The following is a 53,674-nucleotide window of genomic DNA, read 5'->3' as shown; positions in this document are numbered from 1 at the left end:
AAACATTTCAAAATAACTACTTGGCTTAACGCAGTCATTGCACTGATTTTATACTTTCTTAACTTACAAAGAAAAATGACAGAAAGATTTCTGCCATATATTAACCATTTATTTTTCGATTTAAGAAGGCACCAGTCTGTTCATTCGCATATAAAGTGAAACAGTAGGAGGTTTGTTTTATCCCCCACGGATGGTTCGTACCACACGGCTATGACCTAAAGCTTTGAATCAATCGGACATTTACTGGCAGGCGATCCCCTACTTCCCCATAGTGGTATCTTGCGTACGGGTATTACTGCCAGTTATATGTAGGATAAAGAAAAAGGGGAGATGTTCTTCATCCCCACTAATCCTAGCTGCATCACCCACTTCAACTTCTTTTAATTCTACTTTGGTTTATAGCGAAGGTGGTAGGCTTACAGGTTGCTCACTGTGATAAACTAGGTTTCCTATTCTCTTTCAGAAAATGCTCCAGTAGAATGACTTTACCATTTTCAAGTCTAGACGCCTCAGCGGCAAAAGCAATGAGATGACTCTCCAATGATTTCGTTGCAGAGGTCTTGCTTATATTGATTTCTCCATCAAAGCTTCTTACTTCTCGAAGGAAATCACGCACGATTCCTTCATCACCACCACCGTGACCACTTACAGGCTTGCTTAAATGAATAACTGTTTCATGTTTGGACAAAAAGTCATAAATTGAAATCTTATTTTCATCCATCTTCCCTCTAATTTCACCTTTCGTTCCCATAATTTGCACAATTCTAGTTTGCTCTCTTGTAAAAGCAGACATACTAAACGTAGCTGTGGCTCCATTTACGAATTCTAAATTAACAACTTGATGATCCACCACATTATTGTCAGATTGATACACACATTTCCCATAAGGAGTTGTTTCCAATGCACGTATAATTCCTTCTCGAGTATGGTCCGTCGTAAATTTCTTCGCCCAGCCCTTTCCTTCACCTAAGTAATAATTTCCAGCATGGAAGGGACATTCATTCTCAACCGGACAACCGTCCAAGCATCTTTCTGGAGCTCCATGTGGTTTATTTCCTTCATGAAAATGCATGAGTGAACCGAAAGAGCTTATATGCTTACATGGCTGATCCATTAAGTACATTAATATATCCATATCATGACAAGACTTTTGCAAAATCATTGGGCTAGAATGGTTACTATTATTCCAATTTCCTCTAACAAAACTATGAGACATATGCATAATTTCTACATTCTCATTCAATTGAATAGAAGCAATATCTCCAATCGTTCCTTCATCAATCACTCGCTTTATCGTTGACCAAAAATTTGTGTATCTAAGTACATGGCAAATTGTCAGCAACCTATTATGCTGTCTCGCTTTTCTTTCCATTTCAATACACTCTGCAGGATCTGGAGACATCGGCTTCTCCAATAAAATATGGTATCCTTTTTCAATCGCCTTTATCGTCGGTTTAAAATGTTGTCGATCCAGTGTACATATGAAGGCAACATCTGCTTCTATATTTGCTTCAAGTAATTCTTCCCACGAAGAGAAGCACTTATCTTCCGAAATATGATGCGTATCGGCAATAGATTTTCTTTTATCTTTGTTTAACTCAGCGACTGCGACAATATCTAATTCATGCGGATAATTTATTGCATAAGGAGCATATGCTTTAGCTCCTCTATCTCCTGCCCCAATTAGAACCGCTTTTATTTTTCGCACTGTGATCGCCCCTCTCCTCCTACAAATGATTTCGATTATTTAAGATAACATTACCCTTTTCGCCCTGATAGAGCGATACCTTCAACAAATGCCTTTTGGAATAACATAAAGATGATGATTAACGGCCAAGATGCTAAAAACGTTCCAGCCATTAATACGGGATAATTCGTACTATATTGCCCTTGTAATGAAGCTAACCCTGCTGATAAAGGCATCTTATCAGGAGAGCTATTAACAATTAACGGCCATAGAAAATCATTCCATGACCAGAGTATCGTAAAGATAGCAAGAGCAATTAACCCTGGTTTAGCTAATGGTAACATAATCCTCCAATAGATTTGGAAATGATTACAGCCATCTATCTTCGCAGCCTCTTCTAATTCATCTGGCATCGTCATAAAAAATTGCCGTAATAAAAACGTTCCAAAAGCACTAAATAATCCTGGAAGAACGAGGGCTGTTAATGTGTTTAACAAATCTAGATTAGCTATAATTTGGTACTGTGGTATTAAAAAAGCCTGTGGAGGTATCATTAATACAGACAAATATAAAATAAAAAAGAAATTTCTTCCTGGGAACTTAATACGCGCAAATGCGTATGCTGCTAAAGAACATAAGAATAACTGTCCAATCGTTTTAATAATAGTTGTAATAAAAGTATTCCAATAGAATCCAGCAAAAGGAAATGAGTCAAATATCTCTTTATAATTGCTCCACTGAAAGACTTCTGGAAATATTTTTGGCGGAATTTGCGCTGCTTCCCCAACTGTTTTCAATGAGGTTAATATCATCCATAAAAACGGACCAATCATTAATATTGCACCACATAGTAATAATAAGTGGATGACTAGTTTCCGAGATTTACTGACATTTTCCATACAAACACCTTCTTTCTACTCATAATGAACCCAGCGTTTTTGTAATCTAAATTGAATGATTGTTAATACGAGAATGATAATAAACAACACAAAAGCAATTGCCGCTGCAATACCTTTCTCTCCAATAACAAATGCATAATGATAGAACAAGTAAATAACGGATTGAGCACTGTCAATTGCTGGATTGGTTGGGCTGACCATCATAAATATAAAATCGAATACTTGAAAAGCAGAAATAAATGAAATAACAGCAACAAAAAAGATCGTTGGTGAAAGTAAAGGCAACGTAATCTTAAAGAATGAGTATATAGGACTAGCCCCGTCTAAAGACGCTGCTTCATATAGAGACTTTGGTATTCCTTGTAATCCAGATAATAAGATAACCATATTTGTTCCTATCGCGCTCCAGGTTCCTACTATAATGATGGATATTAAAACCCAATTAGGATCCGTGAGCCAGCTAGGACCGTCAATAGAAAACCATTCAAGCATATGATTAATAATTCCATAGTCTGCATTATATAACCATTTCCAAATCATCCCTATTGCTGCTGGCATTGTGACAACCGGAAGAAAAAACAATGTACGATATATAGTAAGACCCTTTATCTTTTGATTTAGCAATACAGCTATTACGATCGAAATAGCAATACTAAATGGAACCATTACAAACGCATAAACAAGCGTATTTCTAAATGAATACCATATTTGCGGATCATCGAACATGTCTTTATAATTTTGTAAGCCTGACCAGCTGTAATTACCAAAATCTCCCCAATCATTGAAGCTATAATAGAATGTTTGAAAGACAGGGAAAATATAAAAGATTAGTAAGCCCAATAATGTTGGTGCAATAAATAAATAACCCCAGAAAATATCATTCTTTTTTAGTGTCGACATCTGGCGTGTCGCTACCTTAGTATCCTTCATATATAATCACCTCGATGTACTGAGCTTAATATATTACTCACTTGCTAGAACTTCTTCCATCTGTTTATCTATTTTTTCACTTGCTTCTTCTACAGTTATTTGACCAGACCAAGCCTTAGCTAGATTATCCTGTATAATTGTGGACCATTTGGAAGTATCCTTGGACACAGGGTAAGGTTCTGCGACCTCAGCCATATCTAAAAATACTTGTAAATTAAAATTAGGGGTCGATTTTGTCCAAGCATCTTGTGTGCCTTCATATGCAGGAATAATTCCTGATTCCGCTTGCATAACAGCGGCTTTCTCTGAACTTAGGAACGTTACAAACTTCCAAGCTGCATCTTTGTTTTCTGAGTTCTTAGCTATGACGTTTCCTAATCCATGGATTACATTTGAGCGCTTTTGCATTTCTGGTAAAAGGGCTACATCAGCATGCTCGTTCGTATATTCATTTGCTTTAAATTGTGGAATCATATACGAAGCTTGAAACATCATCGCAACCTTTCCTGATTCAAACATACTTGTTGCATCTGTTGTTTCCATTTGGGCATGTGTCGGTGAAACCTTATGTTTGTGAATTAAATCATAATATTTTTGAATACCATCTATCGTATTTGGATCATCGAAACCCGATTCTGTCTTATCTTCAGAAATAATATAACCACCATTTGCTAGAATAGTATTAAAATAACTAGCTTGCGCATCTTGAATAAAGGCGGCAATGCCATAGATATCTTTATCTGGGTTTGTTAGTGCTTTGGCAGCTTCCACGAGATCATCCCATTTCCATGCCTCATTCGGATAATCAATCCCTGCTTCATCAAAAAGTTTTTTATTATACCATAATCCAACAGTGTCATAGTCTTTAGGTAGCGCATAGGTCTTATCCTCATATTGATATAGACCTAGCAGTCCTTTAGGATATGGAGACAAATCTAGCTCATCATCCTTGATACGATTATTTATCGGTTCAAGCATCTCATTGGAAGCATATTTTACAAAGTTCGGCCCATTCATCCAAAAAACATCCGGTAAGCTTCCACCTGTTGCAGCAGCATCTAATTTTGTAAAATATTGATCATATGGAGTTAATTCCAATTTCACCTGAATATTCGGATAATCTTTGTTAAACGCTTTCACAATATCCTTTAACATATCCTCTTGATTCTTATCCCAGTATGCATATTTAATTGTTGCTTTCCCATCAGCGCTAGCACCCTCATCATTCGAGGAACATGCCCCTAACGTAAATACGAGAAAAATAATCAATACTACATAAAATTTTTTCATCTTGTCACCTTCCTATAGCAATTTGTAAAAGACCTAGCTTCGCTTGCTTTTCCACCTCCTACTAAATGTTAGGTCTTTAAAAAGTGAAATTTTGTTCAGGAGTTGTATTACTGCACATTACATTCTCCCAACTGCAAAGTGCAGCGCCAATCACACCTGAATCTCCCTTTAATTTGCTCCCGGTAATTCGCCCAAGCGCTTCTTTTTGCTCAGAGATTAAAAACGGACCAATATTTTGTTTAATTAAATCTAGTAGAAATGGATGATGATTTATAACTCCCCCACCAAGTACAATTTGATGTGGATCTAATAAACTAATAATCGAATAAATACCTTGAGAAATCGCAGGAATAACCTCATCCATAACATCGCTAGCTAACTTATCCCCAGCAATATACGCCTGAAAAAAGTCTTGTGTTGATGTAATGGAATTCCCCATTCTCTCTCTAGCAAGCTTATATATAGCAGGCCCAGATGCTGCATTTTCTAAAGTGGTTAGTTGTCCATCAACACCTGTAATAGGACACAAGCCAATTTCTCCAGCAAATCCTTCTCCTCTCAAAAAGGATCCATTTTGGATAATAGAGCATGAAATTCCAGTACTGATCGTTACATACACACAAGTGGAATTCGGTGCTACATTTAACTTCTTCCACTCCGCATAGGCTGCCATGTAAACATCGTTATCGATAACAATATGATGAATAGAGAATGCCTCTCTAAGTCTATTAACTAATGGAAAATCAATCCAAGGTAAATTATTTTGGTAAACAGCTATCCCGTTTAAACGATCTACCTTCCCTGGAACCCCTACTCCCATTGCTTTAATTTGTGAGATAGATAGATTTGCTTTTTTTAACACCTGATCAATACAAGTAACTACTTGTTTAAACATACTTTCCGAATTATTCGTATTACTACTCACTTTTGATCGATACAAAATAACACCCTGTTCATCCACAATCACAGCAGCAATTTTTGTACCTCCAATATCAACTCCTATTGAGAAACCCAACGTTTGTCACCTCATGTCTACATTCCTAAATTCCTAAATTTTAGTAAATTAATTATTAAATATTTACTAATTGTTTTTAATACTAGCATAGCGAATTTTGAATGTCTATAATTTTTGAAAAATTATAGACTGAATACCTTCTTCTTATTTCCGATTCTAGTAAAAGGAGGAGAAACATAAGAAAACGCTCGTCACTAGCGACTGTAGCCAGTCAACGGAGATAAAGGAGCTTTTCAGCCGATAATACTTATCGTAGGACAATTCGTGAAATCGCCTAGTTTCTGGACGCTGGAGCTGTACACGGCTCAACACGCCCATATTTATCCACATGGACGAATTTTTAATTTTCTAGACTACGAAAAGAGCAACCCTATGAGGCCGCAGCTCACAAGGTTGCCCTTTTGATTACAATCATTCAATGGTGTTGTTAAAAATGAACAGTTTGATAAAGTGAAACAGTTATATGCGGGATAAAGTGAAACTTCCATCCGTGGGGAGTGTGTTTATCCCCCACGGATGGTTAGCTGAACCAATCGGACATTTACTGGCAGTTGATACCCTTCTTATCCATATTGGCTTCTCTTTATTGCTTGAAGTGGAATCTTACTGCCAGTTATATGCGGGATAAAGTGAAACTTCCATCCAGCTTTTACTGAAACAAATACGTACAAAGGCTTAAATCGCCACGTCCTGTAGCAACGCCTTTGTGACCTACTTCCATGTAGGCCCGAACCAATCGGACATTTACTGGCAGTTGATACCACCTCTTATCCATATTGGTTTCTCTTTGGGATAAACGATCCATCATATTACTGGGTCAAATATTTCGGTGAGTAGCAATGATACAGCCCCTAAAATCGTCGCATCACTTCCTAGCTTTGTTACAGCTACCTTTGTTTCTTTAGCATCTTGGGTTAGTGCACAGCGTTTTATCCTCTCATGGATAGCAGGTAAGATAAAGGATGCACTATTCATCACCCCACCACCTAATATAATTTTCTCTGGGTTAATCATATGAATTAAATTGGTTAAACCGACACCGATGCAATCACCAGTTTCTTTTAAAACATCTATATAAATTTGATTTCCAGCCTTAGCCAGTTCAAAAACACTTTCTCCAGTCAATTTAAACGAGGCTGACTGACCATTCTGACTTAGCCTTCTATGTGCACGTTCAGCAATAGCAGGACCAGTGGCAAATGTTTGCAAGCAACCACGATTACCGCACTCGCAAATATCACCATTAATATCAATGGTCATATGACCAATTTCTCCGGCAATATCCTGTGCACCGTGGAATAACTTCCCTTCCGTTACGATGCCTGCACCTACACCTCTTCCCAAATTAACAGCAACCATACTGTCTAAATCACCGTGACCTCCAAACCATGCCTCACCTAAGGCCATTGCACGTGCGTCATTTTCCACTTTAACCATGACATGGAACTCTTGCTCAAGCATTTCCTTTATTGGTATATGTGTTAGATTAAGGTTTGGAGCGAATAACGAGGTTCCTGTTTCAACGTTTACCACCCCGTGCATCGCTACTCCAATCCCCATAATTTCCTCTATATCCTTATTCGTTTGACGAAGTACTTGATGAATGCATTCCTTTAAATAAGAGAGAAAAGCATCATTAGTTACAGGTAAATCAAGTGTATACGAATGCCTTGCTTGAATTCTACCAGCAAGGTCTGCAACAATGCATTCTATCTGTTCTGGTCCTGCATCAACACCTAAAATATAAAAAGCTGTTTTATTAATATGAAGCATCGTCGGTTTCCTGCCACCCATGGACTGACCACGATTACTTTCCAATACAATTTGCTGATCAATTAACTCCTTTACAATACTACTGACAGTTGGTGGAGTTAGTTTCGTATCCTTGGCAATCTGCGCCCTAGAGATTGGCTCAAATTTCCTTATTTTATTTAAAATGATTGACTTGTTTACTGATTTCATCAGTTTAAATGTACCTCGTTGCATAGCATCCTCCGAATAATAATAACGTTGTCTCTATTGTATCATGGAGCAACTATTGATAAAGTGAAACTTCCATCCGTGTGGGGTGTGTTTACCCCCCACGAAGTTACGGACATTTACTGGCAGTTGATCCCCCTCTTATCCATAGTGGCTTCACTTTATCCCTTGAAGCTGGGGACTTACTGCCAGCCATGAATTGCTTTTGAACAATTTTTTTATTATACCTCAAGCTGTTCCTTCGCTTTCGTTATATCACTAATTTCCTTTGTTGAATACACAGATAGTTTTAGCTCAAACGAAAAAGATTCAAATTTACAACGATATTTTTCTAACTGATTTTGCCCACAGGAATTAGAACCTAACCCATTTTGCTTATGATCTAAGTGAAGCACAATGTATGGCCTCTTCTCTAAATCAATCGTATGATTAGCATGTTCTAAATCGTTTATCTCATAATAACTCGCATTAAAATCAAAGGTCGACTGCGTACCTACTGCCATGATAGCGACACCGTCATGATCGACAAAACGCACCCATCGTGTATCTGTTCGATTTCCATTCTCCTGTGGATAAACATAATTAGTAAATAATTTACTAACCGAACGTTCGTATACTCCTATTTGATTGGCTTGTTTAGAGTCACTATATGACTCACCAGGACCTCTTCCATACCAACGAGTAGTATCACAATCTTTATTAAGCCGCATTTCTACACCAATTCTAGGTATCATTTTTGGTGCGTTTTCGATTATTCCACTAGGCGTACCTGAAACCTGATACAACATATCTCCATTAGGATAAATGTGATATTGATACATGCATTCATAATACCAAGCAGAATTCGTTGTCCCATTTACTGTTTTAACAGTAATAATTATTGTATTGTCAGTACGTTTATATTGAACTTCCTCCACTACCTCATGCCATAAATGCATAAAATATTTTTCTTTGTAGTCCTTTAATATATGCATATCATTATCGATAGGAGCCCGCCAAAACTGTAATTTAGGACCTTTTTCAACAATAGCAAGGCCATTTTTCTTCCATGAAATCATTTGACCATTCACTTTATCAAAAATGATCTCAACCTCACTATTAATAATTTCTATTGTGTGCTGCGTTTCCTTTAACGTTAAAGCACCCTTTGGCAAAATAGGCTTTGTTTTTTCTACTGTAATTGGCAGCTTAAATTGGGCAGTTGCAAGCTCATGCCCCTTTGCACTCCAAGTGAAATCTCGGTTGGTCAGATATAATAATGTTAGGTAATATTCCGTACCAGGTTCTTTATAAAAGTTAAAATCAAGATCTAGTATAATTTCCTCCGCTGTTCTTGCTGGAATAGGAGGTAATGCACAAGTCCTAGCATGCAGTGCTTCTCCATCCCGCTCAATCGCATAATGTAATGTGACATGGTTTAATGATATAAAGTCGTACCTGTTCTCTACTTTTATCCTACCTTGATTCAGTTCAACAGCAGTCGTATCTATAGGCTCAATTATTTTTTTATACTCTACTAATGCTGGAGAAGGTGTACGATCAGGCATTAATAGACCATCGATGCAAAAGTTCTCATTCGTTGGATCATCTCCAAAATCTCCACCATACCGGTAATATTTGCTACCGTTTTCATCGACCGTTTCAATCCCATGATCATACCATTCCCAAATAAACCCACCTTGTAGATGCTCATATTTATTTATAAGCTCCTGATACTCTTTCAATCCTCCAGGACCATTACCCATCGCATGACCGTATTCACAATGGATATGTGGTTTTTTAGTTGTTTCAGCAATAGCTTGCATGGTTTTTCTTCCTTCTGGTGGATTTTCAAGCCATGTATACATGGTAGAATATACATCCGTTACTTCTGCTTTGCTATCACCTTCATAATGGACTAAACGCGTTGAATCTATATCTTTACAGTGTTTGGCCATTACTTTAAAATTATGACCGAATCCTGATTCATTACCTAATGACCACATGATTATCGATGGATGGTTCTTATCTCTATGCACCATTCGTATTAATCTATCTACATACATATCTTCCCATAACGGATCATCAGAGATCCAATTAAAATTATTCGTTAATTCAAAACCATGACACTCGAGATCTGCTTCATCAACTACATAGATCCCATACGTATCACATAATGTATATAGATATGGGTGGTTTGGATAATGTGCTGTACGAATCGCATTGATATTATGTTGCTTCATTAGGCGAATATCTTGTAGCATATCCTCTTTTGAGACCACTCTACCGGTAGCTGGATGGAAATCATGACGGTTTACTCCCTTTAGCTTAATTGCTACACCATTTACCGTAAACGTTTTCCCTTTGATTTCAATGTGTCGAAATCCAATTTGCTGTGGGATTACCTCGATCACTTGATCATCCAGTAGAACCGTTAAGTGTAACGTATATAAGTAGGGAGATTCTGCACTCCACAGCTCAGGTTGAGGAATTATTTCCTTAATTATAAATCTTTCACCAATACATTGATTTCCTAAAGCAACCGTTTCCTGCTGGTCATTTACTAGTTCATATTGTATGCGAATATTTTCTTGCCAGCCACGAATACTTCCACTCACTAATAATTCTCCCTTGGAAAATTGATCTTTTACGTTAGTTTCTACTTTAAAATCCTCTATTCCTGATTTAGGTTGCGTATATAGTTCAACATCTCTAAAGATTCCACTTAACCACCACATATCCTGATCTTCTAAATACGTACCATCAGACCATTGGTATACACGGACTGTTATTTCATTTTTTCCGTCCATCACATAAGGAGTAATCGTAAACTCTGATGTCATACGAGCACCTTTACTATAGCCTACCATCTCCCCATTTATCCAAATATGAAAGGCTGAATCAACTCCATGAAAGCGCAAAATCACATCATCTTTTAACCAAGTTGTATCAATTGAAAATTTCCGATGATAAATACCAGTCGGATTATCAGATGGTACATACGGCGGGCGAATGGGAAAATGATACCACACATCAGAGTAATGCATCTTACCATAACCTTCCATTTGCCAATTGCTTGGAACCTGTATAGAATCCCAACTGCTCCGATCATGATTAATTTGCTCAAAGCCTACTGGTGAGTATTCAGGGGCAGATAGAAAAAGAAAGTCCCATAACCCATTTAAGCTTTTAAAATGATGCGTATACTCTGGGTCTCCATCTATAGCTGTCTGTTTATTTGGATAAGAATAAAAAAAAGCTCGCGGTTTCATTCTATTTTGATCAGTAATTGTAATATCTTCCCACTCTTTATACATTCTCATTATTTCCCCTCCTATATAAAGTTAGCTATCCTTAGAGACGTTTACCACTTTTCTTTTCTGTCCTTTGTAATTTACTGCAATTATTCCAGTAGCTACAAGTATCAATGCTCCCATGATAAAGATGTTTAATGACTCCCCAGGGATAAACATCGCAGACAAGATCGCTCCTGAAACGGGGGTAATAAATTTAAACATACTTATCTCGCCAGCCTTATTAAATTTCAGAATAGAGTACCAGAGGCCAAAAGCGACAGCAGAAAGCAGTGCGGAGTAAATAAAAAGCATCCACCCAAGTGGTGTAAACGTTATCGCATTTTCTTGCAACTGCGGAATACCAATCACTAGCATAAGACCTGCCCCTATCGTTAACTGCCAACCAGTTAACGCAAAAGGATGGATACCGATAGCAAGCTCCTTTGCCATAATCGTCCCTATGGCGCTTGTTAAAGCTGCCAATATCATATATCCCTCTCCCGTTACCTGAAAAGTGAGTTTAAGCTCTTCCCCCCAGTTAGCAACAATAATCCCTGCAAATCCTGCCATAAGCCCTACTGTTTTCTTCCAATTGATACGGTCATTTGTATAAAAGAAATGGGCTAAGACAACCGTAAAAAAAGTACCACTTGATAGTAAAATAGCTCCTTGCATACCAGAAACTTCTGCTAACCCATTATAAAAAAAGAAATACTGTAAACTAGTTTGAAGAATTCCGAAGATTACTAGAAAAAGAATCTGTCGCTTCGTAACGAATAATTTCTTAGGATTAGAAAAAATTAATCCCACTAAAAGAATTAGACCTGCTAATAAAAAGCGCATTCCAGCAAAAACAATCTTAGCAATTGTGTCATCTTTAGCCATTTGTAATTCTTCATAGCTTACTTTCAATACTGGAAATGCACTCCCCCATAAAATGGAACAAAAAATAGCAATACATACGACAACCCATTTTCTTTTAAGCATACTATCCATTTTATGTCATCTCCTATGTTGTTTTGTAGAATAAAGTGAAACTTCAATTAGTTGGGGGATGTTTATCACCCACTGATGGTTCGTACCACAAGGGTATGACCTAAAGACCTTTGAACAAATCGGACATTTACTGGCAGCTGATCCCGCACTTATCGATATTGGTTTCACGTTATTCCTTGAAGTGGGGTCTTACTGCCAGTTATATGCAGGGAAAAGTTACCTAGAAATCATTAAAGAGATGGCTTCTCTGTTTCTTTATTCACATATTCATGTGCCAAGATAAGAAACACACTTGACGTCCACGTAAATGCTCGATCTCGTAAGCCTTCTCCCGATACAGCATTAAAATTTTCTGCCATTCCATGTTTTAATGCCATATTACAGAATTTATGAGCTAGGTCTCTAGCAAACGCTTCTTCCCCTGATTCCATTAATCCATCAATAAGCAACATGGTGGAAGGTGCCCAAATAGGTCCACGCCAATAACCGTCCTCTAAATAATATGGGCTCTGCAAGCTTTCAGTAGCAAGGCCATGTTCCGTTAAAAACCGGTTTTCATCCTTCAACCCTTCAATTAATCTCAATCGGATTTGTTTTGGAAGTCGCTTTGCTAGAATAATTGGCATAAATAACAATAAACTATCACCAGAACGCACATTTTCACCTGCGAGCTTTGCGACAAACTGCTCACCATCCCAAAAATAGGCTAACATATCGGTTAAAAGTTGATCTGCCTGCTTCTTCCATTTTTCGTAGTCCATTTGGAAATGTAAGCGATTAGCTATTTCTGCCAATGTTTCCATTTGTAAAATTAAAAATGCACAAAGATCTGGACTTTCGATAGGTATCCCTTGATGAAACAATGTACTATTATCCCAGCCACTATCATTACCATGTTGATATTCTGGAAATCCATTGTTATCAACATCACGTTCTTTAAAGAACCAACTGGTCCACTGTTTTAATGGTTGATAAATCTCAGCTAAATTTTCTTTTGATAATTCATTTGAATGTTTTAACATCCATGCCAACGTCCACCCATGAATTGGTGGTTTACTGCAATTCCAATAAGCAAATTGATCATTCATAAAATCTGGCAAAAGGCCGTTTTTTGCTTGTACATCAAAAAATATCATGAATTGATCCCAAGCTAACTTCGGATTCTTTTTGACTAAAGCCATTGCATTAAAGCAATGATCCCAGCTCCAAATATTTGTCATCCAATTCTTTGACATATACATCGCTGACCTTGGTAAATATCCCTCTTGTTTAACAACACAGGACCATGTTATGTAAGCAGCAAGTTGTCTTCCAGCTTCATATTCCGCCGGTACCGGCAACGTGTTTTCCAACCATTTTTTGTATTCGTCATTTACGTGATCAAGGGCTGTTTCAAACGTCGGATAATCGTTTTTTTGTTCATAGATTGTAAGAAACTCTTCAATAATTCCTTCTACAGTACCATTGTCTTCTCTAGGATGAAAATCTGCAATCACATAAGAACTACCATTTATATCCCAAGGCGCACTTACATCTAACTCCCCAATAAAGGGAGTTAACATAAATCGAATGCTTTGTGAAAAAACATTCACTTGCCAGCTTCGCGCTTGATAATAAAAAGCATTATCATAAGCATTTGTAACAAGAGATAACCGTAAACCAACTTGTTCCCCATAAATACGCAGACAATGAGCTTCTGAATAAATTAATCGAACTACTCCTTCTTCCGCTTGAAGGCAGAGGCAAGTCTCCGCTGCAATTGCATTAAAAGGTATACAATGTCCATTTTTCGTCACATCTAATTTAAATAAAGCGCCGACATCGTCATCACCACCTCTGATTGTACGTAAATAAATTCCTTCCGAACGATAGTCATTTTTAGGTAAATAGGAAATACTAAGATAAGAGCCAAATCGGCTAAAGGATATATGTTTAAGATTTATATTCAACGATATCTTCTCCTCACATTTAATCTTCTATCCTATTTTACTTTACAGATCCGGATATACCTTCGATAAAATAACGTTGCATTACTATAAATATTAAAATTACAGGCAAGAGGGATATCGATGCTCCAGCTGCCATCCCTGTCCAATCCGTTTGATATTTACCAACAAATGAGAGCATACCCACTGCCAAAGTTCGTAAATCTGGATTATTTAATGTCAAAACGAGTGGAATTAAAAAAGAGCTCCAAGTCCAAATAAATTGCATAATTACAGCAGTAGCTATAACTGGCTTCGCAGAAGGAAGAATGATTTTAAAAAATGTTTTTAGAAAACCACTTCCATCTATAGCTGCAGCTTCTTCGATTTCTTTAGGCACGCGAGAAAAAAATGCTGCAAATAATAGAATAAAAAGCACGTGCGCCCCACTGGACTCTGCAAGAACTACACCGAATAACGTGTTAGATAATCCTAAAAACTTCATTAATTCATAAAGCGGAATGATTGTATACCCTGTAGGAATGAACATCAGCGCTCCGATAATAACGATCATTGTCTTTCTACCAGGAAAATCCACTCGCCCAAGCGCATATCCTGTTAAACAGCTTAATAAAACTACTATAGTTACAGTACCTAAAGTGATGACTACAGAATTTAAAAAGTACCCAGAGAAATTGGCAACATCCCATGCTCTAGTGTAGTTCTCCCAGTTCAACGTCTCTGGTATGGGATTAATTCCAGAAGTTAAAAAAGATGCATTGGTTTTTAATGAAGAAGATATCATCCAGATAAAAGGGTATATCCAGATAAAACCAAATAGGATTAAAAAGATATGGATTATTCCCCAAGTTATTTTTGAACGCATTACTTCTCCACCTCAACTTTCAATCCATTTTTATTTTTATGTCTATTGACCTTCATAACTACCCAACCAAGTAATAAACTTATTATGAATACTGTCATGCCTAATATCACACCAACTGTAGAGGCATAACCAACCTGAGATGGACCCTCTGAAGCAAACGCGAATCGATAAATATATAACTCTAAAGTTTCGGTGGAAAAGAACGGACCACCATTTGTTAATGTTTTTACTAGGTCAAATACACGCATACTGCTAACAGTTGTAAGTAATAATATCGTGGCTCCAACTGGTGCCAACATAGGTAACGTAATATAACGTAATGTTTGCCAATGTCCTGCACCATCAATTTTTGCAGCTTCATATAACTCTTTAGGAATCATCTGTAAACCTGTTAGCCAATAAATCATGATAATTCCTATTTCTTTCCAAGATCCAACAATGATAAGAACGATCATAGCTGTAAATGGATTAACTAACCAAGGTATAGCTTGGTCGATCACACCGACCATCACGAGTACTTGGTTGATTAAACCTTGATTACCAAAGATATTTTTCATAATAATCCCAACGATAGCTGTTGTTGTTACGACAGGAAGGAAATAGATGGTTCGATAAATAGTTCTTCCCTTCAGATTTGGACTATTTAATATTAAAGCAAGTATTAAAGCAACAGATACGGAAATAGTGGTAAAGCCAGATGTATAAATAAACGTATTTTTAAATGCATTCCAAAATTTTTCTTCAGTAAACACATTTTTATAATTATCGAATCCAATAAAATCAGTCAGTGGTCCTATACCAGACCAATCATAAAAGGAGTACACATAGCTCATAATAATGGGATAAAGAGATAAGCCCAAAAACACAATTACTTGTGGCAAGATAAATAAATACGCCCATATATATCGTTTCTTTGTATGCTTACTTATCGTCTGCTTTGCTATTTTGTTCATACAAATTCTCTCCTAATCAAACAAGCTCTAATGAAAAAGAAAGAGGACAAGCTACTACGTTATCTCATAGTATATTCACTTAAGTAGCTCGCCCAATTTCATCTAACCACTCTATTTCAACTCTTGATACTCTTTTTCTGTATAGGGCTCATACGGAACCCAATTTGGAAATTGAAAATCCTCTCGAGAAACATTTTCATTTTCTTGAATTGCCTTAGTGAAAGCAGCATTATAGTCATCCGTGAAATCCGTTAATGCTCCTTGTAAATCTTCCACCTGTCCCGTTAGGTAGCCCATTAAAATAGAACCTGCGTCATTATCTGGTGCGTTCTTTTGTAGCGCAAGGCGTACTTCTTGCGTTTTCGGGTTGACAACAACCGGATTAGGGACACGAACCGACATCTCAGAGAAAATCTGCGCAATGTCATTTACTTCGGAAAATGGTAGCTCGACATTAATATCAGACGCTTCCTTCGCAATCAATGGCTCACCATCCTTGAGAATTTCGCGATATATATTTTCCTGTAAAAATTCTAAAAATAGTTTTACTTCATCCCAATGCTCGGTATCTTTAGATACATAGAGACCATCGTTACTACCTAATCGAAATTCTCCATATTGCTGACCATTTGGATTCTTTGTGGGTAAGGGAACTACTCCCCAGTCATCAAATCCATTTTCATGAAGTAACTGACCCGTCCAATTCCCATCGATTAGAAAAGCTGCTTGACCAGCAGTAAAAAGTTCTCTTGCTACCGTAGAATCTGTTTCCAAGGTTGATGGTGATAAAGCATTGCTATCCAATAAATCCTTCATCCATTTTATTGTCTCTACATATCCTTCTGTGTCATATTTATAATCGCCATTTGCATAATCATAACCACTTTCTGGTGAAAGCTCTGTTGCCATTAATTGTGTTACAGCCCTTACTAACCAACCAGACTGACCACCGAATATGAGACCATAAGATGATCCATTGGATTGATCATATATTTCTATACCCACTTCCTTTAATTCCTTCCATGTTTTCGGAACTTCATCAATCCCAAGATCATTCAATACTTGTTTATTGTAGAACATATAATATGTCCCACCTTTGTATACCGGAAACAAATACACATTTCCATTTAGTGATGCATTCCCTTCATCAAAGACTCCCTCCGTGTATTGCGATTGAACGTCTTTTGGAAAAACCTCATTTAGTTCATGTACAAGATCTAAATCTACAAATTCATTTAACGTAAAGGCATCCGTACTAAATATATCAGGAAGATTACGATCAGATATTGCTGCTTGGTATTCTGCTTCACTAGATTCAACATTCAAATTATTAAGTTCAACCTTAATATCTGGATGTTCTTTTTCAAATTTTTCGATTAAGATGGGAAAATAGCTTCTCCCCGCAGCAACGTTATTCCAAAGCTTGATTGTTGTTTTATCAGCATCGTCTTTATCTGCTTTTGAACTATCACTTTGACAACCAAGTAATAGAATTCCTAAGAATAAATAACAAATCATTATAAAAAAACACTTTTTTACCATGCGCACACTCTCCTTCATTATTAATTGTAATAGCCTATTAAACTAGCATTTCAATTAGTTGGAAGCTTGTTTATCTCCCACTGATCGGTAGTACCACACAAGGGTATGACCTACAGACATTTGAACTAATCGGACATTGACTGACAGTTGACCCACCCTTACCCATATTAGTTTTATTTTATTGCTTGAAGGTGGGCTTACTTCCAGTTATATGCGGAATAAAGTGAAGCTTCCATCCGTGGGGGGTTTTTCCCCACGGATGGTTAGGGAACCAATCGGACATTTACTGGCAGTTGTTCCCTCACTTAGCCATATTGGTTTCTCTTTATTGCTTGAAGTGGAGAGACTTACTGCCAGTTATATGCGGGATAAACATTCTTACAAAAGGAATACAAAAAACCGTATTTGTAACTGCTTATTCATGAAAATAAGCCCCCGTCCCAAGAAACGAATTGCCTCTTCATAGAACTCAAGCCAATCCTCCACCATCAACGACTAAAGTGGTTCCGGACACCCATGCAGATAGATCACTAGCTAAAAATAGTACTCCTTTGGCAATATCCTCAGGTGTACCAATTCGTTGCAACGGTCGATTAACCCCAGATGACACTAAAAATTCTTGGTCATTAACATTTAATTGCTCTGCCTCCCCTCTTAATAGCGGTGTGTCTGTATCACCTGGACATATACAATTAACACGGATATTATCCTTTCCATGATCAATTGCCATTGCCTTAGTCATATTCACCACTCCTCCCTTAGCTGCACAATAAGAAGCGGCATCATCTCCTCCTTTTAATCCCCAGCCGGATCCTGTATTAATAATGCTCCCTCCACCATGATTACGCATGATTGGGATTACATACTTAGATAGTAAAAACACGCTTTTTAGCGATACGTCCATCACAAGATCCCAATCAGATTCCGTATGATCTACCGTATTTTTCCTTCGGATAACACCAGCATTATTAAATAATATATCTATATTACCGGAAACGCTTTCAATAATAGCAACCACAGCTTGGCAATCTTCATTAGAGGTTACATCACATTGTAAAAAAGCGGCATCACCCCCAGCCTGTACAATCTTGTCAGCCTGGTAATTCCCCTCCTCTGTATTAATATCAAGCATAAACACTTTACAATCTAATTCAGCCAATATTCGAGCTGTTGCTAAACCGATCCCTGATGCAGCACCTGTAATAACAGCTACTTTATTTGTTAATCCAAATAATTGTTGATTATCCACGCTAACCGACATCCCCTCTCACCTAAGAATTATTCACTTAATTAAATTAATTAATTATTAAATTTTTAAACATGTTATCATGCTAATATAATTGTGTCAATATTCTTTTTCTTTAAAAATATGTAGAAAATAGCATACTAACTACTAACTTTAATTGTCTAACAGGTACTAATTATATACAAATATATGTTTGAAAATTATAACTTATTATAGTAGAATTAAATAAATTAATTTAATTAATTATTTTGTAGTGGTTTTTTTCTATTTCTGCGTCGTTATTTATACGTTTATTCAACAGGAGGTACTTATGAACATTGAAGCCTTAAAAAAGGAATTTCATACTATTTTTCATGCAGAAACAACACCACGGATATTTTTTGCACCTGGAAGAATTAATCTTATTGGGGAACACACCGATTATAATGGAGGTTATGTCCTGCCTGCTGCCTTGTCATTTGGAACTTATGCATTGGGAGTAAGACGAAAAGATAAGAAATTTCGTTTTTATTCGATGAATTTTCCTGAAAAGGGGATTGTAACATGTGATATTACGCAGCTCATCTTTGATCCGGCAGATGATTGGGCGAATTATCCTAAAGGAATGATTCAGCTACTACGGGAGCACACCAAATATATTCAAACCGGTGCTGATATTCTCTTTTATGGAAACATTCCAAACAGAGCTGGCCTTTCTTCTTCTGCTTCGATAGAAATGGTAACTGGAATTCTATTAAAAAATTTGTATCAATTAAAAGTGAACCGCTTGCAATTAATTCAATTAGGGCAAAAAGTAGAGAATACATTTATAGGAGTTAATAGCGGCATTATGGATCAATTTGCAATCGGTATGGGAAAAACAGGGCAGGCGATTCTATTGAATTGCCAAAGTCTTGAATACAAATACGCTCCGTTACATTTAGAAAACTATGTCATCCTAATTATAAACACAAATAAACATCGCCAACTTGCTAGTTCAAAATATAATCAACGTCGTTCCGAATGCGAACATGCATTAAAAGCGTTACAGAGTAAGCTCCCCATTCAAACTCTTTGTGAACTGACCCGTGAAGATTTTGATGCAAATAAGCATGTAATTAGGAACAAAGTTATCCAAAAACGGGCAAGGCATGTTGTCTATGAAAATGCTAGAACATTAGATGCAGTGCAAAGCCTACAAGAACATGATCTACAGCAGTTTGGAGAATTAATGAATGCATCACATCAATCGCTTCAACAAGATTATGAAGTGACTGGTTTAGAATTAGATACTGTCGTTGAAGCTGCCTGGGGTCAGGAAGGTGTATTAGGAGCTCGTATGACAGGTGCAGGTTTTGGTGGTTGTGCAATAGCAATTGTAAAAAAGGACAAAGCTGATTTGATTATAAATCGTATTAATAAAATATATGTCAACACTGTTGGATACAATGCGACGTTTTATACAGCAGTTATGGAAGATGGAGCAAAAGAACTAAGCGAAGGAGTGCTTTAATTGCGTATTTTAGTATTAGGAGGAGCGGGTTATATTGGCTCTCATGCAGTATATCAATTAATCGATCAAGGTAAAGATGTAGTTGTCATAGACAATTTACAAACAGGTCATTCCAAAGCGATACATCCAATGGCAACCTTTTATAAGGGGGATATTAGAGACATTAACTTTTTAATTGACGTTTTCAAAAAGGAATCCGTTGATGCAGTCATACATTTTGCTGCGAACTCTTTAGTTGGTGAATCTATGGAAAAGCCCTTACTCTATTTTGATAATAATGTCTATGGTACACAAGTCTTATTGCAAGTCATGGTAGAGTATGGAGTCAAGCATATTGTGTTCTCTTCAACTGCTGCCACATATGGCGAAGCTACTATCAACCCTATTCAAGAGACGATGCCTACAAATCCAACTAATGTCTATGGCGAAACGAAGCGTACAATGGAGAGATTAATAGAATGGACGGCCAAAGCCCATGGAATTAACTTTGTATCACTCCGATATTTTAATGTAGCTGGCGCACGAGAGACAGCCGAGATCGGAGAGGACCACCGTCCAGAGACACATCTTGTGCCAATCATTTTACAAGTAGCACTTGGACAGCGGGATGCGATAACGATCTTTGGTGAAGATTATGATACTGACGATGGTACCTGTATTCGCGATTATGTCCATGTCGAAGACCTTATTCAAGCACATATCCTAGCACTTGATTATGTACAAAATGGCGGTAAGAGTGATGTGTTTAATCTTGGCAGCAATACTGGATTTTCCGTTAAACAAATGATAGATTCAGCGCGACGCATTACAGGGAAATCCATTCCAGTTAAAACGGGAGAGCGACGAGCTGGTGATCCGGCTGTCCTAATTGCTAGCTCCAAAAAAGCTAAGGAAGTATTGGGATGGAAGCCAATGCGAACTTCGATTGAAACTATTTTAAGCGACGCTTGGAAATGGCATACGACACATCCGAACGGTTATGAAGGGGGATGAAAAGAATCATGATTTACCAACAACTTTCGAGACTAATTAAGCAAGCTCTTACCATTGGTTTCATTGAGGAACATGATCAAATCTATGTTAGAAATCAAGTCATGCATTTACTTAACCTAACCAACTTCCCAGAAGATACCATTCCATCGATAGAGGATTCCATACCTAATTTGCTAGAAAGCATTGTAGAGTATGCAGCTCGCCATCAAGTAATAGAAGATATTTTTGAAGAGAAAGAAATGCTGGCTGCTTCCATCATGAACTGTTTTATGGCTCGTCCATCCGATATCAATAGAACGTTTTACGCAAAATACGAACAATCACCGCAAGTAGCCACGGATTATTTTTACCAGTTAAGTCAAAACAGTAATTATATTCAATTGAAACGAATACAGAAAAATATTCATTTTAAAACAAATACACCTTACGGAAAAATGGATATTACTATTAATCTTTCCAAACCAGAAAAAGACCCTAAGGAGATTAAACGGGAAAGAGAATTAAAGCAAGACCTAAACTATCCTAAATGTGTGTTATGTATTGAAAATGAAGGGTATGCTGGACGTGTGGGCTACCCAGCACGTGCCAACCATCGTGTAATACGGGTGCCATTATTGAAAGAGAATTGGTATCTCCAATATTCACCGTATGTTTATTATAATGAACATAGTATCTTACTTGCAGAAGAACATCGCAATATGAAAATAGATAAACAGGCATTTGAACGTTTGGTACAATTTACCGAAATGTTTCCCCACTACTTTATTGGATCAAACGCTGATTTACCAATCGTCGGTGGTTCCATTTTAGGTCATGATCATTATCAAGCAGGCAATTATAAGTTTGCCATGGCGCAAGCAGAAGATGCTTTTACCTTTGCATTAGATCCATTTAAACATGTATTATGTTCCGTATTGAAATGGCCGTTATCTGTTATTCGGTTGCAAAGTAAAAACAAAGAACAATTAATAGCAGCAGCTAATTTTGTGCTGGAATCATGGAAAGGATATACAGACGAATCCGCCTCTATCTATGCCTTTTCAAATAACATTTCTCATAATACGATTACTCCAATTGCTAGACTACATACTAACGGCGTCCATGAATTGGATCTTGTCCTACGGAACAATCGCACCTCTGACGAACATCCCATGGGAATCTTTCACCCCCATGCTGATGTTCATCATATAAAAAAAGAGAATATTGGACTAATTGAAGTAATGGGGCTAGCTGTATTACCAGCTCGATTAAAGGAAGAATTAGCAGAGATTAAAAAATATCTGCTTGATGAAGCGTGCCATATTGCGGATTATCATCAAGCATGGAGTAAACAATTGAAAGAAACATATGGTTCTATTAAAGATAAAAATGAAGCATTATCCATTATCATGGAAGAACTAGGAAAGAAGTTCACTAAAGCCCTTGAAGATGCAGGCGTATTTAAAAACAAAGAGCAATTCTTACGTTTTATCAACTCACTAAATAGAAGTGACGATACAATATGAACATACTAACTAAAGCAGTTACAGAAAAATGGAAAGAATATACATTAATAAATGACAAGCGAATGTCCGTTAGTCTCTTAAATTATGGCGGTATCATCACAAAAATAATGGTTCCGGATCGAGATGGTAATATAGAAAATGTCGTACTAGGATTTAAAAATTATACAGATTATAAAATCAATCCTGCTTTTTTTGGTGCATTGGTTGGTCCAGTAGCTGGTAGGATTCAAGGTGCTTCCTTTCAGCTCAATGGCAAGGAGTATTTACTGGAGAAGAATCACGGGCTTCATCACCTTCATAGTGGTGCAAACGGATTTCACCAGGTGATCTGGGATGTCCAACCATTGCAAACAGACGATACTGTTGGTGTGAAGCTGACGCATAATACAGCAGGTAGTAATGAATTTCCGGGTAATGTGTCTGTAGCTGTGACATACACGTTAACAAATAGAAATGAACTCACGATTCATTACCATGCAACTACCGATAAAACAACTCCAGTCGCTTTAACGAATCATAGCTATTTTAACTTAAATGGAAATGCAAAACACAGCGTGAAAAATCATGTTGTGGCATTTAATAGTGATTCATTTATTGAACTAGATCATGAATTAATTCCAACCGGAAAACAGCTCGATGTCAAACAGACAACTTTTAACTTCCGCAATGGGCGTTATCTAGCAGACGGCATGTTGACTCCTTCTGAACAGCATGAGATTGCAAGTGGTGGCTATGACCATTACTTTCTGTTTGATGGGATTGGAAATATACAGGTAACCGAAAAAAAATCCGGCCGAGTGATGAATATTACTACAAGCCAACCAGGAATGGTGCTATATACAGCAAATACTTTGGAAAAAGATATGAAGTTAGCCAACGGATTCGCTGACAAGTACATGGGAGTATGCTTCGAAACACAAGGAACTCCAGCCTCTCTCCATCACAAGCAGTTCCCATCCATTCTTTTAGAGCCAAATGAAACATACCAGGAACAAACGGTATACTCCTTCCATATAAAGTGAAACTTCACTCCGTGGGGGTTATTGTTTATCCAGCACGGATGGTTCGTACCATAAGGGTATGACCTAAAGGCCCTTGAATCAATCGGACATCTACTGGCAGTTGGTCCCCAACTCATCCATATTGATGTCCCATTATTACTTGAAGAGGGATATTCCTACAAGGTTATATGTGGGACAAGACGGAGACAAAATTGTTTTGATCAGACAACAGCTAGATCTGATAGCTGCTCTGGATATATACGTCGCTTTTCCGCGAGCACATTGGTTAGCCTCCCTGTGCTAATGGTACTGGTGTTTCTCTAGTTGAATAAGAAAGACTTCGGGTAGCTCCTTCTGACGAGTAGCGAATAGAACGAAGGACATGAACCTTAAAAGATAATTTGTCGTTACCAGACTTCAGTATTCTAGAAAAGGAGATGTCCTATTTTTTTCAAACTATCATTCTACATGCCAATGCAATTAAGTGAACTACTCCCACCACTTACCACCCTTACGGATTGCTTGAAGTGGGGGTTTCTTGGGTAATCGCCACTTTTAGTAGCTGACGAAATGGACCAAGCTAACCCTCTTGTTCCAAGAGTTTATATTTTATTAGGCACTTGCTAATAAGCGAATGCCTTCTTTTCTGATATTAAGCGCTGAATTATAATCTCTATCGAGATTTAGCCCACACGAACAAGCGTATGTTCTAATTTCTATAGGCATTGGTTGGGTATTTCCGCAACTCGAACAAGTTTTGGTAGATGGGAACCATTTAAATTTTGATAAGTTGTTTCCCTTGTTCTTTTAGTTTGTACTGTAAGAAAGAAGGGAACATTCCCCATCCATTATCAGCTACGCTTTTACCGAATTTAAGTGCTTGTGACATTCCGTTCATGTCTAAATCTTCAATCACAACAGCATCGAAGTTAGACACTAACTCCTTTGATTTATGGTGAAGAAAGTTTTTGCGTTGATTGGCAACTTTCTCTTGAATTTTAGCTACTCGAATACGTTGTTTATTCCAATTTGCAGAGCCTTTCTTTTTACGAGAAAGTTTACGTTGTTCTTTTGCTAATTTATTAAGTATTTGTCGATAAAACTTAGGATAATTGGCTTTCTCACCCATTGAAAAATCTAAGCCAACAACTTTTTCAATTTCCTTCCTTGTTATCTCCTTCTCGTACTCTGTAAGAATCGAAATATAGTATTTTCCTGATGAAGTCATAGACAAGGTACAAGATTTGATGTTGTACTCCGAAGGAATTGCTCGATGTTGCTTGATTTTGACCATTTTTAATTTAGGTAATTTGATATGACCATCCAACAACTGAATATTTCTATTGACGACATTCGTTGTGTAGCTTTGTTTATGGTGTTTGCTTTTGAATTTTGGGAACTTGGCATTCCCTTTGAAGAAGGCTTTATATGCCTTATCTACGTTTAGTTGAGCGTTTGCCAACGCTAATGAATCGACTTCTTTTAGCCATTCGTATTCTTTTTTGTAATTGGCAGGAGTAGGATGTTTTACCGTTTTCCATGCTTCTTTATCAGCTTTTAGGCTTTCATACGTTTCTATATTTTTTTACTACTTCAATAGGCGAACCGCCAGTCGTCAACAAACACAAGCTTCTTGACCAAAACATTTCTTTCCATAACTTTTTACGAACATGAGGAAAATCCCTCTTGCTAAATCTTGAACTGGAACTTTTATAGGAATTGATGTTTCGATCATTCACTATTGGATTGTGCTTTGAACAAAAAAGGAAAAAAAGGCCTTTGGGCTGTCGCCCAACCGAAACTCATCTCCCCCTTACCGTTGGGCTACGCATTTCACACGCTTGAGGATGGAGACTTCTTTCGGAAGTACGTTAAATTTCCCAGATTCAAGTACTATATTCATAGCGATAATTATATATAAATTGATTTTGCTTACGGTAAAAAGCTTGAGGAGTCGTTTTCATCATTAAATTACGAATACGACAAAGGAAAGGGTGCTCGAATTGCGCCATAATCCCTACTCGTCTGGAAATCTTGCTGATTTTATTTGCTCTATCTACTCTCTCTTTCTGATAAGCTTGTAATCCACTATCTGGATGATTGAATAAAGACATGCCTAGGATGTAGGCATCTTCAATTCCTTGACATGCGCCTTGTCCCAAGTTTGGTGTCATAGCATGAGCTGCGTCTCCAATAAGAGCAATATTGTCAAAAACATATTGGTCGATTGTAGGAATATCATAGATATCATGTTTTAGGACATGATTATTTTCGGTAAGCTTTACGAAGTCAGTAACATGCTGTGGGTAGTTTTCTAGGCGTTTGATCAAATCTGAAAGAAAATAATTAGATATAAGGTGATCATTTGGCCGAGTGTTAATAAGCATGTACCAGTATGCCTTTGTTTTAGATATCGGTAAATAACCAAAGCGTCCATTCGGTCCCCATAGTTCATGAAGTTCAGCGTTTAAATTCATGTGGTTGTCTATTTGGGTAACTCCTCGCCAACAAGTATAGCCAGCGTAACGAAGTGATATATTCGGCAGCAATTGCTTGCGAATAACAGAATGAATTCCATCTGCCGCGATTAACATGTCCCCTTTGACTTCTTCACCATCATTCATTAACACGGTGACTCCATGTCGATGCTGACGACATTCAACAGCTTTCTTTCCAAAGTAAACAGGGACTGATTTTAATTCCTCTAGAAGAATATGGTGTAAATCTGCACGGTGAATAGCGATTGTTTGTTCAGGAAATAGACTTTCATTAAGCTTTGATAACGTTTTCCCTTTATCAGAAGAAATAACAAAACGGTTTATGAACTGACCATGTTTTTTTAATTTTTGTGTTATCCCCCATTCCTCAAAAATACGGATAACGTTAGGTGCTAAAATAATTCCTGCTCCTACAGGTTCTAGTTTTAGTGCCTTCTCAAACACTTGTACATTCATTCCAAGTCGTTGAAGTGCTATGGCTGTACTTAATCCAGCAATTCCCCCACCTAAAATAATTACTTTTTTCATATAAAATTTTCCTCCTATTTTGTCATTAAAACATAAATAAATGTAAAACTAAGAAAAAGACAAAGGGGCGTATAGGCAATCGTATCCATTTTAGAAAAAGAAGTCCTTCGTACTTTTTTAAATAAACCTACATAATTAAAGTCACCGATGCCTCTAAGAGCAAAAACGAGAAAACAGAAAAAACAAAGGATACTAACTAGCTTCGTTTGCTTTACAAATGGGATAAGTGAGCTTTGAATGCCTAAGATGAAGCATGAACTAAAAAGGCAAACAGCCACTAAGAGTGTTACCCATTTCCCGGGGGTAAACTTGTGATGATTATGAACATCTTGAGGTATGACGGCACTTATTCCTTTTGTTCCCCCAAATGCCCAATAAACGTGAATGAAGGCTAGTAGAAGCAATATGAGACAAGAAATGATCGAAAAGAATATCATTGATCCTCCTCCTTATTCATAATAAATTGTTCGAGAAGCAGTGAAACTCTTCGGTTCACACTTTGAAGAAGTGTCGTTACGGATTGTTCATGATGTACCCACATCATCACCGATGTAAAGTACGTGCCTAAGAGAATAGAAGCAATATCTTCAAGTTCGACATGAACTTTAATATGTTCTCGTTCTATTTCTTCCTTTAATAGATTCATTAACAGGTCTTTAAGTTGTTGAACCGCATTCATTTCATCATCAATAATTCCCGAGGTTTTGAACAATTCCGCTACAGCAAATTTCATTAATTTTGGGTATTCTTCATACCTCGTCGTTAAATCAGTAAATAATGTGATGATTTTCTGTTTTACATCCATATCTAAACTCTCTTGGATATTAGTTATCCGATCCATTTGCGATTGTCCAACAAATAAAAGAACAGATTCCTTCGTAGAAAAATAATTGTAAAACGTTCCTTTTGCAATCCCACATGCTTTGGTAATTTCAGAAACACTGACTTCATCAATACCTTTTTCAGAAAACAAACGAATAGACTCGAAGAAAATCTTTTCTTTTAGCTCTTTTTTTCTAGCTTCTCGTAACACATAAATCACCTCCACGATAATGACCATAGTCATAATTTGACTACGGTCATTATTTTATCATGCTCACCCGTTTATGTCACCAATTTATTGATTTTGATATTTAGTTGCGTCTTGCAAAGACAATATCGGCGATATAGCGCATCAGCATACTTAGCTACTTCCAAGCTTTAGTGCAGCGCATGTGAATAGAACGAAATAGTCATTTATATTATCAATGGATTAATGAACAAACACACGAGCCCCGTAAAACACTAGTAGCAGCAAGCCTCCCATCGTTTATAGAAAGCTGGGAGGCTTGCTGCTACTTCATTTATTTAAGATTGATTTGCTTGAAGTAAGTGAATAAAATGCGCTAAAATTCTTGCGGTTAATCCCCATATTACTTTATCATTATATTGATAAAACAGCTCATCTAGTTGACGAACTTTCCAATCATATTTCTTACCACCTTGAATTAAGTCATACGGAAAATTTGCTTCAGGAATCACTTGAAAATTCACTTTGTAAACCTCAGGTTCTGTTTCAAGAAAGTATTGAAGTGGTACCGTAAAAACTTCTTCTACCTCTGAACGATTAGCTTCTATTCCTTCTGGTTTCTTAAGCCGTCCAACAAAAGGATAAATAATTCTTCCAAAGTCTGATACCATATAATCTAATGGAATAACATCGTCAATTTCCTCCTCACGTATTCCTAATTCTTCAGCAGTTTCACGTATAGCACATTGTCTTTCATTTATATCGTCTTTTTCAACCCTTCCGCCTGGAAAGCAAATGTCACCCGGTTGCTGACGCATTTTTTTCGAACGGACTTCAAAAACAAGATGTGTTTCATTACTTATATCAACTAAAGGAAGTAATATAGCGAACTCATGAAATTTTTCACTACCTAAGATGGTAGGTTTTCGATCACTTAACCTAGAAATAACTTCTTTTGCATGCAAAATCCTCACCTCCAGTTAAAAAATCTATAGTGTACTGCTATTATACAATTCTCTTAATTTAATAAACAATTATTATACAAAAGTGCAAGCGCCCGATTAGAAACGTAAGGACTTGAGCGAATCAACAGAGATAAAGGAATCACGGTGAGTTTGTGAGCCGATGCTGACTTAGATTAGGGTGATTCGTAAAGTCTCCTAATTTCTGGGTGTTGGAGCTGGACGCGGTTCAACACGCTCCTATTTATCCACAAGCTCAAATTTTATAATTTCCTATTAATTTCCTAGACTAATACAAAACGGTCCAATATTAGTACCGTTCTCCGTTTATTGAGAAGAACTTTTAGAAAAACACTGCATAATAAAATGCATCCTCCATCGATGTAAATGACACTCTTATAAAATTCTCTGTTAATAATTGAAAGCAAATAAAAGGAGCCAACGATTCCTACGAGGACAGCAACAGCTGATACCCATGGAAGGCGGCTCAATCTGCAATTAAATGGCCATTATCGTTTTAATGTGATATCTACTACTATCGGAAGGTGGTCGGATGATTCAGAATAATGTACGTTGGAATTTTTATATGTCACATCTGATGAAGTTAGAATATAATCTATACGCTTCGTTGGATGGAGAACGGGATACGTATTAGCTTCAACTACATCTTTAAATGTATCTACAACGTTTAGCCCTGTCTGTAAACGTTCTAATTCTTTACTTTTAGGTTCTGCATTCAGGTCCCCCATTAATACGGTTGGTTCATTATAATAGGAGGAAATTTCTATAATTTCTTCCACCTGTCCCATTCTAACATGACTTAAACCTAAATGCGTATTAAAAACAGTAAGATGTACTCCCCTTACATTAACCTTACCTATTAGTAAACCTCTTTGCTCCCCATCACTAGATAAATGTATATTCTTCGAATCTATAATTGGATACTTACTAAGTATAGCTGTGCCATATTGTCTATTTTCTACTTGTTTGGGGGCTGGCTTTAAATTTAAATTAGCTCCAAATGTATAATGGTATCCTACTAATTTTGCTAATTCTCTTGCTTGATCTACAAATTGGCTTCGTTCCCCAAAATATCGATCAACCTCCTGAATAGCAATAATATCAGCATTTGTCTCTTTAATCACATTTGCAATGCTTGGTAAGCTTAACTCATTATCCAAACCAACGGCATGATGAATATTATAGGACATCACTTTTACCGTGATATCTTTTCCGAAGCCCTTTGCATGAATATGTTCTGATAAAGCAAAGGATAGAATCAACATGAAGCTAAAACCAATAAAAACTCTCTTCAAATAACCACTTCCTTCTATCATTTCATATCTACATTCATTTATCTTTATTGTAACCAGAATAATCTTACAATATATTAAACTAGCTTAAAGCTACAGTTAATTTTATGTTAATTTGTTTTTTATTTTACATGTCGATATTTCCCGGGAAATAGAAAAACCTGACAAGCATACCCTCTTCATTCTACAAAGTCACTCCATCTTCGAATCTTCATAATGGATCTCTGCACCACTCTTGCTGGATTCATATACAGCAGTTAATATTTTCATTATTTCAACCCCATCATGTACAGGGCTTATTGGTTCTCTTTTTTCTTTGATACAAGTAATAAAATGATCAACTTCATTTTGAAACCCTTTAGTAAAATCAAAGGATAAATCATCTATTTGTGGGGTAATAGTTAAGATTGTGTCATTTTTTTCTGTAATAAGTCGGAGCTCAGGTTCTATTTCTGCGCCACCTTTATCTCCGAAAATCTGAACAGCCATGGCGTCTTCTTTTGCATGGAGTGTGAAGCTGGTATCTAGCAGTAACGATGCACCATTATCAAAACGAATCATTGCATTAGCTAAGTCTTCCACATTATTTTTATCTGGATCGTAGTCTGCAGCCTTATAGTAATCTTTGTGTTTTATATTCGAGCGATTTCCTAATTTGTAATATGTATTTCCACTAACCGATTTTACTTTTGGTTTCCCCATAAGGTACCAGCAAAGATCAATTATGTGGACACCTAAATCAATTAATGGTCCTCCTCCTGATCTTTCGTTATCTGCAAACCATCCTCCTGGATTACCTAATGCTCGTATACATGATGCCTTTGCATAATATATTTCTCCTAAATCTCCAGATTCAATAAATTTCTTTAATACTTGTGTATTTGTACCAAATCGACGTACAAACCCTACTTGTAGTACTTGTTCTGGATTGTTGTCTACCGCCTCTGCAACTGCCATTGCCTCTTTTACTGTTTTACACAATGGTTTTTCAACTAAAACATGCTTCCCAGCGTTTAATGCTTCAATAGCTATAGAAGCGTGTGTATTGTTCCAGGTACAAATACTAACAGCATCTACCTTCCTATCTGCCAACAGCTCCTTATAATCCGTATATACTGTTTTATCTTGATACGCTGCTGCTTTTTCATGTGCACGTTGGTTATTATGGTCACATATAGCATAAATGTCTACATCACTATTATTTTTATACGATTGCAAATGCATATTAGAAATTGATCCAGCACCTATTAACCCAATTTTCAATTTATTCAATTATTAGCCCTCCCTTTCGTTTTCTAACGTTTAGGCAAAAGACAATATATTCATCTCATTTTTTGTCCTAATAAAATTGTAAATTTATCCCTTTAAAACTGGCAGTAAGACCACTACTTTGAGCAATAAAGTGAACCCTTTATTTAATTCTCCTCTTCCCATAACCTTTTTATATTATCCATACCAATTTTACATGCCTCTTTACACGCTTCCATTCCTTCAAATTCTAACGTAATATTATCATCATAACCAAACTGCTTAATCGCTTGAATTATTTCTCTAATATCGATATCTCCATGACCCACAATAGCGCCTCGCAAATAGTTTCCATTGGATGTTCGAATCCACTTCCCCGCTCCAGGGTTTTTCGATTGTGGCCGGTAATAAAAATCCTTAAAATGGATAAGTGAAGCGTAGGGGAGGTTTTTTTGAACTCCTACTATTGGACTTTCGTCGACACACATAAAATTACCAATATCTAATGTTGTTTTAAAGTTAGGTCTATCCACTGCTTGTAATACACGTTGCACACGGTCACTATGCTGTACAGCTAAACCATGATTCTCAATAGTTGTTGTAATTCCAAATGGAGCAGCATAATCCGCAATTCTCCTACTCCCTTCAACAATGTATTCTAACTTATTTTCAAAATAGGCAATCGTTTGTTCGTCTGAAGATAAATCAAAAGCTGTTACATCATGACGCATATGCTTTATATTCATATGCTTCATTAGGTCAACATGCTTTTTAACTCGATCTATTTCCGCTTCAAATGCCTCTTGTGAATCCTGAATAAAATTAGCCGGAATAGCATAGTTAGAAAGCTCTATCCCATAATATTCTGCCCTTTCACATAGCTGCTCTGCTAGTTTCCAATTATCAACCAATGTATATCCGAACGGAACTATTTCCATATGTTCTCCACCGTTTGCAGCAATCCATTGCACAGCATCCAACACACTCATTTCCCCCGTATTAATAACATCTAGTAAACTATACGTACTTAAACCTACTTTCAAAATGCTCACTCCTTTATTTCCACTTTAATCCTTTAAAGCAGTTGTAATTACGTGAAGGGTATGGTGTAATTCATGAAGCTCATCTTTTTGTGAAGCACCTGTCATCTTTATCACTTTTTCGAATGAAGCTCTATCCCAGTTATTCCACGAAGTAACGAGCATACCTGGCATATTTTTTAATTTTTCACGTTCCTGTGCTTGTTGTATTCCCTGTTCTAATAAATCTACTGCGGCATCTGTTTTATACCAGCAAGCTGGAATTACAGTGAAGCCCTTTGATATAAAATTACCAATAGAAGGGTATGCTGGAAGCTTATCATAATGCCAGTCTGTAATTACAATGTCTTTTGGAATATGGTCAATCGCGTCATGTGTTCCGAATGTATCCCCTTCCCACTCGTTATATCCAAATCTTTCACTGTCATTTAAACGATCTCCCCACATAAACATTTCTACATTATGTGTTCCAACTAAATGATGATGTAAATCATTTACTACGTTTGCAAATAACTTTGCTCTGTCTTTCCCACGGCATCTGGGACAGTTAGGGTTAACCATTTCAAAAACTTCATCCATGCCAACATGAAAGCCATCAGCATCAAACGCTTCTATAATTTCATCCATCAAATCATAGACTAATTGATGTATATCTGGATGTTCCGGACACCAGCTTCTACAAAAAATTTCAGGCCACACTGCATCGAGTGAAATTTCGGGCGTTTCGTCAAATTGTGGGTATGCCGTAAGTATCGAATTACGTTTTCCGCCCCAACCCTGATGACCTAAACATTGAAATAACGGGATTAGTCTAATATTATGCTTTCGACATACGTCTGCAATCACCTTTGCATCCTGTCTCGTTAATGTACCCTCGGTTATCTCTGGATGTTTCTTAAAAACAAACGAGGTATTACATTCTAAAAATAGATAGTTAATCCCTTGCGGAACTAAAACATGATGAATAAATTCTTTCAACGGTTCCACTAAGTCATGGGAACCAAATCGTAAATGAAAACCTCTAACCTTTGTTTTCTCCATTGGCATAACCTCCTTCATCATTTATTAAATGGGCTCCCTTTAACAAAATAACCGACTCTATTTAGCACAAATTCGCTAAACATTGAATTTGCCCATGAGAACCAAGGTCTCGTATAATCTGCTGGATTATCGACATGAAAGCCTTCATGCATTAATCCCGTATTTCCATCTGTTACTTTAAAGGCATTTAATATTTCCTCCTTTTCCTGCTCTGTCACTGCAGTCATCCCTTGAATTGCTAGCGCGATATGCCAAATATAATGCTCTGGTGTATGTGGACTTCCTATTCCCTTAGCTGCCTTGCCTTGATAATAATATGGATTATCTTTACTAAGTATGAATCTACGCGTATTTAGATAAATGGGATTGTTGATATCGCAATAACCAAAGTATGGAATGGAAAGTAAGCTAGGAACATTTGCATCATCCATCAGATTATAATTACCAAGACCATCCGTTTCATAAGCATAAATGGTTCCATACGTCGGATGTTGTACTTTAGCAAATTGTTCTATCCCTCGATCTATCTCATTAGCCAATCGAACTGCTTCTTCTTTGAGAAATCGATCATCTAGCACTTCATCTGCTATTTCTGCTAACTGTTTTAAGACGACGACAGCAAACATATTTGCCGGAATTAAGTAACCGTATTGACAGGCATCGTCACTTGGACGAAAACCACTCCATGTCATGCCTGTATAAGCTACAGGTGATCCCTTCCCATTATTCGAAAGTGTATCCTGTTTGGGACAATTGTCCCTTGCAAAATAGTAGGTGGAGTCAGCTTCGTGATCCTGCTCTGTTCGCCAAGTATCAATAATCCTCCTGACTGCTGCTAAAAATTGTGCATTAAAATGAGAGAGTCTTCCGGTTGATTTCCAAAACAAATAAGCCAGCTGTAACGGATAGCAAAGGGAATCAACCTCATACTTACGCTCCCACAGTAATGGAGTCATACTCGTTTGATCATCATGGTATCTATTCCCATTCGCCGTTTCATTAAAGGCATTGGCATATGGATCATGCGTAATAAACATGAATTGCTTTTGCAATACGCCTTGAATCATATCTGCTATTTCATGATCCGTTTCTGCAAGTAATAAATACGGTCGTACTTGTGCAGCCGAATCTCTTAGCCACATTGCTGGTATATCCCCTGTGATCACGAAAGTAGTTCCATCTACTTGAGGGCGAATGGTTGTTTGGTAGGTGTTTGAAAAGCATTGCTCAAACATTGCTTGTATCTTATGATCTTGTTTAAAATGTCGTTTTACCATATCGATCATTTGCTTCATCGATATTGGTACATTTATTTCCACTACATCACCACATCCTTTCTATGTATTAGCAGTATTCATCTCAGCCCACTGAGCAACAAGCCGTTATTGGTATCAGCCAATACGGAATACGTTGTTTATAGTTTTTGTTTAGAAAAACCGATGGTAACAATTTCATGTTTTTTCACAGGAAATGAGCAGCTTGATTCGATTTCGTTCATGAAAGGACTTACTACTTCCTCCAAGACATTACTTCGATACATATAATTGCATGAAGCTGGTGAATGAACCGTTAAACGAGCGTCCCTATTCGTTAAATTGAATCCCCGAGCTATCACATCACTTGATTCATCCGATACTTTTAAAGAAGTAAATGCAAGTAAATTTGATTGCCATTCAACAAACGATTGAGCTGGAGGTAAAACTCCTTCCTGTATAGCTGCCTGCTTTACCATTAGAGGTACTTGGTATTGATACGAGTCTTGAAATGACACAAGCTTGCTGCGCTCCCCTTCATGCGGATAGATACAAATGGAAGCCGTTTGCTCACCTAAACATTGAGCCTCAGGGGTTGGAAAGTATCCCCAATCTCCTAGTTCCCTTACAGATCGAAGTAACGTGATGGCAATTGTATTTCTTCCATCGCGTAATATTTCATACTCATTTAAACCAAAATTAGCGATCGTAAGCCCTTCCAATTCATTACTAACGTTTACAAATGCTTGCTGATGCTGGGAATAGTCTGGATTTGCCCAATCTTTTGCAGGCTCATTTGATCGCTCTGCTACTTCAAATACAGAGTCAGCATAATGCGTATCTGTTTGTATATCTGTCGGAAATAGCATTCGTAACCGATGATCCTTTGCCTGATTAGTAAAGGAAGTAGTAATTTGTACACCACGGTTATTTTTTTCCAATGTGACATAGGTCGTAATCGTATGAGTAATGGTATCCGTAACTCGTTTGGCTTGCCTCCCTGTAAACCAAACAAGCTCTTGCTGTTCCTGATCTAAGAGCTCAGAAGCACCTTTAGGTAGATCCCATTCATGAACAATTTGATAAACCGCACGAAAGGGACTATCCTTAATAATCGTTATTTCCGCTCTTATATCCTTTGTTGTTAGAGGTGTCTCTTCTTTTGGCTGCTTGTACATATATTCGTTTCCAATGTCCCCCGTATCTTCATAGATACATAGATCCTTATAAATGCGGCCATTTTCTTTATTCGTAATAACCAGAGATCCATTTTCATTCATTTTTACATGTGTATATTTATTTTCCATTTCCCTTTCATTTATAACTAATGATTGATTGCTAGCCGTTTTTGATGCTCCTGAACGGTGTACCAATGCAAAGGTTTCATACCCTAGTGTCGGAATATTTTTCGCTTCAAATGTTAAACGCACCCGCCTCGCCATAAAGGGTTGTCTGAATTGGTTATCAGGTAGCTCATAATCAAAAGCTATCCCTAAATCTTCCCATTCACAATCCATTCTATTTCCATACGCATCTACCAATATTTTGGTACCTAATGGGAACGCTTTTAGCTGCTGTTTGTTTACTCCTGCAGAAAAATATTCTTTTCTCACATCTAAAACCACCGAAACAATTCCAGTACGAATTTGTCCGGTTGTATTGTACACAGCGAAAGGAATAGCATCTTCTCCCCATTTGGTAAAGGTTGTCGTATCAATATTTCTTGTTACGCTAGCTAAACTCTTATCGATAATAACTTCTGCTACCTGCTGACACTTCTCGAACCGAGTAACCATCTCACGATGAACTTCATCCACACTACAGCCGCATATACTGTCATGTGGATGATTCTGCATTAATATTTTCCAACCGTATTCAAATAAACCATGATCATATGTTTCTCCTTGTAAATAGGCAAAGGTAGCAAGAGGTTCTGCAACCTTTTCAAGCAGCACCTGACTTTGCTGATTCATTTGTTTAATGTAAATACGGGACGATGCAGTGTTTACAAGTGTCCCCCAACCATCCGTATGCTGGCTTCTTAATTCTCCATCAATGATTTTTATATCACTTGGAATAGAAGATGCAAGCTTCTCACAATACGCATTAAAATTTGAATGCATAAAATCCACATCAGGATTTAATTTCTTAGCTGTTCGCAGGGCTTCGGGCAAATTAAGTTGGATAGGCTGATGGTCACAGCCATTCATTAATAGCAGATGTGGCGTGGATGCATACTTCTTTAATGGCTGAAGCTGCTTGTCCCAATAGTCTTGAGCTAATTCTTTAGCTACTGGTACTTCATTTCCGTTACAATACCAATTGGCGAATAAGATACCAAGTACAGAAGAACCATCTGGAGAACGCCACAGCATCTCTGAATAAGGAGATTCATAGCTTGTATCTTCCTGAACCACATTATTGAATCCTGTGGGCTTAACTCCTCTCCCGAAAACGGCATGATGAATCCCTGCCTGGCTTAATACCTGTGGTGCCTGACCAATATTACCAAAAGAATCCGGAAAGTATCCTACATTGGAAATTCCTCCCCACTCCTTCGAATCTTTCATTCCATATAATAAATTTCGGACATTGGATTCACTACTTGTTAAAAATTCATCCTGTAGAATATACCATGGACCAATATATATCCGCCCTTCTTGAATGAACTGTTTTAGTTTCTCTCTCATTTGCGGACGTACTTGCAAATAATCTTCCAATATTATTGTTTGACCATCTAAATGAAAACTTTTAAAATCAGAATCATTTTCTAAGACTTCTAAGAGCTGATCCATTAATTTGATGAGATACATATGATGCTTCTCATATGGCAAATACCATTCCCTATCCCAATGTGTATGTGAAATGATATGAACTGTCTGGTTACCTTCCAATTGCAATCCTCCTTGATAATAAATAAATGGGTCTATAGAGGTGCGACCTAAATGTTTTTAAACAAAAACTTGCTATTATGGTAGTTTCATCTTTGTAATAAGTTAATTAGTAATACACAGAGTGACTAACATTTTACTTCTATGATTTCGTAAGGTTAACTAGAAATGTTTTTATTTCATATGGCTTGATGTAAAACTTAATCTGTTCTTCATGATGTTTCTCTCCAATTACGCGCTCCATTAGATCACATTCCTGCCATGATAAAATGGAAAAGTCACTAGTAAGTGATACTTCCTCACGTTTCCTCGTAAATTCATGAATCCTTACAATTGCTTGATCGCTATTCTCTGCCTTTTTAACCGCATCTATCATCACATGATTGACAGAGCAACGAAACATGGAAAAATCTCCTTCATTGACTCTTCCATTACTATATATGAGTGGTTTATTTAATGCCCACGCCGCTTCCACGGTTTGCCCTTCGCTCCAATTACCTTGATGAGGAAATAATGCATACGTAAATTCATGATAGCCTTTATCTGCACCTGGATCCGGATGAATCGGCGATTTGAGCAGGGAAAGCCTTATGACATTATCCTTGATATCATAGCCATATTTGCAATCATTTAATAAACTAACGCCATAGCCCTCTTCCGAAAGATCCGCCCACTGATGTCCAACTGTTTCAAATCTTGCATAATCCCAACTTGTATTCCAATGGGTTGGCCGTTTGACATTTCCAAATTGAATATCATACGTTGCCTCTGTTGAACGAATATCAACAGGGAAGGCTACTTTAAGCAGACGTTGATTTTCCTGCCAATCTACAGATGTTTTAAAATCTATACGACGGTGATTGCGATAGACAATCATATCTTGCTGAATAACCGACCGACCATAATTCCAAACAAAACGAATGGTAGCATGTAAGTCGCCAGTTTCAATTACATGAATAGATTGCAATAACGATACTTCCTCCATCTTTTCTTGATAAAATATGTCAATATCCCACGCATCAAACATAAGCGGTTTATCTTCGAATACTTGTAATACATTTCCAATCGCTTCTTTTGCCAGTACTTCTCGATTATTTTTACGATCATACAGACGAGTAATTTGCCCCTTTTCATTCCAAGAAACCATATAAAATGGGGAGGTAATCCCGTCCTCAGTATGGTTAAAAACCGGAGCAGCAGCTTGCTTTCGTGCTTCACTTGCAGACTGATACGCTATCCCCTTCCAGCCCATTGCTGGGACGTCTTTAACATAAACATAACAGCCTTCTTCCGTGACCTGTGTAGTTAATAATTTATTGTCACTATCCACCCATTTTCCATTCATATCTATCTGCTCAGACTTACGAATAAATACAGTATCATCTCGATTCCACGGTACAGAATTAAATATTGTCCACTTATTTTTGTCACTCTGAATAATACTTGAAACAGCATCATTCCACGTATTGTTCCCAATATCTTCTGCTTCCTGATACTCTTTCTTAGCATCTTTATATACTTCGTTAATAGAAGAGCCAGGGATGATATCATGAAATTGATTTCGCAATATCGCCTTCCAGCCTATTAATAAGGAAGCATCCGGATAGCGTGAAAAATTATCATGATAAACAGAAGCTATTGTACTAAGCCACTCACTGTCTCTATAAAGTAATTCAAGCTTTCGATTCATTCGCTTCATGAATGCTTGACTGGTATAGGTTCCACGATGAAATTCAAGATACAATTCCCCATCCCATGTATGGACATAGTTCTCGGTTTCTTCCATTGTTTCGTGCAACTTTCGAAAATAATCCTTTGCACGAGACGTTTTCACACGGGGAAGACCAGGTAATTTATCCATCCTGCTTCGCATTTCCAGCATTTCTCTATTTACTCCACCACCACCATCGCCATATCCATAAGAAATCAGTAGATCTTGATTCAGTTGTTTATCCCTATATGCTTCCCATGATTCCTTAATCACTTGTGGTGTCATGAAGCCGTTATATGTATAGTATCTTGAATCTGGCCAAGGCTCTGTCGTGGTAATAAAATGTGTAAGTATTTCACTACCATCTATTCCTCGCCAATAAAACGTATCATGAGGCATTCGATTAAATTGACTCCAGCTTATTTTTGTTGTCATAAATGTCTTAATTCCAGATTTCTTCAATATTTGAGGCAGCGCCCAGCTATATCCAAACACATCCGGTAGCCATAAATATTCACTTTCTATATTTAACTCATCTTTAAAAAACGTTCTTCCTACTAATAGCTGCCGGACAAGTGATTCTCCTGATGGGATATTACAATCAGCTTCTAGCCACATACCTCCATCTGCTTCCCAAGCACCCTCGGCTATTTTTTGTTTGATAGATTCATAGATAGCTGGATAATCTTCTTTTAAATAGGCATATAACTGTGGTTGACTTTGTAAGAATTTATATTCTGGATAGCGCTCCATCAGACGAAGTACTGTGGAAAAAGATCGTGCTGACTTTTCCCTTGTATGCTTTAATCGCCATAACCAAGCTACATCAATATGTGTATGCCCCACAGCATGGAAAGTAACGTGATTTGATTTCTCTAGTGTTTGTAACTGTTCCGTTAAAAAGGTTTGTGCATGATATATCGATTCATAAAAGCTCGAAGCTCCAGGGTTTAACCAATTAATTTTATTGATCGATTGGTTTAGTATTTGTAACAATTGATGCTTCTCCGGCTGATTCTCATTTAATACCTGGATTGTTTCGATCATCGCCTTCGCATCAAAATAAAAACCATCGACGCTTTCATCTAGCCAAGCAACTTCTGCTCTTCGTAACTTATATTCTTGATTAGTAGGATGGCCTCCTCCTTCGAGCCCTGACCATAATCGAAAATCCAAGGCTAGCGCGTTTCCAGCATAATCACTAGAAAGAAAAACCTCTTTATGATTGGAGTCAACGCCTTGATAGGGTTGTTTATTCACAAATAATAATGATTCAAATCCTGAATTATTCCCTCCACCTGTGTTACCAAAATCAAAAAAGCCAATTATTTGTTTTTCATCCCACTCTTTTGGAATGGGAACATTTGCAGACAACCATACATATAAATCTCTACCTTCCCACCTGTCTCCGATTCTAATTGTTGTATTGTCACTAATAGAGTTAGGTGGATATGCACCAATCTCACCTTCTTCATCTATACGGAAACTCCATTCAGCTATTTTTTTCGCATCTCGATATCTGTATACGGAAAGCTCTTCCATTCTTGCTTTTAGTTTTTCTTCTGTTAAAAACACCGTTGTCATCACCTCACTAACTAATTAGTTATGTAAGAACGGCTCGTATGACATTCCAAAAAGACATACGAGCCATTGTTCAAGTACTTTACTATTCAACACGCATCTAGCTTATCCTATACATTTTTTTATTAACTATCCGACCATCTGTTATAAGCATCCTGATAAATTTCAATATATTCTTCGATTTGCATGTTTTCAATTGTCTTTACATATTCCTCCCAGTTTGATAATGATTCAACACCTGTTATGAATTTAGCTTCCATTTGCTCTACATAGGATTGCAAATCAACTTCGATCGTATTTGCCTTCTTCTGTTCTTCTGGTGATAAATAAACCAATGGATACGGAACCTCTGCATAAGGCGAAATTTTTTCATTTGTTTCTGCAGCAATAAATTTATCGAATTCAGATAAGGCTCTACCTTCTATCGGCCCACTAATTGTAGGGGTGGAAATCCCATAATCTGGGGTGATCGTGCCACGATAATCTTCTTCCGATTTAAAGCCTTCTGGTACCTCGCGATCAACCTTCTCCCCTCCTTCTTTATCCTTCCACTCCCACATGTAACCTTCAGGGCCACGATTCAAAAATTCGTAGCCTTCCTTAGAGTAAAAATAATCTATCCATCTAATAGAAGCTTCAGGACTAGGATTATTGCTAGTAATCGCAAACGTACCTCTCTGAATAGCAGGGCTTCTAGGGATAATTGCTTTATTTGAAATCGAGCTTGTTAGTGGTTGAAACATCGGATTATTCATTGCCTCTTCTTCAGATTCTCCAGTTGTAAAGAATGAAAAATAGTCAGGGAATACGCCAATTCGATTTTCTTGCCCTTTTGCCTTTTTTTGTTCATCTGATTGCGAAAAGGTCTCTGGATCTAATAATTCTTCTTCATAAAGCTTATTCATAAATGTTAAGTATTCTTTATAGTTTTCGGTAATTGGTGTATACCTTACCTTCCCGTCCACTTCCTCTATTCCCCATTCTTTCATTCCAAATGCTCCTAACAGCCATGGTCTAGAGCTATTCATTTTCACATCAAGAAGCGGAATTTCATCAGCCTTCCCATTACCGTTGGGATCCTCTGTCTTAAATCGCTTTAATAGTTGATAGAACTCGTCTGTTGTTTTAGGTAATTCTTTAACTCCTAACGCATCTAGCCATTTACCGTTATACCATAAAGGTCCTCGATACCATCTAGAAGTAGGTCCTTCAGCAACGGTCGGTAGTGCATAAATATGACCATCTATTGTTGTTATCGATTTCTTTACATCTGGTCTTTCTTCTAAAAGCTTCTGCAGATTCGGAGCATGCTCAGCTATCAGATCTTCCAATGGTACTAATACACCCTGTTCACCATAATCTACTTCCATTGCTGGTGTGAAGTTACTTGAGCCTGCACCATAAATAATGTCTGCTATGTCGCCACTAGCAAATGCTAGATTTAGCTTTGTTTGAAAGTCATTTAACGGAGGTGTAATATACTCAAATTCCATATTTGTCATTTCAGCATATACTTGCAAGGTTGGCATATCACTCCACTCAGCGACACCAGTTCCAGGTGCCATCATGGACAGTTCAAGTTTTTCATCAACAATTGGAAAACCTTCTTCATTTACTTCGACATCAGTAGCCGAAGCAGACTCTTCATTTGTTTCTTTGGATTTACATGCAGCTAAAGTAACTACTAAAAGTCCAGTAATTAACAACAAATATACGATTTTTTTCATCCTACCATCCCCTTTCAGACATGTAATAGATTTCCTAAATGATAAGAAGTGGTCACCTCCTCGCGAATCGATATCACTTCATATTGATTAGCCCTTTAATGAGCCGATGAGAACACCTTTAACAAAATAACGCTGTAGGAAAGGGTAGACGATAATAACAGGAAGGGAAGAGACGATCATAACTCCATATTTAACGATAGCAGCAAGCTGTTGCTTACTATGCATTGCTTCTGCCATGCTTCCTGTCATGTTTGTATTTTGAGAGGCCATTTCCTGTAATACAAGTATTTCTCTTAGTACGAGTTGAAGTGGATACATTTCCTTATCCGATAAGTAGATTAATGCATTAAAGTAGCTGTTCCAATGTCCTACTCCATAAAATAATGCCATTACAGCAATAATTGGAGCGGATAGAGGTAGAATAATCTTTGTAAACAACTTAAAATTTGAGGCCCCATCTATTATTGCAGCTTCCTCTAACCCTTTAGGGATAGAAGTTTGAAAAAACACACGAGCAATTACAATATTCCAAACAGCGGCAGCATTTGGTAAAACCATTGCCCAAATCGTATCAATGAGTCCTAAGCTCTTAACAACTAAATACGTTGGGATTAATCCACCACTAAAAAACATGGTTAATACAAACATACCCATTAATAAATTTCTCCCTGCTAAATCTTTTCTTGATAGAGCATAAGCCGCTGGAATAGTAACTCCTAAATTAATGACGGTTCCTAAAACGGTGTATAGAATCGTATTTAAATATCCTCGCCAAATATCATCATTTTGAAATATTAACTTATATCCCTCTAGCGTTATTTCCTTTGGAAACAACCACATCTCACCAGTATTAACAGCTGATGGATTACTTATTGATGCACTAATAATGTAAATTAATGGATACAGCACAATCAATAATGCGGCAGTAAGAAATAATAGAACCAACACTTTAAACGCCTTATCTTTTTTTGTATCTTGGATTGCTGAGCCCATATAGTCTGTCCCTCCCTACCAAAGACTAGTCTCACTTGTTTTTCTTGCAATTTGGTTTACCGTTACAAGTAGAATCGCATTAATGACTGCATTAAATAAACCGACTGCAGCAGCAAAACTATACTGTGCATCTAATAAACCTGCTTGATAGACAAATGTTGCAATAACATTTGAAGATTCAAGATTAAGTGGATTTTGTAGTAATAATATTTTTTCAAAGCCCATTGCCATAATATTTCCTACGTTCATTATTAATAAGATAATCATAGTGGGAACAATTGCTGGGATGTTAATATGCCAGATACGTTGAAATCTAGATGCTCCATCTACAATCGCAGCCTCATGATGCTGCGGATCTACACTTGATAATGCGGCAAGATAAATAATCGTACCCCAACCTGTACTTTGCCATACGCCTGATAATACATATACGGTTTTAAACCAAGCAGGATCACTTAAGAAAGCAATTGGTTCAAAACCAAGTAATTGTATAGCATGATTGATAATTCCTGTGGCGGGAGATAGAAAAGCAATTATCATACCAGCCATGACAACGACGGAAATAAAATGGGGCGCATATGTAACCGTTTGTACCGTTCTTTTATACAATCCATCCTTCGCTTCATTTAAAGCTAATGCTAAGATAATCGGTAGTGGAAAACCAACGATTAATTCATATATACTAATGCCTAACGTATTCTTAATTAAATCCCAGAAATAATAGGATTCAAAAAATCGAGTAAAGTGTTCAAATCCTACCCATTCGCTCCCCCATATGCCTAATGTAGGAATAAAATTCTTAAAGGCAATTTGCACACCATACATTGGGATATAATGAAAGATGAAAAAGTATAAAAACGCTGGCAGGACAAATATATATAGCTGCCAATTCTGTAGGATCTTTCTATTCTTTCGATGTTTTTTAGGTTTGTTAATCTTATTGCTTTTACTGAAAGCTTCACCCTCAACAGGGTAAGCCTGCATTTCTTCCTCTCTTAACGGAGAATTAGCTGTGCCCACGTATTTGCCCTCCTTCCAATTTAAGAAACTGCTTACATGCTATATTTTTCAGAAAATACAATCAATATGTGATTTTCATTATAGCTTGTCAGCCAGTTTGTACACATACCGTTTATCAAGGGGTTCACCAATTGTACTATGTTACATTTGTTTTAATATGTTCCGTTTTACATTTCATCGTTTTGATAAAGTGTATCGGTGGGGACAAAAATGTTTTAATCAAAAAAACAAACAACTAGAAATGATCGTTGCTATGAACTACTCAAGAAATATACTTCGCTTTTTTTCGTGGGACGCTCGTGCACTATGGGGTCTCACTAATGCCTTTCCTCCTGCAGGAGCACTAATCGAATTGCTCGACAAAATTCCAAATACTGGAACCCATCCAAAAAAAGTTATTGTAGAAGCATTCGGTGATTTTCATTTTTAACTCTTGTTTCAAATCTTGAGATGCTGAGACTTGGTGTAATAGAATGATTGTTTAGGCTTATAATTCCTCTTTATCTAACCGACAACAAATGGTGGCATGGCCAAACGGTTAAGAAATGAAATGAAGTTTTCAAAAAATTCATTATTAGCTATGGTGGTTGTATTATTATATAGTAGTATGACTTTATCTGTAGCAGAGAATGAGAACGTTTTAGATAAGCAAAAGAAAATTGGAAATGATGTAGATGTACAAGCAATGACAGACGAAGAAATTCGAGATTTACAAAATATAGAGAACAATTGTCAAAGAGATCAACGATCTTAGGAAATTAAACAAGATGGTCTTACAGAAATTCCAATGAAAAAAGAAGATAGTAAAATTAACTATACGCTTTAACAAATGAGGGTGAGTTATTCAGTAATCTTTAACCGATATTTATAATAAAAAGGGGCGAATAAATGGGTGAATTTCAAAAGCTTGAGGGTATAAAATACTTTGTGTAAATGAATGGAATGACAACAAAGAAGACCTTATCTTGATAGAATTGAGTTACCACACAAAATTCACAGAAAAGAGGTCTTCCCAATGAATCAGTTAACAACAGAAATTACGATGCACTAGTCAGAAACAAGATCTCACCGAGGTTTTTCGTACGCATAAATCACATAATGCTTCTTATTCTCGTAAGTTACACACTGAGTTTGGAGACCTAAATATCAAAATTCGATGAATCGTAATGGCGTGTTTAAGCAACAGACCGTAGCTTCGTATAAGCACTTATTGGATTTTAATTAAGCCCGAGCAACGTTAGAAGCGATGTTTGAACAATTACATGAGACGAAAGAGTAGGACTCGCCAGCGCAAAAATTTTGGTGTTTTCAACAGGGATAACCCTTTCAAAAACATCAAAATCAATCCTTCGAACAAGTGTATTTTAAATACAGAGTGACGATCTTTCCGAAAAGATTGGAAACTCATTTACAAAAAATATTGACGGTACCTTGCTCATATCACTGCTTACTAACAATTTTTCATAAATTCGTATTCTTTTTTGATATAGTGCTAATTTCTATAAAGTTAAAAAAAACCACTATAGATTTGTGTGTTAAAAAATTGAAACAAACATTCATTAATGTGTATAACACACTTTTAAGGCTTAGTACTTAAAATACTCTCTCTCCAGAATAGAAAAATAGTATTGATCAACCCATTTATTTTGCTCTTCTCATACCAATATGTTCCATTAAAACTGCAGAGCGTTTATTATTTGAATTGCACATTCCAAATACTTTATGTGCGTCTAATTTTTCAAAAGCAAATCGCAATAACATTTTTGCTGCTTGGCTTCCGTAACCTTTTCCTCCATATTGGGGAAGTATTGCAAAGCCAATTTCCCAGCTCTTTCTATATTCACTATCGATCCATAATTGCGCTAAACCAATCGGTGTTTTATTCTTGTCTGTAGTGTTAGTAACTACAAAATCATAACTTATCGGATTTACCTTTTCTTCAATTTTTTGTATGTATTCCTCATGTATAACACCTTTATCTGATTCTACATACTCCTCAAAGTACCATAAATTTTCATCAGTCTCTATCCTGCATATAAAATCTAAATCATTGATTGATATCTTTGATAATAATAAATTTTCTCCGTACAGCTCCATTATAATCTCCTTAATAATTTCACCATTTTTTTTCGAATTCCTAATCACCTAAATTGTTCGTTATTTAAAATCGAACAACAATGTTGATTGCATATTTGTAAAGCCTGTATAGTACTGTTACCTAATTCATCACTATAGATAATCATATCAAGCTCAGTATGACAGCTTATTGTTTCACATTTGGAAATATTAGCGATATGATTAACCCCGAACCAAGCTCTGATTTTGCATCCAACTGAATTGCCAAATCATAAGCCATCTTGCTCACTAAGAAGAGTCCCATACCTGTCGATTGTCTTGTATAAGTACCTCTCCTTCCAGTAAAGCCCTTATCAAAAATAAATGGTAAATCCTCTTCATATACACCAGGTCCATTATCACTAATATTTAAAAAAGTTTGATCACTCACTTTGTCATAAACCGTTTCAAATTTCAAAATTGGACTATCCTCATTCTGTGGAACGTGTTTAGTACTATTAGCGATTATTTGTTCGAATATAAAAGCTAATCCTTTGCGGTCAGAAAAAATTTCCATTTCTTCACCTATGAATTGTATTTGAAAACCCGATTCATCTATTAGTGTTTGATGGTCTTCAATTGTCTTTTTACAAAATGATAGTAAATTTATAGACTCAAAAATATAATCTTTATGAGTAGCCCCAAGTCTTGCAAAATACAAAATTCGCTCTACGTCTCCAAGCATTTGATTCCTAATATGAAGCATACGCTGCCTAACAAAGGGAGATATTTCATCACTGCGGTTATCTAATACCAATGTCATCAATGACAGGGGCTTTTTAATTTCATGAACCCATCCTTCTATATAATTTTCATAATCATTCAACTCAATGACTTGATCATTAAGTTTTGACTGATATGATCTTATGACACTTCCCATTCTACGGATATATGACCAATTTGTCTTAGGAGATAGCTGACATAATATTTCTTCGTTCGCCCCGTTCGGTTCTAATAAAAAATCTTGAAAGACAGCTTCTATAATTTTTTGCTTTCTAATGATGATGAATACGGACAACGATATCATTGTTAGAGTAAAAATAATCATTAGTCCTACTAACACCTTAAAGGTTTCTGGGTAAGCCAACCAGGCTAGAAAGATAAATAGAAGATCTGTAGTAATTAAAATAAGAAACCATAGTTTATAAGCATGAAAACAATCATAGATTTGCTTTATCCATTTCATGGTTTCACCTACCCCCTAAGTCGATAACCTTGACCCCTTATTGTCTCAATATGATTCTCCAAGTCTATTTGCCGCAGTGTTTTTCGTAAGCGAGTCAGATTTACTTGAAGAGCATTTTCATCTATATATTGCTCCGTTCCCCATAAAAGTTCACTTAATGTTGACTTGGATACAATCTCAGGTCTATGCTCCACTAGAGCCAATAAAATTCTTCCTTCATTAGCTGATAATAACAACGACCGAGATCCCTTATACAAAGTAAAGGTATTCGGGTCTAGCGAAAAACTGCCACCATCTACTAACTTTGGTTGCTCTTTAAATCTTCTGAGCAAGTTCTGAATACGCGCTAACAATCTATTTCGATTACATGGTTTTATGAGGTAATCATCTGCGCCTAAATGAAAACCATGTAATTCATCTTGTAACTTATCTCTAGATGTAAGAATCAATATGGGACCAATCCCTTTTGATTTTAGACTTTTGCATATTTCAAATCCTGATTGTTCCGGTAAATTGATATCTAATAAGACTAAGTCTGGTACCAAAGTAGCTATTTGAAGTGCTATATCTTGAAAATCTTCCATTGCTACCGCTTCATACCCTTCTTTTTGCAATATATCCATTAACTCTTCTCTCATTAATAAATCATCTTCAACAATTGTAATCCTCGCCACTTTAGCACCTCCTTTGACTTCTCCTTAATCGATATTTGGCTTCCAACGCAATTTATCAATTTCATGATCTGCTGAACGTGCTACTGCTACGCCATAAATCACAAAAATGCCGAGTACAAGACAGGCAAAGGTAAGGGCAATCGGATACAGTAACACTTGATCATCGAAGTAAATAATAACAAATGAAATCATAGCCCTTATGCCAACCGCTCCACTGACGCATGCGAGAGACATAGGTAACAGAAAAGTCAGCAACACCTGTCTATGCACCGATTGTTTCATTTGCTTACGTTTTGCCCCCAACACGGAAAGCGTTACATAGCGTTGTCCAGTCTGCTTCATCTGCGTCAAAAATTGTAAAGCTATTACCGTACAGGCAATAATTAAGAATAAGAATCCCAAATATAGTGTCGTATAACTTCCAGCAACAACGTAGAAAAGTTTCCGTCCAAAGTTTTGTAAATAACTTTCAAACTCGAAGCCTGAGGATTGTAATAAATCTCTAGCCTCCATCATTGCCTTCATTAAACCTTGCTGTTCTTGCAGCCTTTGTGGAATGCAAAAATTCCAATAAGACACATAGGTTTCCGTATCTAGTAATTGTTCAAACATTTGATCGGGGACGATAAATGCTGAGGTAATTTCTACGGAACGATCTGCTACTAATCCTCTCATTGGAATTGATGGGTGTATAAATACTTCCTGATCATTAATGCTCATTAAACTTTGCCTTTCTTCTAGAGCATCCTCAAGAATACGATCTAGTACAGGCATGCTTTCTACATCATCCATAGGCATAAAATCTGGATTAAAGTATAAAGCAATTTCATCTGAATCTAGGTTCAGTGGTGTCTCTCCTATCGCCTCTAAAAGCCCATTATAAGATGTTTCAGGAATGAGGTAGGGTTTTGTTGCATCGATTTCTAGTACCCCAAAAAGATTAAGTGCTTCAGGATTCTCTGAACTGATATCATAATATTGCATTTCTCCAGATAAAATTTGCTCTCTATAGTTGCTTGGCAAAGCCATAATTAGTTGCTCTCTTAATTTTGACCAGTCTACCAACGATAAAGGCAAGTCGTCTTCCCCTTGTTCATCTTGATATTTCATTTGTCCAATTTCAAGAAAATTTAAGTCCTCTACATATGATACCATTTTTTCTGACGTAAGAAATTGCTCAGCCTTTTGATTATCGCTATTAACAGTAAAATCATAGATCGCGGGACCTCTAGTATAAACATTTTCTAACCCCATGATAGTCGAAGCACCATCTGTTAGCAAAATGATAGCGAGCATAATGAGAATCGATGTTACCGCAACAGAAGTAGATCGATTTGCTATGTTTTCTTGAAACTGCCTTAATGTAAATGTGTGCAGACCTTTCGTCGATTTACGCTCGGACATGCTTGCCAATAAGCCTAGTAATTTTGCAAATCCTCTCATAAAAAGGATTGTTCCTAAACTTCCGAGAGCCAATGCCGCGAACAAAATCAGTCCTGCAAAATCCATAAAACGGTATAAAACAATCCAATATGCAGCGCCTAATAAGATAGAACCTACTAATATATTGATAACGTTGCCTTTCAAATGCCCCATATCTTGTTTCTTATCCATTTGCTCATAAAGTAATTGATGTACCTCTTGATTAAATAATCTTCCCCCAAGAATGGCTAACGCTATAAACTGGATGAATAAAAAACCAACTATGGTAAAGAAAATTGCACCTACCGACAAGCTGATTTGATGACCGATAATTCCCTGCCCGACTAATTTAGATACCGTCAAGCTGATTATTTCTGCTAAAAATCCGCCTATCAAAATGCCTCCAATAAGTGCCAAAATAGAAGTAATAAACCCCTCGGCTAAAAGTTGAAGAATAAGGCGTTCCTTGCGCATTCCTAACATGAGGTAGAGCCCAAACTCTTTACTCCTTCGATTTAATTGGTACCGATTAGCAAATAAAGTTAAGAAAAATAATAAAAATAATGAAAATAGATACACAATTGGCATTTGAGCTAAAAGTTTATCAATCGCATCACTTTCAAACTCCTTTAAGAATAAAATAACATCTTGTCTCCCAAGTGAAAGAATGATATAAAACGAGGCTACTGCTGTTACAAGTGTTGCAAAGTAGATTAAATTCTCCTTACGATTTCGTTTAGCATTACGATAAATCAACCTAGAGAACATTTGCACTTCCTCCTCCAAGCTGAGCTAGTAAATGCAAAATTCTCTCATAAAATTTCTCTTGTGACTCATCATGTTTGCGGCGCAGTTCATGAAATATCACACCATCTTGAATAAAAAGGATTCTAGAACAAAAACTTGCAGCATTAGGATCGTGGCTGACCATTAAAATTGTTCTTCCTCTACTTCTATTAATACCTTCCAACTTATTCATTAATGTTCTTGCAGAGCGTGTGTCTAATGCTCCAGTCGGTTCGTCTGCAAGAACAATGTCTGGATTAGAAATCAAACTACGTGCAGCAGCTACCCTTTGCTTTTGTCCTCCAGACATCTGAGATGGAAATTTTTTAAGAATATCTGTAATTTCTAAAAAAAACGCTAGATCATCTAATTTAGTGTGTGCTTTTGCAAAATCTATCCCATGAATAGATAATGGTAATAGTATATTTTCTTGTCCAGTTAGATTATCCAGTAATTCAAAGTCTTGAAACAAATATCCAATTCGACTACCGCGATACTCGGCTAAATCCTTACTGTCAAAAGCACTGATGTTTTCACCATTTAAAAGTACACGCCCCGATGTTGGTTTTATTATTGTTGCAATACAGTTTAATAAAGTAGTTTTACCAGATCCACTTGGTCCCATTATTCCTAAGAATTCTCCAGGAAGAACATCAAAACTAACACCATTTAAAGCTTTTGTTATATTGTTTTTCTTTCCGTAGTTTTTTTGTAAGTCTTGAACTTTTAGTAATTTTCCTTGTCTGACCACTGTATCAAACACCTTCCTTATTATGCTATTTCGAAATTATAATCGAATTGAGTTATACACATTATAACCAGCATAAAAGACTAGAAACACTTACAAATATTGAAAGGAAAAATAAGAGAAGTTGCTTCGGTATTTTTTATCAATATAAATTGCACCTCAATAGCTCAATTATTGAAAGGCATTGCGTAGGGTACTTTATACAAAAGAACAAAGCATTCAACTGATTTCTAAATTAAATCCAATGATTACTCAAAATGAACGAGCAAACGGAAAAAGCTATTCCTGACCAGCCAATGGGAGAACAAATGCAGATTGATTTTGGTCATACAAAACAAAGAACACCTGACAATCAAGAGGTGAAGCTGAGGTTTATCGCATTTGTTTTGTCTAACTCGAGATACAAATATAAAAAATGGTTAGACAGACCTTTCACTACCCAGGATGTGATGGAAGCACATGAAGATGCATTTCGGTGGTATGGCGGAATCCCAAGAGAAATCGTTTATGATCAGGATAATTTAATCGTGGTCAGTGAAAATGGCGGGGATCTTATCTTAACGAAAGAGTTTGAACATTATAAGGAAACCAGGCGTTTAAACCTTCGTTTTTGAGATGGAGTTATATACAACATTCCAATTCGAAAAAATAATTTTTATCCTTTTGCCTAAAATTTATGTACTTATTCAAGGCATTTAGCGTAAAATTAATTTACGCAATAATTGTTCTTATTTTGATGCAGTATTACGGGTGGCGTCAAGAAAATGCGGATTTACAACGCTAAGCACATTTCCCTGACGCCATCCGAGAATAGACTCTTAAAATCGAGAATTAATTTTCCTGTAACTCTTTCACTGTTCTATAAAATGTTGTCTTTTTATCCTCTGTCGTAGTCAATGATTCTCATTATGAGAATCAAAAAGTATTAGATATGCAAAAAACTCAGGTGTTTCTTGATTAACATGAGATGTGTCGATTCCACGTTCGATAAGCATATCCACTTTTAGTTCTTCGCAATTGGAGGTTATTGCATTTAACTGGGATTCAATAATGACAAGTATTCTTTCATTATCAGATGCAATCCTCATATGATTGTAGTAATGATCACTTTTTTCATTTCTTACTACTTCATACGAAATGAAATTTAAGTTATCCAAGTTAGATTTTATAGGGTCGTTTTTGTGTGCATTAATATAGTTAAGGATTGTCATTTTTAAGAAAATAACTTCGGATTCTGATAATTCTGTTTCGGCAATATCTAATTTTTTTTGAAATGCGGAGATAATGTCATTAACTGATTGTAACGGTCGAATCCTATGGGAATATTGCTGCTTCAAATATGCTTTGTACTCATCATGATCCACGTAATCACCTCAATAAAAAAAGAAATAAGAGATGCTCTAGTGAACATCTCGATATTATTACTCTATAGCATATAATCGCATAGAGTACTTTAACTATACCAACAGTTACTTCTAATCTGTACCTTAGTTTCTTTAATCAATAAGTATAAAGTTTTATTGAATTGGCCATTGTCCAATAATATTCGTGGCACTCAACCAACCGGAGCTTGTTACATATACCATTAGACCAGAATCTGAGACTCTTACTTTTGTTTGGTTTGTTGGTACATTTGCAGTGCCGATATAAGTAGTGTGATAAGTAGATGCTATGCCAAAATTATAAGTTTTTGCTGGAAATGATTTATATACCGTACGATTAAGTACTGAGCTGTGCATGATATCCATTTTACTGAACTTTACAGCATTAGCAGCCTTATTCCCAGCATAAGTTAAGTATACATAAACTTGAGTAGAATTATCAGATGCTCTTATAAAAACTGGTGTAATCGTGCCTAGAGTTGCTTGAGTAGAAATTGAATCTTGAGATTCGTTGATATTGATTTGAGCTGGAGTACCGTCAGGATTTGGAGTGTTAAGTGTATTTTGAATAATTTCAAGATGTGCTGGAGTGATATTGTTTGACGTATTTTGTTGTACTGATTCTGCAAAAGTCGTGGATGAAGCTGAAAAAACAAGAAAAAACCCTAATAAAACAACGAATAATTTTCTCATAAAAAAATCCTCTTTTTAAATTTTTTGAGCGCTCTTATATTACATAATTCTACATATAAATCTAAAACCCTTTTAAAAAAGTAATAATTTTTAAAAAAGATAAATTGTTGAAGTATTTCGAATAAGAAAAGCCGGGCAAAAACCAGCCCGGTCCTTTCCTGTTTGCCGTAGCTAGAGCACATCCGATAGTTTGTATTCGTGTCCTTGTACTCCTTTATAATACTCCGGATACATTTCT

40 protein-coding genes and 4 pseudogenes are annotated in these 53,674 nt (G+C 36.7%); 7 read left to right on the top strand and 37 right to left on the bottom strand.

The window, feature by feature from the left end:
- Positions 1-427 precede the first annotated feature (427 nt).
- The 14 genes from ABDZ84_RS04680 to ABDZ84_RS04615 form a co-directional block, all read right to left on the bottom strand.
- Positions 428-1,708 (bottom strand): Gfo/Idh/MocA family protein, encoded by a 1,281-nt coding sequence (locus tag ABDZ84_RS04680; RefSeq protein WP_026679626.1) that lies wholly within the window; start codon positions 1,706-1,708, stop codon positions 428-430.
- A gap of 50 nt (positions 1,709-1,758) precedes the next feature.
- Positions 1,759-2,586, bottom strand: a complete 828-nt coding sequence (locus tag ABDZ84_RS04675) for a carbohydrate ABC transporter permease (protein ID WP_026679627.1) — start codon at positions 2,584-2,586, stop codon at positions 1,759-1,761.
- 15 nt (positions 2,587-2,601) lie between these two features.
- Positions 2,602-3,516: a carbohydrate ABC transporter permease gene (locus ABDZ84_RS04670; RefSeq protein WP_026679628.1), complete on the bottom strand. Its 915-nt coding sequence runs from the start codon at positions 3,514-3,516 to the stop codon at positions 2,602-2,604.
- A 33-nt stretch (positions 3,517-3,549) separates the two neighbouring features.
- Positions 3,550-4,806, bottom strand: a complete 1,257-nt coding sequence (locus tag ABDZ84_RS04665) for an ABC transporter substrate-binding protein (RefSeq protein WP_026679629.1) — start codon at positions 4,804-4,806, stop codon at positions 3,550-3,552.
- A gap of 76 nt (positions 4,807-4,882) precedes the next feature.
- A complete protein-coding gene (locus ABDZ84_RS04660; protein ID WP_051388219.1) occupies positions 4,883-5,821 on the bottom strand; it encodes an ROK family protein in 939 nt (312 codons plus the stop codon).
- 649 nt (positions 5,822-6,470) lie between these two features.
- Positions 6,471-6,596, bottom strand: a complete 126-nt coding sequence (locus tag ABDZ84_RS04655; RefSeq protein ID WP_256365762.1) for a hypothetical protein — start codon at positions 6,594-6,596, stop codon at positions 6,471-6,473.
- A 29-nt stretch (positions 6,597-6,625) separates the two neighbouring features.
- Positions 6,626-7,807: an ROK family transcriptional regulator gene (locus tag ABDZ84_RS04650; protein ID WP_026682522.1), complete on the bottom strand. Its 1,182-nt coding sequence runs from the start codon at positions 7,805-7,807 to the stop codon at positions 6,626-6,628.
- 215 nt (positions 7,808-8,022) lie between these two features.
- Positions 8,023-11,103, bottom strand: a complete 3,081-nt coding sequence (gene ebgA / locus ABDZ84_RS04645) for a beta-galactosidase subunit alpha (protein WP_343780346.1) — start codon at positions 11,101-11,103, stop codon at positions 8,023-8,025.
- Positions 11,104-11,124: 21 nt separating this feature from the next.
- Positions 11,125-12,072 (bottom strand): DMT family transporter, encoded by a 948-nt coding sequence (locus ABDZ84_RS04640; protein WP_121603849.1) that lies wholly within the window; start codon positions 12,070-12,072, stop codon positions 11,125-11,127.
- 230 nt (positions 12,073-12,302) lie between these two features.
- Positions 12,303-14,021 carry an amylo-alpha-1,6-glucosidase gene (locus ABDZ84_RS04635; RefSeq protein WP_026682525.1) on the bottom strand — a complete coding sequence of 573 codons (1,719 nt, stop codon included), beginning with the start codon at positions 14,019-14,021 and terminating at the stop codon, positions 12,303-12,305.
- 37 nt (positions 14,022-14,058) lie between these two features.
- Positions 14,059-14,883, bottom strand: a complete 825-nt coding sequence (locus ABDZ84_RS04630) for a carbohydrate ABC transporter permease (RefSeq protein ID WP_026682526.1) — start codon at positions 14,881-14,883, stop codon at positions 14,059-14,061.
- The gene (locus tag ABDZ84_RS04625) at positions 14,883-15,836 is read right to left on the bottom strand and encodes a carbohydrate ABC transporter permease (protein WP_051388431.1); all 954 of its coding nucleotides are present in this window, start codon (positions 15,834-15,836) and stop codon (positions 14,883-14,885) included. The genes ABDZ84_RS04630 and ABDZ84_RS04625 overlap by 1 nt, the downstream gene beginning before the upstream one ends.
- Positions 15,837-15,947: 111 nt before the next feature.
- Positions 15,948-17,378, bottom strand: a complete 1,431-nt coding sequence (locus ABDZ84_RS04620) for an ABC transporter substrate-binding protein (protein WP_026682527.1) — start codon at positions 17,376-17,378, stop codon at positions 15,948-15,950.
- Positions 17,379-17,847: 469 nt separating this feature from the next.
- The gene (locus ABDZ84_RS04615; RefSeq protein ID WP_034679513.1) at positions 17,848-18,639 is read right to left on the bottom strand and encodes an SDR family NAD(P)-dependent oxidoreductase; all 792 of its coding nucleotides are present in this window, start codon (positions 18,637-18,639) and stop codon (positions 17,848-17,850) included.
- Positions 18,640-18,934: 295 nt separating this feature from the next.
- Between ABDZ84_RS04615 and ABDZ84_RS04610 the strand changes: the two genes are divergently transcribed.
- The 4 genes from ABDZ84_RS04610 to ABDZ84_RS04595 are packed head-to-tail and all read left to right on the top strand — an operon-like array spanning position 18,935 to position 23,636.
- Positions 18,935-20,116 carry a galactokinase gene (locus ABDZ84_RS04610; protein ID WP_026682529.1) on the top strand — a complete coding sequence of 394 codons (1,182 nt, stop codon included), beginning with the start codon at positions 18,935-18,937 and terminating at the stop codon, positions 20,114-20,116.
- Entirely contained in the window at positions 20,117-21,109 is a 993-nt protein-coding gene (gene galE, locus ABDZ84_RS04605) for a UDP-glucose 4-epimerase GalE (RefSeq protein WP_026682530.1), read from the top strand. It begins immediately after the preceding gene.
- An 8-nt stretch (positions 21,110-21,117) separates the two neighbouring features.
- Positions 21,118-22,614, top strand: a complete 1,497-nt coding sequence (locus ABDZ84_RS04600) for a UDP-glucose--hexose-1-phosphate uridylyltransferase (protein WP_026682531.1) — start codon at positions 21,118-21,120, stop codon at positions 22,612-22,614.
- On the top strand, positions 22,611-23,636 hold the full coding sequence (locus ABDZ84_RS04595; protein WP_026682532.1) for an aldose epimerase family protein: 1,026 nt from the start codon (positions 22,611-22,613) through the stop codon (positions 23,634-23,636). The genes ABDZ84_RS04600 and ABDZ84_RS04595 overlap by 4 nt, the downstream gene beginning before the upstream one ends.
- 591 nt (positions 23,637-24,227) lie before the next feature.
- Here ABDZ84_RS04595 and ABDZ84_RS04590 read toward each other — a convergent pair.
- From ABDZ84_RS04590 to ABDZ84_RS04520, 16 genes and pseudogenes are all read right to left on the bottom strand, one after another.
- Positions 24,228-25,194: pseudogene (locus ABDZ84_RS04590) on the bottom strand (RNA-guided endonuclease TnpB family protein).
- Positions 25,181-25,376 (bottom strand): annotated as a pseudogene (locus ABDZ84_RS04585) (transposase); the annotation flags it as partial. The pseudogenes ABDZ84_RS04590 and ABDZ84_RS04585, both read right to left, overlap by 14 nt.
- 125 nt (positions 25,377-25,501) lie before the next feature.
- Positions 25,502-26,641 carry an FAD-dependent oxidoreductase gene (locus ABDZ84_RS04580; RefSeq protein WP_026682533.1) on the bottom strand — a complete coding sequence of 380 codons (1,140 nt, stop codon included), beginning with the start codon at positions 26,639-26,641 and terminating at the stop codon, positions 25,502-25,504.
- A 14-nt stretch (positions 26,642-26,655) separates the two neighbouring features.
- Positions 26,656-27,078 (bottom strand): DUF3995 domain-containing protein, encoded by a 423-nt coding sequence (locus ABDZ84_RS21445; protein WP_026682534.1) that lies wholly within the window; start codon positions 27,076-27,078, stop codon positions 26,656-26,658.
- Positions 27,075-27,674 (bottom strand): TetR/AcrR family transcriptional regulator, encoded by a 600-nt coding sequence (locus tag ABDZ84_RS04575; RefSeq protein ID WP_051388432.1) that lies wholly within the window; start codon positions 27,672-27,674, stop codon positions 27,075-27,077. The genes ABDZ84_RS21445 and ABDZ84_RS04575 overlap by 4 nt, the downstream gene beginning before the upstream one ends.
- 314 nt (positions 27,675-27,988) lie before the next feature.
- Positions 27,989-28,615, bottom strand: coding sequence for an NUDIX hydrolase (locus ABDZ84_RS04570; protein WP_026682535.1), 627 nt, complete (start codon positions 28,613-28,615; stop codon positions 27,989-27,991).
- A gap of 506 nt (positions 28,616-29,121) precedes the next feature.
- Positions 29,122-29,928, bottom strand: a complete 807-nt coding sequence (locus ABDZ84_RS04565; RefSeq protein WP_343780339.1) for an endonuclease/exonuclease/phosphatase family protein — start codon at positions 29,926-29,928, stop codon at positions 29,122-29,124.
- 189 nt (positions 29,929-30,117) lie between these two features.
- The gene (locus ABDZ84_RS04560; RefSeq protein ID WP_343780337.1) at positions 30,118-31,197 is read right to left on the bottom strand and encodes a Gfo/Idh/MocA family protein; all 1,080 of its coding nucleotides are present in this window, start codon (positions 31,195-31,197) and stop codon (positions 30,118-30,120) included.
- A 143-nt stretch (positions 31,198-31,340) separates the two neighbouring features.
- Entirely contained in the window at positions 31,341-32,216 is an 876-nt protein-coding gene (locus ABDZ84_RS04555) for a sugar phosphate isomerase/epimerase family protein (RefSeq protein ID WP_026682537.1), read from the bottom strand.
- A 24-nt stretch (positions 32,217-32,240) separates the two neighbouring features.
- Positions 32,241-33,254, bottom strand: coding sequence for a family 20 glycosylhydrolase (locus tag ABDZ84_RS04550; protein ID WP_343780335.1), 1,014 nt, complete (start codon positions 33,252-33,254; stop codon positions 32,241-32,243).
- 17 nt (positions 33,255-33,271) lie between these two features.
- Entirely contained in the window at positions 33,272-34,549 is a 1,278-nt protein-coding gene (locus ABDZ84_RS04545; protein WP_343780351.1) for a glycoside hydrolase family 125 protein, read from the bottom strand.
- Between the two features lie 119 nt (positions 34,550-34,668).
- Positions 34,669-37,401: an alpha-mannosidase gene (locus tag ABDZ84_RS04540; RefSeq protein ID WP_343780333.1), complete on the bottom strand. Its 2,733-nt coding sequence runs from the start codon at positions 37,399-37,401 to the stop codon at positions 34,669-34,671.
- 139 nt (positions 37,402-37,540) lie between these two features.
- On the bottom strand, positions 37,541-40,684 hold the full coding sequence (locus ABDZ84_RS04535) for an alpha-mannosidase (RefSeq protein WP_343780331.1): 3,144 nt from the start codon (positions 40,682-40,684) through the stop codon (positions 37,541-37,543).
- Positions 40,685-40,815: 131 nt separating this feature from the next.
- Positions 40,816-42,417: an extracellular solute-binding protein gene (locus tag ABDZ84_RS04530; RefSeq protein WP_026682541.1), complete on the bottom strand. Its 1,602-nt coding sequence runs from the start codon at positions 42,415-42,417 to the stop codon at positions 40,816-40,818.
- A gap of 87 nt (positions 42,418-42,504) precedes the next feature.
- Positions 42,505-43,410: a carbohydrate ABC transporter permease gene (locus ABDZ84_RS04525; protein ID WP_026682542.1), complete on the bottom strand. Its 906-nt coding sequence runs from the start codon at positions 43,408-43,410 to the stop codon at positions 42,505-42,507.
- 15 nt (positions 43,411-43,425) lie between these two features.
- On the bottom strand, positions 43,426-44,430 hold the full coding sequence (locus ABDZ84_RS04520; protein WP_226983558.1) for an ABC transporter permease: 1,005 nt from the start codon (positions 44,428-44,430) through the stop codon (positions 43,426-43,428).
- 526 nt (positions 44,431-44,956) lie between these two features.
- Here ABDZ84_RS04520 and ABDZ84_RS04515 point away from each other — a divergent pair.
- A complete protein-coding gene (locus tag ABDZ84_RS04515) occupies positions 44,957-45,184 on the top strand; it encodes a hypothetical protein (protein WP_026682545.1) in 228 nt (75 codons plus the stop codon).
- Between the two features lie 261 nt (positions 45,185-45,445).
- Positions 45,446-45,646: pseudogene (locus ABDZ84_RS04510) on the top strand (transposase); the annotation flags it as partial.
- Positions 45,647-46,071: 425 nt separating this feature from the next.
- Here the strand turns inward: ABDZ84_RS04510 and ABDZ84_RS04505 are convergent.
- The 5 genes from ABDZ84_RS04505 to ABDZ84_RS04485 all read right to left on the bottom strand — a co-directional run bounded on the left by ABDZ84_RS04505 (position 46,072) and on the right by ABDZ84_RS04485 (position 51,364).
- A complete protein-coding gene (locus ABDZ84_RS04505; protein ID WP_343780325.1) occupies positions 46,072-46,527 on the bottom strand; it encodes a GNAT family N-acetyltransferase in 456 nt (151 codons plus the stop codon).
- 166 nt (positions 46,528-46,693) lie between these two features.
- Complete coding sequence (locus tag ABDZ84_RS04500; protein WP_026682547.1) at positions 46,694-47,731, bottom strand: sensor histidine kinase; 1,038 nt, start codon at positions 47,729-47,731, stop codon at positions 46,694-46,696.
- An 8-nt stretch (positions 47,732-47,739) separates the two neighbouring features.
- Entirely contained in the window at positions 47,740-48,405 is a 666-nt protein-coding gene (locus ABDZ84_RS04495) for a response regulator transcription factor (protein WP_026682548.1), read from the bottom strand.
- 24 nt (positions 48,406-48,429) lie between these two features.
- Positions 48,430-50,595, bottom strand: a complete 2,166-nt coding sequence (locus ABDZ84_RS04490; RefSeq protein WP_026682549.1) for an ABC transporter permease — start codon at positions 50,593-50,595, stop codon at positions 48,430-48,432.
- Positions 50,585-51,364: an ABC transporter ATP-binding protein gene (locus ABDZ84_RS04485; protein WP_026682550.1), complete on the bottom strand. Its 780-nt coding sequence runs from the start codon at positions 51,362-51,364 to the stop codon at positions 50,585-50,587. Before ABDZ84_RS04485 ends, ABDZ84_RS04490 begins: the two co-directional genes overlap by 11 nt.
- A gap of 272 nt (positions 51,365-51,636) precedes the next feature.
- On the opposite strand from ABDZ84_RS04485, the pseudogene ABDZ84_RS04480 reads away from it, so the two are divergent.
- Positions 51,637-51,966, top strand: a pseudogene (locus ABDZ84_RS04480) (IS21 family transposase); the annotation flags it as partial.
- 288 nt (positions 51,967-52,254) lie between these two features.
- On the opposite strand, the gene ABDZ84_RS04475 reads toward ABDZ84_RS04480, so the two are convergent.
- Both ABDZ84_RS04475 and ABDZ84_RS04470 read right to left on the bottom strand, forming a co-directional pair.
- On the bottom strand, positions 52,255-52,725 hold the full coding sequence (locus ABDZ84_RS04475; protein WP_026682551.1) for a hypothetical protein: 471 nt from the start codon (positions 52,723-52,725) through the stop codon (positions 52,255-52,257).
- A 153-nt stretch (positions 52,726-52,878) separates the two neighbouring features.
- Positions 52,879-53,436 (bottom strand): hypothetical protein, encoded by a 558-nt coding sequence (locus ABDZ84_RS04470; protein WP_343780320.1) that lies wholly within the window; start codon positions 53,434-53,436, stop codon positions 52,879-52,881.
- Positions 53,437-53,674: the final 238 nt, after the last annotated feature.

This window comes from Virgibacillus salarius (assembly GCF_039521925.1).
Taxonomy (GTDB): Bacteria; Bacillota; Bacilli; order Bacillales; family Amphibacillaceae; genus Virgibacillus; species Virgibacillus salarius.
This window is presented reverse-complemented; position numbering and strand designations above follow the sequence as displayed.

What these genes read in the sequence shown, in the direction of transcription:
- ABDZ84_RS04675 (WP_026679627.1), bottom strand. Translation starts at nt 2,586, where the DNA reads ATGGAAAATGTCAGTAAATCTCGGAAACTAGTCATCCACTTATTATTA.
- ABDZ84_RS04670 (WP_026679628.1), bottom strand. Translation starts at nt 3,516, where the DNA reads ATGAAGGATACTAAGGTAGCGACACGCCAGATGTCGACACTAAAAAAG.
- ABDZ84_RS04665 (WP_026679629.1), bottom strand. Translation starts at nt 4,806, where the DNA reads ATGAAAAAATTTTATGTAGTATTGATTATTTTTCTCGTATTTACGTTA.
- ABDZ84_RS04655 (WP_256365762.1), bottom strand. Translation starts at nt 6,596, where the DNA reads ATGGATAAGAGGTGGTATCAACTGCCAGTAAATGTCCGATTGGTTCGG.
- ABDZ84_RS04650 (WP_026682522.1), bottom strand. Translation starts at nt 7,807, where the DNA reads ATGCAACGAGGTACATTTAAACTGATGAAATCAGTAAACAAGTCAATC.
- ebgA (WP_343780346.1), bottom strand. Translation starts at nt 11,103, where the DNA reads ATGAGAATGTATAAAGAGTGGGAAGATATTACAATTACTGATCAAAAT.
- ABDZ84_RS04640 (WP_121603849.1), bottom strand. Translation starts at nt 12,072, where the DNA reads ATGGATAGTATGCTTAAAAGAAAATGGGTTGTCGTATGTATTGCTATT.
- ABDZ84_RS04630 (WP_026682526.1), bottom strand. Translation starts at nt 14,883, where the DNA reads ATGCGTTCAAAAATAACTTGGGGAATAATCCATATCTTTTTAATCCTA.
- ABDZ84_RS04625 (WP_051388431.1), bottom strand. Translation starts at nt 15,836, where the DNA reads ATGAACAAAATAGCAAAGCAGACGATAAGTAAGCATACAAAGAAACGA.
- ABDZ84_RS04620 (WP_026682527.1), bottom strand. Translation starts at nt 17,378, where the DNA reads ATGGTAAAAAAGTGTTTTTTTATAATGATTTGTTATTTATTCTTAGGA.
- ABDZ84_RS04615 (WP_034679513.1), bottom strand. Translation starts at nt 18,639, where the DNA reads ATGTCGGTTAGCGTGGATAATCAACAATTATTTGGATTAACAAATAAA.
- ABDZ84_RS04610 (WP_026682529.1), top strand. Translation starts at nt 18,935, where the DNA reads ATGAACATTGAAGCCTTAAAAAAGGAATTTCATACTATTTTTCATGCA.
- ABDZ84_RS04600 (WP_026682531.1), top strand. Translation starts at nt 21,118, where the DNA reads ATGATTTACCAACAACTTTCGAGACTAATTAAGCAAGCTCTTACCATT.
- ABDZ84_RS04595 (WP_026682532.1), top strand. Translation starts at nt 22,611, where the DNA reads ATGAACATACTAACTAAAGCAGTTACAGAAAAATGGAAAGAATATACA.
- ABDZ84_RS04580 (WP_026682533.1), bottom strand. Translation starts at nt 26,641, where the DNA reads ATGAAAAAAGTAATTATTTTAGGTGGGGGAATTGCTGGATTAAGTACA.
- ABDZ84_RS21445 (WP_026682534.1), bottom strand. Translation starts at nt 27,078, where the DNA reads ATGATATTCTTTTCGATCATTTCTTGTCTCATATTGCTTCTACTAGCC.
- ABDZ84_RS04550 (WP_343780335.1), bottom strand. Translation starts at nt 33,254, where the DNA reads ATGGAGAAAACAAAGGTTAGAGGTTTTCATTTACGATTTGGTTCCCAT.
- ABDZ84_RS04545 (WP_343780351.1), bottom strand. Translation starts at nt 34,549, where the DNA reads ATGAAGCAAATGATCGATATGGTAAAACGACATTTTAAACAAGATCAT.
- ABDZ84_RS04530 (WP_026682541.1), bottom strand. Translation starts at nt 42,417, where the DNA reads ATGAAAAAAATCGTATATTTGTTGTTAATTACTGGACTTTTAGTAGTT.
- ABDZ84_RS04525 (WP_026682542.1), bottom strand. Translation starts at nt 43,410, where the DNA reads ATGGGCTCAGCAATCCAAGATACAAAAAAAGATAAGGCGTTTAAAGTG.
- ABDZ84_RS04515 (WP_026682545.1), top strand. Translation starts at nt 44,957, where the DNA reads ATGGCCAAACGGTTAAGAAATGAAATGAAGTTTTCAAAAAATTCATTA.
- ABDZ84_RS04505 (WP_343780325.1), bottom strand. Translation starts at nt 46,527, where the DNA reads ATGGAGCTGTACGGAGAAAATTTATTATTATCAAAGATATCAATCAAT.
- ABDZ84_RS04500 (WP_026682547.1), bottom strand. Translation starts at nt 47,731, where the DNA reads ATGAAATGGATAAAGCAAATCTATGATTGTTTTCATGCTTATAAACTA.
- ABDZ84_RS04490 (WP_026682549.1), bottom strand. Translation starts at nt 50,595, where the DNA reads ATGTTCTCTAGGTTGATTTATCGTAATGCTAAACGAAATCGTAAGGAG.
- ABDZ84_RS04470 (WP_343780320.1), bottom strand. Translation starts at nt 53,436, where the DNA reads ATGAGAAAATTATTCGTTGTTTTATTAGGGTTTTTTCTTGTTTTTTCA.